42 protein-coding genes, 1 other RNA gene and 1 pseudogene are annotated in these 48,994 nt (G+C 43.1%); 21 read left to right on the plus strand and 23 right to left on the minus strand.

The window, feature by feature from the left end; genetic code table 11:
* Nucleotides 1-419: 419 nt before the first annotated feature.
* Nucleotides 420-2,075, minus strand: a complete 1,656-nt coding sequence (gene gpmI / locus JMW39_RS12160; protein ID WP_201546872.1) for a 2,3-bisphosphoglycerate-independent phosphoglycerate mutase — start codon at nt 2,073-2,075, stop codon at nt 420-422.
* A gap of 246 nt (nt 2,076-2,321) precedes the next feature.
* On the opposite strand from gpmI, the gene ssrS reads away from it, so the two are divergent.
* Nucleotides 2,322-2,517, plus strand: a non-coding RNA gene (gene ssrS, locus JMW39_RS12165) — 6S RNA.
* Nucleotides 2,518-2,652: 135 nt separating this feature from the next.
* On the opposite strand, the gene JMW39_RS12170 is transcribed toward ssrS, so the two are convergent.
* Nucleotides 2,653-3,282 carry an FxsA family protein gene (locus tag JMW39_RS12170; protein WP_201546874.1) on the minus strand — a complete coding sequence of 210 codons (630 nt, stop codon included), beginning with the start codon at nt 3,280-3,282 and terminating at the stop codon, nt 2,653-2,655.
* Between the two features lie 152 nt (nt 3,283-3,434).
* Here JMW39_RS12170 and ruvC point away from each other — a divergent pair, with 152 nt between their 5' ends.
* Nucleotides 3,435-4,019, plus strand: a complete 585-nt coding sequence (gene ruvC / locus JMW39_RS12175) for a crossover junction endodeoxyribonuclease RuvC (RefSeq protein ID WP_201546876.1) — start codon at nt 3,435-3,437, stop codon at nt 4,017-4,019.
* Between the two features lie 147 nt (nt 4,020-4,166).
* On the opposite strand, the gene JMW39_RS12180 is transcribed toward ruvC, so the two are convergent.
* The 5 genes from JMW39_RS12180 to JMW39_RS12200 form a co-directional block, all read right to left on the minus strand.
* Nucleotides 4,167-5,186: an META domain-containing protein gene (locus JMW39_RS12180; RefSeq protein WP_201546878.1), complete on the minus strand. Its 1,020-nt coding sequence runs from the start codon at nt 5,184-5,186 to the stop codon at nt 4,167-4,169.
* A gap of 315 nt (nt 5,187-5,501) precedes the next feature.
* On the minus strand, nt 5,502-6,164 hold the full coding sequence (locus JMW39_RS12185) for a glutathione S-transferase family protein (protein ID WP_201546880.1): 663 nt from the start codon (nt 6,162-6,164) through the stop codon (nt 5,502-5,504).
* 238 nt (nt 6,165-6,402) lie between these two features.
* The gene (locus JMW39_RS12190) at nt 6,403-7,041 is read right to left on the minus strand and encodes a peroxiredoxin (protein WP_201546882.1); all 639 of its coding nucleotides are present in this window, start codon (nt 7,039-7,041) and stop codon (nt 6,403-6,405) included.
* Between the two features lie 247 nt (nt 7,042-7,288).
* Nucleotides 7,289-8,053, minus strand: coding sequence for a phospholipase D family protein (locus JMW39_RS12195; protein ID WP_201546891.1), 765 nt, complete (start codon nt 8,051-8,053; stop codon nt 7,289-7,291).
* A gap of 144 nt (nt 8,054-8,197) precedes the next feature.
* Nucleotides 8,198-9,937, minus strand: coding sequence for a glutamine--tRNA ligase/YqeY domain fusion protein (locus JMW39_RS12200; protein WP_201546893.1), 1,740 nt, complete (start codon nt 9,935-9,937; stop codon nt 8,198-8,200).
* 273 nt (nt 9,938-10,210) lie between these two features.
* Between JMW39_RS12200 and JMW39_RS12205 the strand changes: the two genes are divergently transcribed.
* Together JMW39_RS12205 and JMW39_RS12210 are read left to right on the plus strand one after the other, a co-directional pair.
* The gene (locus JMW39_RS12205; RefSeq protein ID WP_201546895.1) at nt 10,211-10,726 is read left to right on the plus strand and encodes a peptidylprolyl isomerase; all 516 of its coding nucleotides are present in this window, start codon (nt 10,211-10,213) and stop codon (nt 10,724-10,726) included.
* 115 nt (nt 10,727-10,841) lie between these two features.
* Nucleotides 10,842-11,678, plus strand: coding sequence for a UDP-2,3-diacylglucosamine diphosphatase (locus tag JMW39_RS12210; RefSeq protein WP_201546897.1), 837 nt, complete (start codon nt 10,842-10,844; stop codon nt 11,676-11,678).
* 108 nt (nt 11,679-11,786) lie between these two features.
* On the opposite strand, the gene orn is transcribed toward JMW39_RS12210, so the two are convergent.
* Complete coding sequence (gene orn / locus JMW39_RS12215) at nt 11,787-12,380, minus strand: oligoribonuclease (protein ID WP_201546899.1); 594 nt, start codon at nt 12,378-12,380, stop codon at nt 11,787-11,789.
* 218 nt (nt 12,381-12,598) lie between these two features.
* Between orn and rsgA the strand changes: the two genes are divergently transcribed.
* The 4 genes from rsgA to secB all read left to right on the plus strand — a co-directional run bounded on the left by rsgA (nt 12,599) and on the right by secB (nt 15,562).
* Nucleotides 12,599-13,702, plus strand: coding sequence for a ribosome small subunit-dependent GTPase A (rsgA, locus tag JMW39_RS12220; protein WP_201546909.1), 1,104 nt, complete (start codon nt 12,599-12,601; stop codon nt 13,700-13,702).
* Nucleotides 13,703-13,859: 157 nt separating this feature from the next.
* A complete protein-coding gene (locus JMW39_RS12225; RefSeq protein ID WP_201546911.1) occupies nt 13,860-14,309 on the plus strand; it encodes a rhodanese-like domain-containing protein in 450 nt (149 codons plus the stop codon).
* A gap of 320 nt (nt 14,310-14,629) precedes the next feature.
* Nucleotides 14,630-14,893, plus strand: a complete 264-nt coding sequence (grxC, locus tag JMW39_RS12230) for a glutaredoxin 3 (RefSeq protein WP_201546920.1) — start codon at nt 14,630-14,632, stop codon at nt 14,891-14,893.
* Nucleotides 14,894-15,109: 216 nt separating this feature from the next.
* A complete protein-coding gene (secB, locus tag JMW39_RS12235; RefSeq protein ID WP_149488954.1) occupies nt 15,110-15,562 on the plus strand; it encodes a protein-export chaperone SecB in 453 nt (150 codons plus the stop codon).
* Nucleotides 15,563-15,769: 207 nt separating this feature from the next.
* On the opposite strand, the gene adk is transcribed toward secB, so the two are convergent.
* From adk to JMW39_RS12265, 6 genes are all read right to left on the minus strand, one after another.
* Nucleotides 15,770-16,426: an adenylate kinase gene (gene adk / locus JMW39_RS12240; RefSeq protein WP_201546922.1), complete on the minus strand. Its 657-nt coding sequence runs from the start codon at nt 16,424-16,426 to the stop codon at nt 15,770-15,772.
* 219 nt (nt 16,427-16,645) lie between these two features.
* On the minus strand, nt 16,646-17,926 hold the full coding sequence (gene ccmI, locus JMW39_RS12245) for a c-type cytochrome biogenesis protein CcmI (protein WP_201546931.1): 1,281 nt from the start codon (nt 17,924-17,926) through the stop codon (nt 16,646-16,648).
* Complete coding sequence (locus JMW39_RS12250; RefSeq protein ID WP_413786239.1) at nt 17,923-18,471, minus strand: cytochrome c-type biogenesis protein; 549 nt, start codon at nt 18,469-18,471, stop codon at nt 17,923-17,925. The genes ccmI and JMW39_RS12250 overlap by 4 nt, the downstream gene beginning before the upstream one ends.
* 59 nt (nt 18,472-18,530) lie before the next feature.
* Nucleotides 18,531-19,217, minus strand: a complete 687-nt coding sequence (locus JMW39_RS12255) for a DsbE family thiol:disulfide interchange protein (protein ID WP_413786238.1) — start codon at nt 19,215-19,217, stop codon at nt 18,531-18,533.
* A 1-nt stretch (nt 19,218) separates the two neighbouring features.
* On the minus strand, nt 19,219-21,228 hold the full coding sequence (locus tag JMW39_RS12260) for a heme lyase CcmF/NrfE family subunit (RefSeq protein WP_201546935.1): 2,010 nt from the start codon (nt 21,226-21,228) through the stop codon (nt 19,219-19,221).
* 385 nt (nt 21,229-21,613) lie between these two features.
* Complete coding sequence (locus JMW39_RS12265) at nt 21,614-22,948, minus strand: hypothetical protein (RefSeq protein WP_201546937.1); 1,335 nt, start codon at nt 22,946-22,948, stop codon at nt 21,614-21,616.
* 696 nt (nt 22,949-23,644) lie between these two features.
* On the opposite strand from JMW39_RS12265, the gene mrdA reads away from it, so the two are divergent.
* The 8 genes from mrdA (at nt 23,645) to scpB (ending at nt 31,652) form a co-directional block, all read left to right on the plus strand.
* Nucleotides 23,645-25,636 (plus strand): penicillin-binding protein 2, encoded by a 1,992-nt coding sequence (mrdA, locus tag JMW39_RS12270; RefSeq protein ID WP_201546939.1) that lies wholly within the window; start codon nt 23,645-23,647, stop codon nt 25,634-25,636.
* A 52-nt stretch (nt 25,637-25,688) separates the two neighbouring features.
* A complete protein-coding gene (gene rsmD, locus JMW39_RS12275; protein WP_201546948.1) occupies nt 25,689-26,381 on the plus strand; it encodes a 16S rRNA (guanine(966)-N(2))-methyltransferase RsmD in 693 nt (230 codons plus the stop codon).
* A gap of 211 nt (nt 26,382-26,592) precedes the next feature.
* The gene (gene rplM, locus JMW39_RS12280; RefSeq protein WP_201546950.1) at nt 26,593-27,021 is read left to right on the plus strand and encodes a 50S ribosomal protein L13; all 429 of its coding nucleotides are present in this window, start codon (nt 26,593-26,595) and stop codon (nt 27,019-27,021) included.
* 10 nt (nt 27,022-27,031) lie between these two features.
* Entirely contained in the window at nt 27,032-27,418 is a 387-nt protein-coding gene (gene rpsI / locus JMW39_RS12285; RefSeq protein WP_201546960.1) for a 30S ribosomal protein S9, read from the plus strand.
* Nucleotides 27,419-27,734: 316 nt separating this feature from the next.
* Nucleotides 27,735-28,844, plus strand: a complete 1,110-nt coding sequence (locus JMW39_RS12290) for a lipid A biosynthesis acyltransferase (RefSeq protein WP_201546962.1) — start codon at nt 27,735-27,737, stop codon at nt 28,842-28,844.
* Between the two features lie 153 nt (nt 28,845-28,997).
* Nucleotides 28,998-30,077 (plus strand): tryptophan--tRNA ligase, encoded by a 1,080-nt coding sequence (trpS, locus tag JMW39_RS12295; RefSeq protein WP_201546964.1) that lies wholly within the window; start codon nt 28,998-29,000, stop codon nt 30,075-30,077.
* A gap of 180 nt (nt 30,078-30,257) precedes the next feature.
* The gene (locus JMW39_RS12300; RefSeq protein ID WP_201546993.1) at nt 30,258-31,067 is read left to right on the plus strand and encodes a segregation and condensation protein A; all 810 of its coding nucleotides are present in this window, start codon (nt 30,258-30,260) and stop codon (nt 31,065-31,067) included.
* 39 nt (nt 31,068-31,106) lie between these two features.
* A complete protein-coding gene (gene scpB, locus JMW39_RS12305) occupies nt 31,107-31,652 on the plus strand; it encodes an SMC-Scp complex subunit ScpB (RefSeq protein WP_201546973.1) in 546 nt (181 codons plus the stop codon).
* A 144-nt stretch (nt 31,653-31,796) separates the two neighbouring features.
* Here the strand turns inward: scpB and lolA are convergent, their stop codons facing one another.
* The 3 genes from lolA to rplU form a co-directional block, all read right to left on the minus strand.
* Nucleotides 31,797-32,495, minus strand: coding sequence for an outer membrane lipoprotein chaperone LolA (lolA, locus tag JMW39_RS12310; protein WP_201546995.1), 699 nt, complete (start codon nt 32,493-32,495; stop codon nt 31,797-31,799).
* Nucleotides 32,496-32,854: 359 nt separating this feature from the next.
* Nucleotides 32,855-33,112 (minus strand): 50S ribosomal protein L27, encoded by a 258-nt coding sequence (rpmA, locus tag JMW39_RS12315; protein ID WP_010199200.1) that lies wholly within the window; start codon nt 33,110-33,112, stop codon nt 32,855-32,857.
* 91 nt (nt 33,113-33,203) lie between these two features.
* A complete protein-coding gene (gene rplU / locus JMW39_RS12320) occupies nt 33,204-33,515 on the minus strand; it encodes a 50S ribosomal protein L21 (protein ID WP_010199185.1) in 312 nt (103 codons plus the stop codon).
* 718 nt (nt 33,516-34,233) lie between these two features.
* Here rplU and JMW39_RS12325 point away from each other — a divergent pair.
* From JMW39_RS12325 to hemB, 5 genes are all read left to right on the plus strand, one after another.
* Complete coding sequence (locus JMW39_RS12325) at nt 34,234-35,214, plus strand: polyprenyl synthetase family protein (RefSeq protein ID WP_201546997.1); 981 nt, start codon at nt 34,234-34,236, stop codon at nt 35,212-35,214.
* Between the two features lie 692 nt (nt 35,215-35,906).
* Nucleotides 35,907-37,298, plus strand: coding sequence for an efflux RND transporter periplasmic adaptor subunit (locus JMW39_RS12330; RefSeq protein WP_201546975.1), 1,392 nt, complete (start codon nt 35,907-35,909; stop codon nt 37,296-37,298).
* Nucleotides 37,299-37,333: 35 nt separating this feature from the next.
* Nucleotides 37,334-40,582 carry an efflux RND transporter permease subunit gene (locus tag JMW39_RS12335; protein ID WP_201546977.1) on the plus strand — a complete coding sequence of 1,083 codons (3,249 nt, stop codon included), beginning with the start codon at nt 37,334-37,336 and terminating at the stop codon, nt 40,580-40,582.
* The gene (locus tag JMW39_RS12340) at nt 40,579-42,393 is read left to right on the plus strand and encodes an efflux transporter outer membrane subunit (RefSeq protein WP_201546979.1); all 1,815 of its coding nucleotides are present in this window, start codon (nt 40,579-40,581) and stop codon (nt 42,391-42,393) included. The genes JMW39_RS12335 and JMW39_RS12340 overlap by 4 nt, the downstream gene beginning before the upstream one ends.
* A 277-nt stretch (nt 42,394-42,670) precedes the next feature.
* Nucleotides 42,671-43,678 carry a porphobilinogen synthase gene (hemB, locus tag JMW39_RS12345; protein ID WP_201546980.1) on the plus strand — a complete coding sequence of 336 codons (1,008 nt, stop codon included), beginning with the start codon at nt 42,671-42,673 and terminating at the stop codon, nt 43,676-43,678.
* A gap of 97 nt (nt 43,679-43,775) precedes the next feature.
* Here the strand turns inward: hemB and JMW39_RS12350 are convergent, their stop codons facing one another.
* From JMW39_RS12350 to JMW39_RS12375, 6 genes and pseudogenes are all read right to left on the minus strand, one after another.
* Complete coding sequence (locus JMW39_RS12350; RefSeq protein WP_201546981.1) at nt 43,776-44,753, minus strand: glutathione S-transferase family protein; 978 nt, start codon at nt 44,751-44,753, stop codon at nt 43,776-43,778.
* Nucleotides 44,754-45,070: 317 nt separating this feature from the next.
* Nucleotides 45,071-46,330, minus strand: a complete 1,260-nt coding sequence (locus JMW39_RS12355; protein WP_201546999.1) for an MgtC/SapB family protein — start codon at nt 46,328-46,330, stop codon at nt 45,071-45,073.
* 129 nt (nt 46,331-46,459) lie between these two features.
* A pseudogene (locus JMW39_RS12360) lies at nt 46,460-46,574 on the minus strand (IS5/IS1182 family transposase); the annotation flags it as partial.
* Between the two features lie 343 nt (nt 46,575-46,917).
* Entirely contained in the window at nt 46,918-47,664 is a 747-nt protein-coding gene (locus tag JMW39_RS12365) for an SDR family NAD(P)-dependent oxidoreductase (protein WP_201546982.1), read from the minus strand.
* A gap of 423 nt (nt 47,665-48,087) precedes the next feature.
* Nucleotides 48,088-48,312, minus strand: coding sequence for a hypothetical protein (locus tag JMW39_RS12370; protein ID WP_201547001.1), 225 nt, complete (start codon nt 48,310-48,312; stop codon nt 48,088-48,090).
* A gap of 84 nt (nt 48,313-48,396) precedes the next feature.
* Nucleotides 48,397-48,693, minus strand: a complete 297-nt coding sequence (locus JMW39_RS12375) for an FAD-dependent oxidoreductase (RefSeq protein ID WP_201547003.1) — start codon at nt 48,691-48,693, stop codon at nt 48,397-48,399.
* Nucleotides 48,694-48,994: the final 301 nt, after the last annotated feature.

Below are 48,994 nucleotides of genomic sequence, written 5' to 3' on the forward strand. Positions count from 1 at the left end.
GCAGGCACTTAGTTCAGTCGATTGAAGACAGTTTAAATAATCGACCTAGAAAGGTGCTAGGGTTTAGAACACCGCTTGAGGTAAAATCTAGCTTCGGGTGCGTTGCACTTCGATGTTGAATCCAAGTGGATATTCATGATTATAGGATTATTAATGACAAATGTCTTTCAATAACAATATCTTTTAAAATAACACTAAGCCGCTATTGAAGACTAGGATAGTCTTGCAAGTAACTTATGCGAAATGTATCGGGCAAAAGGTATAAGAAGCAATGTATCGAAAACGAGGCAGCAAAAACTATAAAAACAGACGTAAAAAAGGGAAAGATAATCAATATCTCCCCCTTTTTATCATGCTTAACGTTACTATTACGCTGTTAAAGCATCGACCTTAAGCACTAATACTATATGAGCGTATTATTATGCTGGAAGTAATAAATTTTCACCAGTCATCTCATCTGGCTGCTCGATATTCATCAACGCTAGAATAGTTGGGGCAATATCACTGAGCTTACCACCACTACGTACTTTTACTGCTTGCTCGCCAATATAAATCAGTGGCACGTGTTCAGTAGTGTGCTGAGTATGCACTTGACCACTTTCATAATCTTGCATCTGCTCACAGTTACCATGGTCAGCGGTGATGAGCATATCACCGCCAGCGGCACGCACTGCTGCCTCAACGCGACTAACGCATACATCCAACGCCTCTACCGCTTTAACCGCCGCATCAAAGATGCCTGTATGCCCAACCATATCACCATTGGCATAGTTGACTACTAATACATCATATTTACCTGACTCAATGGCCGCAACCAACTCATCCGTTACTTCAGGGGCACTCATTTCTGGCTTTAGATCATAAGTCGCGACATCGGGAGATGGGATTAAGATACGTGTCTCGCCTTTATACTCTTCCTCACGGCCACCACTAAAGAAAAACGTCACGTGCGCATATTTTTCAGTTTCAGCGATACGCAACTGGGTTTTACCTTTATCCTGCAAATACTCCCCAAGCGTATTGGTCAATGAAGTTGGATAATAAGCAATGCTGGTTTTTGGATTGGCTGCTAGAACGTCAGAATATTTAGTCAACATCACAAAAGCGGCAAGCTTTGGCTGTTTATGACGAGCAAAACCCGAAAATTCATGATCTGGAAGTACAAAGGCTTGCGCAAGCTCACGGGCACGGTCGGCACGGAAGTTCATGAAAATAAGCGCATCGTTATCATCGACGGTATATGGTATTTCATCGCGGCCAATGACAATCGTTGGATTGATAAACTCATCGGTTTCGCGCGCTTTGTAAGCAGCTTGTACCGCACCATCTGCACGCGTCGCTAAGCGATCCGCTTTACCTTCAGTGATAAGCTCATAGGCTTTTTGCACGCGATCCCAGCGATTGTCACGATCCATGGCATAGTAGCGCCCAATGATACTGGCAATTTGGACGCGACCACCTTCGTAATGGGCGTTGAGCTTCCCAATATGCTCCCGTAAGCGATTGATATACTTATCAGCAGACTTTGGTGGCGTATCACGGCCGTCTAAGAAGCAGTGAACAAAAACGTTTTTGGCACCGTGCACCAATGCTGAGTGACACATCGCTTCGATATGGTCTTGATTCGAATGAACGCCACCATCTGATAACAGCCCCATAATATGAACGTTGCCGCCAAGCTTATTAGCCGCTTTCACCGCATTGACTAAGGCTTCGTTTTTATAAAACTCACGATTGGCCACTTCACTTGAGATACGGGTTGAATCTTGATAAAGAACGCGACCCGCGCCCAAGTTCATATGTCCAACCTCTGAATTACCAAACTGACCATCCGGCAGACCAACATCTTCTCCTGAAGCAGATATTAACCCATGCGGATATTGCTGATAAATCTTATCTAGGTTTGGCATATCAGCGGCAGCAATCGCATTATCCTTATCGTCTTCACGATGCCCAAAACCATCTAATATCATTAAGACATGCGGCACTTTTTTATTTTGCTCGCTATCCTGCTTATTATTGAGCTGAGCCTGACTATCGTCGATAAATTCTGATTGCTGCTGGTTATGGGTCATGGATTACCGCTCCTCAAGTGAATGAACGCCTATAATGCTAAATTAGGATGTTTACAGCCCTCTATATTACCACACATCTCCAAATAGCTGAAAAATCACCCCTTTAAGTCCGTCATTAAGGGCTTTAAGCACCTTTATTTGCTAGAAAACACGCTTAAAACTCGACATCAATAATGCTAAGACCTAAACCTACGTAGCAATCTGTAAATCGTACTTGCAATCATTCAAACCATTGGTTAAGATAATTATATTCTGAAGTGTTGGCTAGTAGATGTTTATTCCCTGAGCCGATAATGCTTTACCAGGATGTGGTACCTATTGCTTCATTGTGTATGCCTGCACCGCTTGCGGTGTCTCAGGAAACCTGCAGAGGCAGTGACGCATCCGCCCTGAACTTCACGGTTCATGGGTCACCATCTTACGGCGGCACTTCGGTTGTTTCATTCAGTTATTAGCTATTTTATCTATAAATATTACCTTTATAAAAAATAGTTTTAACGCTCAAAAAGCCCCTTTCGTCAATGACAAAAGGGGCTTTTTTTATGTTTTATTGTCTGTTTGCTTATCGAGGAATTAATTATTCATCATTGGCAGACTTGGTGATTTTTTTCACATCTTTCGGAATAGTCTTTGCGGTACCATCAACGGTGGTATGCTGTTTAAACACATCGCCGAACGGGTTTTGTTGTTGGCCGAATGGATTTTGATTATTCATACCACCGGCACCGCCAAACGGGTTTTGACCACCCATACCGCCAGCACCGCCGAATGGATTTTGACCACCGCCCATTTGTCCACCCATCTGCTTAGCCATCATTTCCATCATTTTTTGCTGATTGTTCATGACGTAATTATTAGCGAAATCTTTAAGCTTTTTCTGCACGGGTGGCAATATTACCAACAATGCTAGCAAGTCACTGAGCACACCTGGAATGAGTAACAAGATACCAGCGGCTGCCATGGCGACACTTTTAATCATCGTTGATTCTTGTGGACGCATCGCAGGATTCATCATACCGCCGGCTTTCATCTGCTGTGCCATAGGATTAAGAGCGGCCATGCCTTTACGTAGCAGCGCGATACCGATAACGGCGGCGATAATAAACCACATAAACACCAACCAGCCACTCGTAAACTGAGCAAGCAAATACCAAAGCAGCATCTCGATAATAAACCATACGATGGCAATACCAACTATCTGACCCATAAAGCGTCGTCCTATAAAATAAAATCAATAAATTGAGCGCCATGCAAATTTAGATGGCTAACATATGATGTATATGGGGATTGATTGCTATACTATCAAACTTAAGGCTGATTTTTAAGTCATAAAACAAAATGTAAGCAAGATGGAACACTATGGCAATTATTATTGGGATTGATCCGGGTTCACGCATGACCGGCTATGGCATCCTACAACAAACAGGCGATAAGCTCACTTATATCGATTCAGGTACTATTCGTACTGATACCAAAGAGATGCCTGAGCGCCTAAAACGTATTTTTAATGGCTTAACGCGTATCACGCAGCATCATATAAAATATGCCGACGAGCCCATTTATACCGCGATTGAACAAGTCTTTATGGCAGAAAATCCGGACTCAGCGCTTAAACTCGGCCAAGCACGCGGCGCTGCTATTGCTGCTATGGTTGCTTTAGATTTGGAGGTATCAGAATATACCGCTCGCCAAATCAAACAAGCCGTTTGTGGTTATGGTGCCGCAGCAAAAGAGCAAGTACAAGAGATGGTCTGCCGCATCTTGTCTTTAGATGTCGTGCCACAACAAGATGCCGCTGATGGTCTTGCCTGCGCCATTTGTCATGCGCACTCGAGTCACTCTATGAACAAGATCCTGCTCAATAGCTCAATGCGCGGACGTGGTGGCTCTAAGAAAAAAGGCCGCTGGCGTTTGACAGAAGAAGACTTAGGTAATTTGCGTTAGCATAAAAAATAGATAATCATAAAATAAAGCAAACTCCCATAAAAAAACACGCCTCCAAACGGCGCGTGTTTTTTGTTTAAACTATCAGCAGTATTGCTGCTATTGTTTCACATAATAGAAACGACTAACCGAGTTACTCTAACAAACCTACTCTGCCACAGCACTCTCAATCACCGCATCCAACACATAAGCATACTCTTCGTCTTCTGCGCTTTCGTTATAGTCTAACTGATAACGCTGGAGACGTAATACTTCGTTATGCATGCCATCGGGCTGATAACCATCAATTTCACCAGTAAATGCCGACCATTTTCCTTCACTTACTTTAATACCTTGATCATCATAAGTAATGGGTTTCACTTGTAAACACATCTCTAAGCTATTTTCGGCGCAAACTATTTTCTTAGCATTTACTGCCCAAAATACCGTTTCACCCTTACTATTATATTTGGCCTGTGAGGTAAGTTTCCCTTCCCAAACTAACGTCGTTGCATCACTAGTGACTTGGGTCAATATCGGCTTATTAATCTTAAGATTTACATCTTTAGAGTTATCATTCTTAGAATCTTCATTTATTGAACTATTATTATCTACCACTAACGTTAATTGGCTCTCACCCTGCATCAGCTGACTTAAATCATTTTCTGCTTTATCAAGTTCACCACATGACATTTTGGTACTCATACCGTCTTCGATAGTTAACGTATGACCTTGCAACTCATAACCTGCGCTCATGGTATTGCAGCCAACGCTATAGCTTAAGGTGTTCTCACCTTGGTATTGGCTAAAAGATAAGCGCACTTGATCTTTAATATCTAGCAGCCTATTTAATGGCTGGGCGCTTTTATCAGTTGCCGACATCAGTGTCCAGCGATAACGAGAAAGATTGGCTATCATTTGTTCTTCAGCGCTCATCTCATCTGCCTTAGACTCAGCGTTTATAGTAGCATCGGCATTAATAGTATTACCATACGCTGCGCGCCCATTCGTATTAGCGCTTTCTTTTACGTCATTTTCATTGGGTATAGAGGCATCTTGGCAGGCACCTAATGCTAGACTTGCTGCTAAAATACTGGGCAACAAAGCAAACTTCGCTAGTCGCTTGGTAAGAGATAGGGTTGTATAAGATGGTATTGTATAAGATACAGCTTTAAAAAATGAGGCCATAACAGTCATACCTTGTGATTAAACTTTTTCCATAATCAATTTTTCACCATACAAATTTTCTATAATACAGACAGCGGTCGTATCTATAAGTGAGCGTATCTATTTTTGTAAAGTGTTCATAATTTGACCACTATAGCGCTGATGATAGGTATAGTTGTAACGAAGTGTTTAATTTTATATATCGATAGTAACGCTTCTTGTTAATTTTTCTGATTTAATTACTGGATTAAAAAAGTCCTGAGTAGCTAATAATACTCTTAGCTACTCAGGGCTTTTGCATGCATATAATGCTAAATGTATAAAAAAATTCTATATTCACTCACTTTCATGAGCAGGTTTGGCTTTTGCCATGTTTTTAATGCTAAAACGCTCATTCATCATCTGATAAAAACGCGCCAGATTATCCCCTTGCTCATTCGGGTTAACCTTAAGTATTTTGCCAAAATCTAAACCTAAATACAGCACAATATCAGCGAAACTTAACTGATCACCAACTAAGTAATCATGACCGTTTAAGGCATTTTCGAAATAAGGCAATGCTTTAAGCGCGCGGGCGATAGATGGCGCAACAAACTCTGGTACTTGTTCAACTCGCTGAGCTTTAGAGGGGTGACTATGCTGGAATGCGAGCATAAAATTATATAGCACTTCAAACTCAGCAATGCGGCGCATAGAGCATACTTGCGCACGCTGTACCACATCATTACCCATCACCGAGCGCTCGCCATAGACACGGTCAAGATACTCGCACACGGCTTGCGAATCATTAAGCACCGTACCATCATCTAATGTTAAAACTGGCACGGTCTGCATCGGATTTATTTTGGTAAATGCCTCGGACATCTGCTCATTAGTAGCAAAGTCAATATCGACCAAATCGAGGTCATCCATATCATCAACATTAATTCCTTTTGATGCCAGTAAGATAAGCGCTTTACGTGGATTGGGCGCGGTACGGGTGACGTATAATTTTTTCATAGCAAACTCCTTGTAAGATGGTCTCAAAAGCGACTCAGCGCTGATAGGCTTTATTATGATTATGGCAAATAGCGTTTGCATAAAGTTGTCAATGCGCTATGTAACAGTTATAGCCTACTCTGCTCATCATAGCAAAACCTTAACGCTAATAAAAAGCTGAAACATAAAAAAAGCCCCATAACATTAAGTTATAGGGCTTGTATTTATTAATCCATTACAACTACCAAATACCCTTTATTTATTTGTTAGGCGCAGGTGTAGTGCGTAAATAAGGCTTAATTTCTGTGTAACCTTTTGGATATTTGGCAGCGATATCTTCGTTTTTCACGCTTGGTGGAATGATAACGTCGTCACCATCTTTCCAATCAACAGGGGTCGCAACATTATACTCATCGGACAACTGCATCGCATCGATAACACGAACAATCTCATCAAAGTTACGACCACAGCTGGCTGGATAAGTCAGCGTTAAGCGGACTTTTTTCTTAGGATCAATAATAAACACACTTCTGACCGTCGCTGTATTATCAGCATTTGGGTGAATCATGTCATAAAGATCCGCAATTTTGCGATCAGCGTCAGCGATAATAGGGAAATTAACAGCTGTACCCTGAGTTTCTTCGATGTCACTTACCCACCCTTTGTGATCTTCTAAACCATCAACTGATAAGGCGATTGGTTTAACATTGCGCTTTTGGAACTCACCACCTAATGCTGCCGTACGACCAAGCTCAGTGGTACATACTGGCGTATAATCTGCAGGATGTGAGAAAAATACTACCCAGCTATCCCCTGCCCAATCATAAAAATTAATATCACCATCAGTAGTGATTGCATCAAAATTTGGTGCGGTATCACCCAAACGTAAATGTGCCATACTTAATTCCTTATTTATATTAGTGATGAGCGTTAGTATTTATTAATACCTAAAGGTATCTATGCGCTCTATTGTTATAAGCGTACCTAGTTATAAACGTATTCAGTTAATACTACACAATAACTCAAAGCACGTCAGCAAAAACGCTATCCTATCTTAGCAAACTGGTTATGAATGTCTTGTGAGAGATTGTAATGCGCTTATGCCATTTATTACTAAGTGCATAAGTTTACAGTTAAGAGAATAACTAAATTACCATTCCTGCGTCCCACAAACAAAACTCGCCAAACTTACCTTTTTTACTGGTACCACCAGCGGCACGTCCCGCATCTGTTAATACAAGCTCACCCTCTTGCTCTTGTACATAACCAGCGGCTAGCAATTTGTCATTTAACTCTTGGGTTTTAAAGCCCAGCTCTTTAGCGAGCTTTGCGGTTGTTAACTTTGAGTAATTAGGTGCCGCCATTTCTGCAGTAGGCTTAATCGCTACATTAATATCAGCATTGGCGTTAGTATTGGTATTATTAGAAGTGGTTTTATCGTCAGCCGCACCTTCAGATCCAGTCACCTTTTCAAGCGACATGCGCACTTCATCACTAATACGAATGATACGCTGTGCTTCCTCGTAAGTATCTGCATAAAGCTTGGCATCTTCATTACGATAAATCAGCACACCCATTTCATTATTATTGACCTGACTAAATTCATAAAGGTTCAAACTGGTAATGATGCATTCATTTTCATTCAAGTAGCATTTCGCATGCAGATTCTTGCAAAAGCTGGTACGGATAAAAGTTAGATTTTTAAGCCAGTTGATTTCTTCAGGTTGTAAATCATTTTTGCCATAAACGATACGAATATCGATTTTTAAGCGATTTCGATCTTCTAACAGCTCTTTGATACGATCATTTAGTTTGAGATAAGGGCTAATAATAATCAGCCTATCAGACGCATTTTTAATCAGTTCTTCTAAATGATAGGTTGTACCGCTACTGTTTAAAAACTTTGCCATGATTGCACCCTTAAACCTTATGCTTAAAATTTATACTTATTCACAAAAAAGCCCATCCCTAGCGTACTAGAAATGGGCAAGCTTGCAAACCACTATTGTTCAGCAATAGCTTAAATAAATATTAGCAATGTCAATCTTTATCAATTAAACAGGTTTATAGCTATCACGTAAGCTAACAATTTGGTTAAAGACGGGCTTATCACTGCTATGATCTTCACTATCAGAGATAAAGTAACCTTCACGCTCAAACTGGAAACGCGTGCCAGCGTCGGCATTGGCAAGTGACGGCTCAACCACTGCTTGCAGCTCAATCAATGAGTTAGGATTTAGCGCTTGATGGACATCAGCGACGCTACTTGGGTCTTCAGCACTAAATAACTGCTCATACATACGCACGGTGGCGGGTACGCCTTGGCTGGCTGATACCCAATGAATAACGCCTTTAACCTTGCGACCTTCAGGATTATTACCTAGTGTCGCCGAATCAATCGTCGCTTTTAGCTCAACCACATTACCAGCGTCATCTAAGATATGCTCAGTCACTGCCAATACATAAGTATTACGCAGGCGAATCTCATTCTTTTCTGGTGATAAACGCTTATAACCTGCTGGCGGCTCAATCTCGTAATCGCCTTGGTCGATATACAAGGTTTCAGTGAATGGAATCTCACGTTCGCCCATCTCGACATTCGGATGGTTTGGCTGGGTTAACCATAACGTTTGCGACTCATCGTCAAAACGCGCATTAACGCTATCCGCTTTTTCAGTTTCCCAACTGCTGACCGCTTCCGCAAAGTTAGTAATAGTCACTTTTAATGGCTTGAGCACTGCCATACCACGTGCAGTAGTCGTCTCTAATGACTGACGAATACTAAACTCTAATAAGCGAAAATCAACGACGCTGTCTACTTTGGTTACACCCACACGCTCACAGAAATCACGTAAACCCTCTGGCGTGTAACCACGGCGACGCATGCCAGCAATCGTTGGCATACGTGGATCATCCCAACCGCTGACGATATTTTCATCGACCAACTGCTTAAGCTTACGCTTACTGGTCATGGTATGGTCGACATTTAGACGAGAAAACTCATACTGATGTGGCGGTACTTCAAAGCCAATCTTATCAACCGCCCAATCATAAAATGGACGGTGATCTTCAAACTCTAGCGTACATAACGAATGCGTGATGCCCTCAATCGCATCAGAAAGAGGATGCGCAAAGTCATACATGGGATAGATACACCATTTATCACCGGTTTGATGATGGGCTTGATGCATGACGCGGTAGATAACAGGGTCGCGCATGTTCATGTTTGGGCTTGCCATATCAATTTTGGCGCGCAAAACCGCTTTACCTTCCGCAAACTTGCCATTTTTCATATCATCAAAAAGTTGCAGGTTTTCTTCGACACTGGCATCACGATGTGGTGACGGCGTGCCTGCTTCGTTAAATGACCCACGGTTTTCTTTAATCTGCTCAGGTGACTGCAAGTCTACATAGGCATCGCCCTGCTCAATCAACTGCACGGCCCACGCATACAACTGGTCGAAGTAGCCCGACGCATGATGCGCCTCTCCTGCCCACTCAAATCCTAACCATTCAACATCGTTCTTGATATTATCGATGTAATCTTGCTTCTCTGCCGTTGGATTGGTGTCATCAAAACGCAGGTTACAAACACCGCCAAACTCTTCGGCCACGCCAAAGTTTAAGCAGATAGATTTCACGTGCCCCAAATGCAAGTAGCCATTTGGCTCTGGTGGGAAACGCGTCACAATTTGGGGGTATTTTTGCGCCTTGACATCGTCACGAATGATATTACGAATAAAATCGTTTTTTTGTTCGTCTTTTTGTGCATTGTTGCTTGAGTGCTCACTCATCGGGCATTGCTCCTAAAGCAAATTGTCAGTTCATGCTACGTGCCATCACGTAGCATGGAAAATTCAAACCAAATCATTAAAAACAAGTTATTAAAAATGATAGTAAAAAGGTAAAGTTGCGTTATTCTATCAGCTTTTGCAAAGGCATTAACAGCCTGATACATGACACGAGATAAAAAAGCCGTTAGACTAGCTATAACTTTTTATCCACCAACTTTTTATCCACCACTTAACAGCGTCATTTTAGGCGCTGCAATCAAGAAGGAATATCCCATGGTAGACATGCCACCAGTAGTAGAACTAGACACCAATATGGGTGCGATCGTTATCGAACTCAATGAAGAAAAAGCACCTAAAACGGTAGAAAATTTTTTAAACTATGTAAAGTCTGGTCATTATGACGGCACGATTTTCCATCGCATCATTGACGGCTTTATGATTCAAGGCGGCGGAATGGACGCTGAAATGAATGAAAAAGCGACCAATGCCCCTGTTGAAAACGAAGCAGACAACGGTCTAAAAAACAATGCTGGTACGATTGCGATGGCGCGTACGCAAGATCCACATTCAGCAACCAGCCAGTTTTTCGTTAACGTAAAAGACAACGATTTCCTAAACCACTCTGGCAAAAACATGCAAGGTTGGGGCTATACGGTATTTGGTAAAGTAACAAGCGGTATGGACGTCATCGAAAAGATGCGCGGCGTACCAACTGGTCGTTTTGGCATGCATGCTGATGTGCCAAAAGAGCCAGTCGTTATCAACTCAGCGACCATTATCACTAAATAACTGTCACTAAATAACTGTTTCTCAGTAATCATTATTCAATAGTTATTACTCAGTAGCGATGAGTCTGTAAAAGCTTATGAGTCGTTACTGTTTAAAGTTACGAGGATAAGGATAAATGCAAAGTTTTGACCATCTAATTACCACCCGTCCTCATGAGGTGCGGCAAGTATTGATTAGCGATTTGCATTTATCGCCTGAAGAGCCTGCCTTAGTGCAGGCTTTTTTGGCGCTGCTTGAGGATTGCCTTGCTCTGCCTGCGCTCAAGCGCTTGTTTATCTTAGGCGATTGGTTCGAGGTTTGGCTCGGTGATGATTTTTATTTATCTTTATCCAACGAGGAACGACAAATACATTGGCTCACCCCGCTGATCGTTAAATTAAAAAAACTGAGGATAGCTGGGTGTAAGATTTTAGTCATGCATGGCAACCGTGATTTCTTATTAGGTCAGCCATTTTGCAATCTATTTGGTGGCGAGCTGATTTATGAGCCGTACACCTTAGCGGTTGGACAACAAAGCTATCGCTTAGAACACGGTGATGCGCTCTGTACTGATGATAAAAAATATCAGTTTTTTCGTAAAGTCATGCGCAATCGTCTCACTCAGTGGTATTTATTAAATAAATCGCTCGAGAAACGCTTGGCTATCGCCGATAAATTGCGCCAAAAAAGTCAGCAGAATAATGCCAATAAAGCCGCTTACATCATGGATATCAATGAAAATGCGGTGATACAAGCAGTGGCTGGTAGCGATGCTCTACTACATGGTCATACCCATCGCCCAGATATTCATAAAACCATTCACGGCAAAATACGCTACGTACTTGGTGATTGGCGATTATTAGATGGCGACAAACGCCAGCAAAAAGTCAGTGCGGTGATTGGCGCGGTGATAGAGGAAGCAGACTCAAACCATATCAAGTTTGATTTATTCGAATTCAAAATACAGGTTTAGTGCATCGCTGTTATCAGAAAAACACTTTTATTAAAAAGGGTCTACTAAATATTTAATAGACCCTTTTCATATTTGGCGGTTAACCTATCTACTCAAACCCACGGCTGATTAATCCTGCGGCATCAATTTAAAAAAGTGCTGACGATAGTGCTTTAGCTCACGGATAGAATCGCGAATATCATCTAACGCTAAATGACTACCGCCTTTTTCAAAGTTTCTGAGAATATCAGGACGCCAGCGGAAGCATAACTCTTTAATCGACGACACATCAAGGTTGCGATAATGGAAGAAGCGCTCAAGCTCAGGCATTTGGCGCGCCATAAAGCGGCGATCTTGGCAAATGGAATTGCCGCACATTGGCGACTTGCCACTATCGACCCATTTATTGAGAAACTTAATAGTTTCAGCTTCCGCTTCTGCCAATGTCACGGTACTACGGCGCACACGGTCAACCAATCCTGACTGCCCATGTTGCTTAGTATTCCAGTCATCCATTTTATTTAACACTTGATCTGATACCTTGATCGCAAACACAGGCCCTTCGGCAAGGACGTTTAAATCCTCATCCGTCACCACGGTCGCAATCTCGATGATTTCATCGTTTAAGGTATCAAGTCCGGTCATTTCTAGGTCAATCCATACCAGCCCTTTTTTACCTTGGTTTCTGATTTTAATCTTATTGGGATGGTCATCGGTACTCATATCTTGTCCTATGGTCAATAAAGTTTGGAACAACTTGCGAGCAATGTTAGCCAATTAAACTAACTATAAATGGTCGTGCTCAAATCATATATTTTGCGCTTGGTTGGCTATAATGTCTAAAACATTACAAAACCACTATCTGCTAGCGGCGCTTTAGGCTGTATGTTAGCAAATTTTCACGCTACACTTAGCAATATTTTTCTAATAGGTCACAACCCATGGCATTAATCCGGCAACGCAAACTGACTAAACAGCAGATTCGTCGCATCGACAAACAGCAGCTTGACAGTCAAGACAGCATCGATGACAGTTTGATGGATGGCGTGGTCATGGCGCATTATGGTAAGCAGCTAGAAGTACAAGTGACTAGCTTGCCGGCAGTAATTCCCGTGCAGCCGGAGATTGCGCCGGATGATCCTGAGCCGTTTTGGCAAGAGCTGGGGTTAGGCGATATTTGGCGCTGTCATGTGCGTACCAACTTACCGATGCTAGCCGCGGGCGACCAAGTGCGCTGGAGTGCTGACCCTAATACTGGCTTTGGACGTATCGAGTCGGTCAAGCCACGCACTTCTCTGGTTTCGCGTCCTGATCGCTATCATAAGCTCAAACCCGTCGCCGCCAACGTCGATATTTTGGCGATTGTGTTTGCGCCGCTTCCTGCCGCTGCACCGACGCTCATTGACCGCTATTTGGTCGTTTGCCATCATGCCGGTGTCAAGCCGCTATTGGTACTTAATAAAGCCGATCTGCTGGCGCAAGAAAACGGCGTCGATACCAATGAGCTACTCGCACAGTATGCAGCGCTTGGTTATGAGAGTGTGCTCACCTCGGTCGCTTGTCCTGAAAATATTGCTGATAGCGATGAGCAAGAAGGACTCGATGAATTAAAACGCTATATCGATAAAAAGCTGGTTATTTTTGCTGGGCAATCAGGTGTCGGTAAAAGCAGTCTCATTAATGCTCTCCTACCCGAATCAGCACAGAGCGTCAATATCATCTCTGAAAACTCAAAACTTGGTCAGCATACCACCACAACCAGTCGCTTATTGCCATTTAACCCAGATGACTTAACCCAAGGCGGTATTGTTGATACCCCTGGTATTCGCGAATATGGCATTTGGCATTTAACCCCTGATGACATCATCTCAGGTTTCGTTGAGCTTGTACCACTGGCAGGTGATTGCCAGTTCCGCGATTGTCGCCATACGCATAACAGCAAAGGCTGCGCGTTATGGCAAGCAGTAGCGGATGGTGAAGTATTGCAGCGGCGTGTTGAAAACCTGGTGACGCTACGAGAAGAGGCGGATACTAAACCTTATTAGCAGAATTAGCAGATGTGTCTAAAGGTTATTGATAAAGTAACGGCGAAGTCATCGCCCGTTTACTATAGATGACCTTATCGGTATAATAGCGCCTTGTTCACTATCGTTGGGCTGTCTTCTCAGCTCAACCGAACACTTATTTTTTTGGAGGTATGGTTTGGATCGTGCGCTGGAATTTGTGGGCAACCACCCGTTTTTATTTGGTATATTAGCCGTACTTGCCGTGCTGTTTTTTGCTATTGAAAACAAACGTAGTGGCAGAAAAATATCGCCCAACACCTTGGGCATGATGGTTAACTCGCAAAATGCGCAGCTGATCGATATTCGCACCAAAAAGAAATTTGAAACCGGTTATATCCAAGGCAGCCGCAATATACCTTTTACTGAACTCAAAGACCGCATTGAGGAAATTCGTGCGATTGAGCACCCAGTTATTATCATCTGCGATATGGGCATACAGGCAGGCGCGGCAGTACAAATGATTGGTAAAGACAGTGTCTATCGCCTAGAAGGCGGTATCGGCGGCTGGCAAGGCGCTGGTATGCCATTGGTCGGGATAAAAGATGCCAAACCTAAAGGCAAAGCCAAGCCAAGTTTGCATAAGTAAGACAATAGATTAAGCTGTGATTTCAATCATGCTAATAGCTATACAGTCTTAGTAACCTGCAGCGTTAATCAAAAAGACACCTGTTAAAAGGTGTCTTTTTTTATGCGTTAATGATGCTACCGTCAGCGCTTTTCAGCCAACACTGCTTGAATTTGAGACAGCCATCCCCACTTTATACTGAGCAGCAGCAAATATAGCTGCTATTTACGTATCGATAACGGATGGTATTAATGACTACCCTATAATTTCTTCATCTCATTATTTATCATATTACTTATAATAAAACGACTTACCCATAAATTTATAATTAAGGATTAACCATGACTGTCTCTGTGCAAGTTTATACCACTCCTATCTGCCCATACTGCTCAAACGCTAAAAAGTTATTGCAATCTAAAGGCGTTGATTATGAAGAAATCGGCATGCATGACATCAGCCGTGAAGAGCGCCAAGCATTGATGCAAAAAACCAACAACTATCGTACGGTGCCGCAAATTTTCATTGGTGATACCTTTATCGGTGGTTTTGACGAACTCAACCAAATGAACCAGCAAGGCAAACTTGACGAGCTATTGGCGGGTTAATTTGCTATCTTGTTTTACGGTCTGTTTTTATCTAGGTAAAAATGGACCGTAAAACAAGATAAATCGTCTAGCTAAAAGATAAGCTTGCCAAAAAAAACAACTGGCTAAGAAACATCGAGATAAAATCTCAAACCTTAGTCTCGATTTATATTACAATGATATGTTGTTACAATAACAGTTTGCCCCATTATTTGATTAACTTTTAGAGGAATTACCATGGCTGAAGAACAGGCACAACCACAATTGGCACTAGAACGCATTTATGTAAAAGATATGTCGCTTGAAGTCCCAGGCGCAGGCGTATTCACCAAAGAGTGGAACCCTGAGCTTGATATCAATCTATCAAGCAATGCCGAAAAACTGGATGACGATCATTACCAAGTAGTATTGACAGTCAGTGTCAATGCTAAAAACGCTGAAGAAGCGGCATTTATCGCTGAAGTTCATCAAGCGGGTATCTTCTTATTAAAAGATATCCCAGAAGACCAAATCGGTCAGATTCTAGGCGCTTATTGCCCGAACGTGTTGTTCCCATATGCGCGTGAAGTGATCAGCGACATCGTCACCCGTGGTAGCTTCCCGCAGTTATTGCTTGCACCAGTCAACTTTGACCAAGCGTATGCACAAAGCCAACAGCAAGCCCAAGTTGATGCGCAAGGTAACGCGTAAGCCTTAGCAGGATAAAGCCTTAGCTAAGCTACATTAAAATAATAGTAGCTAAAAGCCGTTTACTTCTCTAAGTAAGCGGCTTTTTTTATGGACGTTTTTTAGCGTTTATTTTAACCATAAAAAAACCCTGCTGCTCGTGATTACAAGTAGCAGGGTTTTGAATATGACTGTTAATCAACAAGTCCTATCAGCAATTCTAAAAAAGCATTAGCCTTTTAGCGCAGATAAAATTTGCTGTTTAACATCATCAATGCCTTGAGTGCCATCAAATTTGTCATATTTAGGAGCGTCACCGCCCTCTTTAGCTTTATCTTGATAGAAACCAACCAAGGTTGACGTCTGCTCATGATAAGTCGCTAGACGGTCACGAATGGTCGACTCTTTGTCGTCTTCACGCTGAATCAATGGCTCGCCCGTCACATCGTCAATACCTTCTTGCTTAGGTGGATTGTGGTCGATATGATAAACGCGACCAGAACCTGCATGCTGACGACGACCAGATAGACGCTTAACGATTTCATCATCAGGAACGCTGATTTCAATCACATGGTCAATCGTCACGTTGGCATCTGCAAGCGCTTGGGCTTGTGGAATAGTACGCGGGAAACCATCTAAAATGCAGCCATTGACACAGTCAGGCTTAGCGATGCGTTCTTGCACGAGGTTAATGATAAGATCATCAGAAACCAAACCACCAGCGTTCATTACGTCTTTGGCTTGTTTGCCAAGCTCAGTGCCTTCTTTGATGGCGGCACGCAGCATATCGCCCGTTGAGATTTGCGGGATATCATATTCTTTAGAAATGAACTGGGCTTGGGTGCCTTTACCGGCGCCTGGTGGACCTAGCAAAATAATACGCATCATTATACGACTCTCCTTAAAAGATAGGATTTTGGGACTAATAAAACTTAGGGATTGGTGGGTTGCAGAGCTTACCTTACCTTGTGGCTTTCAAAAGCTCAAGTATTTTTAGTCTTGATGCGGCAAGTTACGATGACTTATCTGTTCATGAGACAAGGTTGCGCGCCGCTGAAAGCACAACGGCGCGCATTTATTAGTGATTTAGAAGTTGATATAAGCTCATTAAGGAACCTGTTGATTAATAGCCACATTGACCTGATTTTGGTCGGCGCTAATCACCACAGGATTACCCGATAAATCGCCTGACTCCGCATTGGCGGTACCGCTATGGCTGATACGCGCAATGACCGCAAGCTGGACTTTATCGCTTCGAGCAGAAGCTAGCGTGCGCTCAGGCATCATAGCATCTAAGTCGCTTAGGCTAATATTTGCTTCACCCTGCTTAATCACGCTGATTGGTAGACGTTTGGCGGCAAATGGTGGGCCACCTTTCACATCACGAATGGCGACAAACAACACATCATCCGCTTTGACCAATGGCAATAGACTAGCATTAATAGAGACAGTCACCTCAATGCCTTCAGAAGCTTGCTGCTGCTGAGCCGTGACACTTGCACTCAACTCATCAAGACTTGTCAGCGCTTGGCTATGGTCACCCGGTTTAGCCGCAATACTAGCGCGTAAGCGCTTAATCCAGCCTTGTGCTTGCTCAAAGTTATTACCACGTGCCTCACCCATTGCCATCAGCATTTGAGCGCCTTCATGTTGCGGATTTTTTGCTAATACGTCCTGCAAGACGCGGCGACTATTGGCATCGAGCTGGCCTTTATTGGCAAAAAAGCTGATTTGCGCATAAGTGGTGGCAATCTCTTCGTTGTCTGGTGACAAACGATAAGCCCGTGACAAGGCTTCAAGTGCTGAGTCGGTTGCTTCTAATGATAAGAATAGTTCAGACAGACGCATCCAGCGATCAGGGTCATCAGCATGACGATAAACGTTGGTCTGCATAGCACTAATCAGTTGCGTGCCATCTTCAATCGCCCAAGCAGGCGGCTGATCGATTTTACCAGTTAACAAGTCATCTGCTACTTGCGCAACTTTATCTTCGGCCTCCCACAGATTAAATACCGGTGTTCGGTCGCTGATTAAAAAGTACGCTAGCCCCGCTAATACTGGTACCCATACCATGACAATTAAACGGCTTTTGATACCGGGTGCAACCATTGGTGTCACAGTACGCTGCGCATCCAATAGCTGGCGCTCAAGCTCGAGCTTTTGATTTTGGTAATGCACTTCATCAATAGTGCCACTGTCTTTATCAGTCTTCAACTCTGCTAGGCGTTCACGGAATACTGCTATATTGATGTCTAGCAGCTGATTGTCAACCGGCTTATCTCGTAAGCGTGATGCCCGCAGCCATGGCATGATAATAATCACCGCCAGTAACAGTGCGATAAATAAGCTTAGGGCAATAAATAAGCCAAAAGTAGAAAATAGGGTCATTTTTTGTCCTCTGTACTGGTGATGTCATGTTCGCTATTAGCATTGCTAGTACTATTGTTATTGCTACGCGACAACAAACGATCGAGTTCCGCTTTTTCTGTAGCCGATAACGCCGCAGCGCCATCTACAGTGACTCCACTTTGACCACGGGCAACGCGCTGGCTGCGTTTACTTTGCCAAAACCAGCCAATCACCAACACAATCAATAATAATGGTGGAAAAAACCATAGTATCCAAGTCGAAGGACGTACTGGCGGCTTATACGTAATAAAGTCGCCATAACGCTCTTGCATATAAGCACGTATCTCAGCATCACTACGACCTTCTTTAATCATGTCATAGGTTTTTTGCTTTAAATCTTGCGCAATAGGCGCATCAGAACCCGCTAGGTTTTGGTTTTGGCATTTTGGGCAGCGCAGCTCTTCGATAAGGCCGCGATACTGCGCTTCCTGCTGTACTGAGTCAAAATCATAAACTTCAATCGCTGCCTGCGCACTAAAACTCATGGCCAAACTGATAACAAAACTCAGTAAACACGCAAGCACTAAGCCTGCAATCTTTATTGCGATGCTTTTTACCTGTATAACTTTTAAGTAGAAGGCATTCATTTACAAACCTCCTGAACTTGCTTGGGGTCTGGACTGACATTTTTTTTGTCGGCTTCATTAAGCACCATCAAACAAGGTGTGATACGACTTTGCCAATTGCTCTCGTTAATCTCACCAACGATATGCTGACGAATAACACCTTCACCATCAACCACAAAGGTTTCAGGTGCCCCTGTCAGGCCCAAATCTAGCGCAAACTGACCGGATAAATCCTGAATAGACATCGAAAATGGATCACCGCCGCGGTTTAAATACCCTAGAGCGTCACCGATATCATCTTTATAGTTCACCCCAACCAAATTGACACCGCGCTCTTCTAATTGCATTAAAAAAGGATGCTCGATGATACAAGTTGGGCACCAAGAACCCCAAATATTCATCAAAAATGGCTGATCAGGGAGATTGTCATTGGTCATAATACGGCTGGTATCTGACAATAATGGCAGCTCAAACGTCGGTACTGGACGCTCAAGCGCAGTGTTGGTAACGATTTCCGTTGGCTGACCCAAACGCAGGTACAGCATGACCATAAAACCAGCAAAAACAATCAGCGGAATTAAAAACCATATTCTGATTTGACTTTTTTTCATGGTTTTAGGAGCTTTGTTGTTAGCAGCACATTTGTTTTCAGGCGTGACTTTATTATCAGGCACTTTTTGGGAAGAATTGTCTGATTGACTCATTTTATTTCTCCCCTATTTCAGCTTCAGTGATAAAACCTGCTTTATTCGCCGCCATTTGAGCGGACGTTTTGGTTTTTTTAATACGATAACGGCTATCGAGCATACTTAATAAACCACCTAATGCCATGATAATCGCGCCAAGCCATATCCAGCGAATCAGTGGCTTAACATAAATACGTACCGCCCACTTATTACTGTCTTCAGCGATAGGCTCGCCGAGTGCCACATAAACATCACGCATAAGGCTAGCATCAATCGCTGCTTCAGTCATTGGCATCATACTAATCACATAAGTACGTTTTTCAGGATACAAGGTCGTCACTTTGCGACCGTTTTTGGTCACCTCGACCTGTGCTTGCACACCATCAAAGTTGCTACCTCTGACCTCATGGAAGTCTTTAACTTCAAAGTCATAACCTTGCACATGTACAGTATCATTTTCGCCCAGTGCCACATCGCGCTCAATACTCAAGGTACTGGTAAAGGCAACACCGATGACGGCTATTATTACCCCAATATGCGCGGTCTGCTGACCCCAATAGCTCAAACGTAACTGACCCAAACCTTTAAAGAAACTTGGTGCATTTTTGGTTTTGTCTTTAAAATCAACAACCATCCAAAACAACACCCAAAAACTCACCGCTAGTGTCACACCAATATTAAGCATACCGGACGGGCTGACAAAATAAGCAATAATCGCCGCCAATACCAGACTGCTGACCGCAATGACCATGCCAACGCCCAATAGCGGACGACTGTCTTTCTTCCAGCGGATATTAGAACCCATACCCATCGCGATCAACAGCAACCACGTTAATGGCACAAATAGCGCATTAAAATATGGAGGGCCTACAGAAACTTGACCCAAATTAAAGGCGTCAGCGATGATAGGATACAGCGTACCGAGCAGTACCACCAAGGTTGAGATTAGGATAATAACGTTATTAATCACTAAAAATGATTCACGCGATATCAGCTGATATTGACTTTCAACCGTCAAACGCCAACCACGGATGGCAAACATCAGCAGTCCACCACCAACGATAATGCCCAAAATCACTAAGATGACCAGACCACGCGTTGGGTCGGCAGCAAACGAATGCACCGAAGTAATAACGCCAGAACGTACAAGGAAAGTACCCAATAGACTTAAGGCAAAAGCAAAGATGGCCAGCATAATGGTCCACGCTTTAAATACACCGCGCTTTTCAGTCACTGCCAACGAATGCAGCAAGGCTAAACCGGCAAGCCAAGGCATCAATGAAGCGTTTTCTACCGGATCCCAGAACCACCAACCGCCCCAGCCAAGCTCGTAATACGCCCACCACGAACCCAAAGCGATACCAAGGGTTAAGAAACCCCATGCTGCCAGCGCCCATGGACGCGACCAACGGGTCCAGACCGCATCTAAGCGCCCTTCCCATAATGCTGCCATACAAAAGGCAAATGGCACGACCATGCCCACATAGCCCATATATAGCATCGGCGGATGGATAATCAAACCGAAATCTTGTAGTACAGGGTTTAAGTCCGCGCCATCGACCGGCAAGTTTGGTAAAGTGCGGTCAAACGGTGATGAGGTGAAAATCAACATTGCCAACATCATCATTTGTACGCCAGCCAGTATCACCAGTACGCGTGCGCGCATCGACAATGGCAAGCCACGGCTAAAGTACGACACCAAGGCACACCAAGTGGCCATGATGGTCATCCAAAGCAGTAGCGAGCCTTCATGCCCGCCCCACGTCGCGGACAATTTATAATACCAAGGCAGCAGGGTATTAGAATGCTGAGTGACGTAGACCAAGCTAAAGTCATTAAAATAAAAGCCTGCCATCAAAGCGCCAAACGAGATAGCCATGGCCGCAAACTGCGCCCACGCTAAACTTGGTGCGAGACGCTGCCAAGCAACTTGGTCACGCATGACGCCGATCGTTGGTAATACCACCTGCAAAATCGCCAATACAAAGGCGGCCAGCAAGGCAAAATAACCCAATTCTGTGATTAACATACGGTCTAACCTTGTTTACCTTGGATACTGTCTAAGTTTGCTCGAGCGCTGTTATTTTATGAATAATAAAAGCTACCGAACTGTATTAGAGAATCCTTAATGCGGTCATAGTTTACGGTTGTAAATTCAGGTTTTGTGGCTATAGCAGCCGCTAAAACCCGCTACTATTATCATGATTTTTATTAATAGTTCTTATTAACGGTTTTTATTAATGATGTTTATTAACAGTGTTTATAAATGTCGTTTATAGCTGTGATTTATTACTATCATTTGCTTACCTCTCAATTAGAAAAGGTATTTTAACTATTATCTTTTACTTACATTTATTGCTTTTTTAATGTCTAAAGCACAAAGGCTTAAAGGTATTGTATAAAGCGTGCCCACCTTACTGCATTGCGGGGAAAAACACCAAAACCAGATGTAACCAACCTGCCAAAAAGCCAGTCAAACCGCCAAGGACAATCAGCGTCATCTCATCTTCACGAAACGCAGGACGCAATAGGTTTTGAAACTCATCGGGTGATAGCGCGCGAATACGGTCGCGAAACAATCCAAATATTTTACTGGCTCGGCTTTCATTGAGCTCAGGGTCGCGCAGTGGCACCATGGTCGCGACGATGGATTTATCGATAATGGTATTTTTCAATTGCCCAAACTCGCGGCGACCCAGCCCTACTCTTAATGTCGTACTAATGACTGGCGATTCTAACACTTTATACAGGTGCGATTTCATCAGCTCACGCGTTTCCGCAGCGCGGTCACCGTACATCATCTCATTCATGATGTTCTCTAAGGTCACCAAATCTTTAACCACAATTTCAGCAAAAACCTCAGAGACTTCCTCTTGGCGCTTCATAAAGCCGCCTTGGAAACGGTACCGCGCAATATGTGGCAGCTGCGGCTTAATAAATGGGAAGCGACTTTGCAGCGCAAAAAACTTTACATAGGGAACAAAATGTGGCTCGACAGGGTTAAAGACCATCCAAATCGCAATCCAGTTGGTGAGGAAACCCCAAATGGCAGCAAAAAACGGTACCGTCCAATGCTGCGGTACCACTAAAAATATAAACATTTGGATAATACCGAATATCAAGCCAATCAAAGCACTGATATGCCAAATGAAATCAATCTCTTTTTGCCCAACTTTTAGAAACATATTGACCATCAAACGACGATCGCTTTCCATCTTATTGACAATCATCTTACGCATATCGACCAAATCTTCGACATGATAGGTTAAATCCGTCACCAAGGATTGCATAATATTTGGCAATTCTTGGTGCGCTTGGGCATAAACGCGGCGCTTTAATGCATAAGGAAGATTGCCCCACAGCGCTGGCGAGTGGTCAAGCATAATCTCATCAATCAAGGTTTCAAGGTTTTCATCGACCGCATTGGTGATAAATACCGCCATCTGATCCGGTTCCATGGCTTTAAAGAACTCATCGAGCGAGCCGAGCTTTGAGAGCGTCTGGTCAACGATCACGCCAGATATCTTGCCCGCTTTGCGCGGCACAATCCCTTGCCAGCCTAAACCCGGTAAGCCAAAGAATGGAAAGTTTGGAATCCGAATACCCCAAAACTTAACCGGATAAAACAGCATTTTGAGTGCCATCCACACGTGTATCCATGTGACAAATGCGGTCACTGGTGGGATGGTCAGCATGGCGAAAAACTCGGGATGCTCCGCTATCGTCTGCCACAATGAATTTGCATCCATGACTCTAATTATCCTTGAGGTGATGATTGTCGTTGTTAAGCAAATATCCTTAGTCGATTAAGAACGCTCAGTAAAAACGCTCTATCCTCAATAACCACTGAATTAAATAACGCTGTAACTGGCTAAAATAAATCGCCTGATTTTAGCATACTTGCCATTCATTAGCACATAGCCAGCCTAGGCAAGTTGTGACTAGCGATGGCACGTTTTAGCTAATGCCTTTAATCCTAAAACGTTTACTATCAACTAGTGGGATTAAGCTTTAGAATATTGCTATTGATTGTGCCTAGTCTAATGAAATGAAAACCACAAGAACAACAGCAAAAATCTCGATAAAAACTAAGGCAGCAGCAAGGCTATGGGGGTATAAATATAGATAATACTCACAATGATGATTGGACAGAATAAATAACTGCCTACTGCGTCAGCGCATTTATTCTGTTATAATTTATGGTTGCCTGAGGCAAATTATCAGTCGCCGACTGCAAGTAAATTAATTGACCCTATGTTGATAATTAATTGATTCTATATTGATAAGTATCACGCTATATTATTGAAATACTTTGGCTTATCCTTTATGCTCACCTCCCTTTGAATGAGCGCATCGCGCTATCTATCTTTCACAGACTCTTACTGATTTATTGACCATCGATTTATCAACGACCGCCTCACTGACCGTCCGGGTACTGACTTTATATGAAAAAACCGCTCGCTCCCGATACCGAACAGGTTAATCGTATTTTTACCAGCCGTATTATTATCCTTGGACTGTTGATGTTTTTGGGTTTGATCGCTTTGATCGCGCGTTATGGTTATCTGCAAGTGTATGCCCACGATAAATACACCACCCAAGCCGATAACAATCGTATTAAGCTGATTTCTGCGCCGCCCAGTCGCGGTTATATTTACGACCGTAATGGCGTTATCCTCGCTGACAATCAGCCGGTATTTACCGCTATGCTCAGTCCCGATGAAGTAGAAGACCCAAAACGTACACTTAATCTGCTTGCGCCTATTTTTGATTTAACAGATGAAAATATCACCGATATTTTGGCACGTTTAAGTAAAACCAAAAACGACCCGGTGACCATCAAGATTGATTTGACTGAGGCGCAATTGGCGCAGTTTAGTGAACGTCAGCCGTTTTTTCGTGGGGTCAGTATTCAGAGCAAACTCACGCGCTCTTATCCTTATGATGAGCTGTTTGCCCATGTCATTGGTTATGTCGGACGTATTAACGATAAAGAATCTAAGCAAATCAATAAAGATCGCTATGCGGGTACCGACCTCATCGGTAAGATTGGTATAGAGGATTTTTATGAAGATATCTTGCTCGGACAGCCGGGTTATCAATCGGTAGAAACCGATGCGCACGGTAATATCTTACGTCAACTCGATACCAAAGCGCCTATCGCGGGCAATGACATTACCCTAAGTCTAGATTATGGCTTACAAACCGTTGCTCAGCAGCAGCTTGATGGTCGCCGCGGGGCAATCGTCGCTATTGACCCAAAAAATGGTGATGTATTGGCGTTCGTCAGTAACCCAAGCTACGACCCCAATCCATTTATATCCGGTATATCCTTTAGAGATTATGGTGACCTGCGTGAAGACCTCGACCAGCCGCTTTATAATCGTGCGCTACAAGGTACCTATCCACCCGGCTCAACCATTAAACCTTTTGAAGGTTTAGGCGGTATTCATTACGGTTTACGCGATTGGGAAACAACTATTTACGACCCCGGTTACTTTAGCCTGCCTGGTGATTCGCACCGTTTTCGTGATTGGAAAAAAGGTGGTCATGGCACGGTTGATTTGAAGAAATCTATCGTGATGTCGGTCGATACTTATTATTATAAACTGGCATATGAGATGGGCATTCAGCGTTTGCACGATTGGATGGTGCGCTTTGGCTTTGGTGAACAAACGGGTATTGACCTGCCCAATGAAAAACCAGGAATTATGCCATCACCAAAATGGAAAAAAGACACTTATGATAAAGGTTGGCTACCGGGTGAAACCATCTCGGTCAGTATCGGACAAGGTTATTTCTTAGCGACACCCCTGCAGATTGCTAATGCTACTGCCATGACCGCTAACAAAGGCTACCATATCACCCCGCATTTATTAAAAAGTAGCGATGGCGCAGCGGCGGTCGATGTGATTACCAAACCTGATGGTAAAATCGACTATAACGGCAAACCTTCTGATTGGGTGCGCATGCATGATGCCATGGAACAAACCGTTAAGGCGGGTACAGGACGCGGTATTTATACGCCGCGCTATCGCATTGCCGGAAAAACGGGTACAGCACAGGTAAAATCAATTGCACAAGGTAAAAGCTATAATAAATCTGCGCTGGATAAGCGCCACTGGGATCATGCTTGGTTCAATGGTTTTGCACCCGTAGAGAACCCCGAGATTGCCCTAGCGGTATTGGTCGAAAATGGCGGCGGCGGTAGTGTTGTTGCTGCTCCTATCGGTCGTGCGTTGTTTGATTATTGGATGTTACAGCGCGAAAAAAATCCTATTTTGCCACCTACTCCAGATCAATTAAAAGTCATCAAACGCCAAAAAGCCTTTGATAAAGCCATGCGTGACGCCGTACGTGATAAAGAACAAGCGCTCACAGAGCAAAAAGAATCGCAAAACGCTAAATCTACAACCACCGCTGCTACTTCTGAGTAATGTTAGAGTCAATCAATAAAAAAGTTAATGAAATAATGACTAAGAAAACGCTATGAAAAAAACATCCAGTACACGACAACCTGAAAAAACGCTTAAAGTAAAAACAAAAAACAGTGCTGCTGGTGATGTGCGTATTATCGGTGGGCAGTTTAAGCGCCGTAGCGTGAGTTTTATCGATGCCGAAGGCTTGCGTCCGACCCCAGACCGTTTGCGTGAGACCTTATTTAATTGGTTAATTGCTGATATTCATGACGCCCAAGTGCTTGACAGCTGCGCTGGTAGCGGCGTTTTAGGCTTTGAAGCGTTATCGCGCGGCGCCGCTTATACCACCTTTATCGAAACAAACCCTGCACAAGTCAATATGCTGCGCCAAAGCGCCGAGCAATTACGACTTGAGGCTAGTAGTTACCAAATCATTCAAGGCACAGCTGAACAAGTCCTGACCCAAAACCAAACTATTCAGCGTCATTTTGATATTGTCTTTATCGATCCGCCTTATGCGCAAGATTTGTGGCAGCCTATTTTAATGGCATTGATAAAACAATCCTTAATCAGCGCAGAAACGCTTATTTATTTAGAAGCGGATAAAGATTTAACCCTTCAACTTAATCAATTAGTAGTAAGTCTTAACGAAAGCTCTGAGCCTCAAACAGAGACAACACAAGACATTATAGGTTTTGAATGCCTAAAACAAACTAAAGTTGGACAAGTTGTCGCTGGACTTTATCAGCTTTCACCGTCATAATTGTCGGGTTAACGAAAGCCATTAACAAATTTTACCAATGTTTAAAACCGCTAAAAAACTGGCCAACGCTGCAGTTTAATGTATATAAGGCGAAAATAAACCCCAATGCAGCTTGCAAGCGTAGGCGCTACTGCTTATAATGTGCAGTCTGTTTTTTGAGAGCCCCGTTCCCAGCTAAACTCTCAACGAATTCTAATTTTAAGGTTTTATCATGAAAACACTTAGTGCAAAACCAGCTGAAGTGACCCATGACTGGTATGTCGTAGATGCTGACGGCAAAACCCTTGGTCGCTTAGCTACTCAAATCGCTAGTCGCTTACGTGGCAAGCATAAGACTAACTATACTCCACACGTAGATACTGGTGATTTTATCGTTGTTATCAACGCAGAGAAAATCGCGGTAACGGGTAAAAAAGCACAAGATAAAAAATACTATCGTCACAGTGGTTACCCAGGCGGTATTAAAGAAACCAACTTCACCAAGCTGATTGCACATAAGCCTGAAGATGTTCTACACAAAGCGGTTAAGGGTATGCTTCCAAAAGGTCCTCTTGGCTACGCGATGATCAAAAAGCTGAAACTATATGCGGGTACCGAACATCCACATGAAGCTCAGCAACCTAAAGAACTAGACATCTAAGGATATACTTATGGAACGCAATTACGGAACTGGTCGTCGCAAAACTTCTACCGCTCGTGTCTTTTTAGCGAAGGGTACTGGTGCTATCGTTGTTAACGGCAAACCACTTGATGAGTATTTCAGCCGCGAAACGTCGCGCATGGTTGTTCGTCAGCCTTTAGAATTACTTGACTCACCTACTGCTTATGACCTTTACATCACTGTAAAAGGTGGCGGTATTAGTGGTCAAGCTGGCGCAATCCGTCACGGCATCACGCGTGCATTGATTGAGCTTGACGAAACCAACAAACCTGCCCTAAAAGCAGCTGGCTTTGTTACTCGTGACTCACGTCAAGTTGAACGTAAGAAATTGGGTTTACGTAAAGCACGTAAACGTCCACAATTCTCGAAACGTTAATCAAAGCTATCTCTCTGACTTTTACTGTTGTCGTCTTTTTCTCAGAGTCGCTATAGCAGTATTAAGGAAAGTGATAGGTTTGCAAAACCTTATAAGCTGGTCACAGCTTGTAAGGTTTTTTTATGGCTGTTTTTTAGCTGTGATTTTTAATCATAGCTTTCAACGATAGTTTTTAGTAATAACTTTTAACAATAGCTTTTTAGAGAAGACCTCTAACGACGATTCTTATTGGTGCCAGTTTTTGTGCATAAATCACCTTGCAAAGCCGCTCTTACTACCCCATCATAATCATAACTTTTATTACCTTGTCCTCATTATGAAAGCCCCTGAACAATACGACCCTAGTAAGTCAGAAAAAACCGATATGCCAGCACCGACTGTAGGCGAGCATAGTAATAAACATAGCAAAATGGCTAAGTCACCTGCTATCCCTGTCGGCACGCCAACGATTACGCAAACGCATAAGCAAACGGCACAAGCGGAGAAAAAACCTTTTCAATGGCAGTTTTTATTACCTCAATATTGGGGTATCTGGCTGTTATTAGCGATAATTCTACCGATGATATATCTGCCATTACGTTGGCAGTTTTGGCTAGGTCGTAAGCTGGGTATTTCAGTATATAAAATAGCAGGCTCACGTCGGCGTGATACGTTGATTAATCTAAGATTGGCTTTCCCAGAGAAACCTGAAGCCGAGCGTGAGCTCATGGCAAAGCAAGTTTTTGTTAATCAAGGTATCGGGGTGTTTGAAACCTTATGCGCTTGGTATCGACCAAACATATTTACCCGTACGGTGTCTATCTCAGGCTTACAGCACTTAGTGAATGCCCAAAACGAAGGTCGTCCTGTGATTTTGCTCGGGGCACATTATACGATGCTCGATCTAGGCGGTATGCTCTGCACGCAGTTTTTCCCTATGGATGGCATGTATCGACCACAGAATAATGCCATGCTCGATTGGTTTATCTATAATGGCCGCACCAATCTCTTAAGTAAACAAATAGCCAGTAGGGATATGCGTAGCTTTGTTGATTCGATTAAAGCAGGCCACGTGATTTGGTACTCACCTGACCAAGATTACGGGTTGAAACAAGGCGTCATGGCACCGTTTTTTGGCGTACCGGCAGCCACAATTACCGCTTCTCGGCGTATGGCGAAATTAGGCGACAAGCAGCATCCACCCGCACTCATGGCACTGCATACCTATCGGCAAACGCCTGACAACCTGCCACGCGGCAAACGTCCGCATTACCATTTGACCATTACGCCAGAGTTAGAGAACTATCCAAGTAATGATGAAGTTGCTGATGCTATTCGCGTTAATGAAGTGCTAGAAGGATTAATTCGTATTGATCCGACTCAGTGGATGTGGTTCCATCGCCGCTTTAAAAACGGCCCTGATGGTCGTACTGATATTTACAAGTAGGCGTTTATACTTAAACAAAGCGGTAGAGAAATTTGCTATAATTTGCGCCATTGATTTGATTCGTTGACTTCAATATCACTCTTTTACTTAAGTAAAAACACTAAAAAAACAGCAATCTAATTAATTAAAAATTAAACCAATTACGGATTTTCAATGAGCAATCAAACTGACGCAGCTGTAGACGCCCCTAAGAAAGAAAGCAAACGTATCCTAACTGGCATCAAACCGACAGGCATTCCGCATTTAGGTAATTACGTTGGTGCCATTCGCCCAGCGATTCAGTCTATCCAAGATAGTGATGATGAGGCATTTTTCTTTTTGGCTGATTATCATGGCATTATCGGTTGTTACGACCCTGCCGTCATTCATGAGTCGACCAAAATCATTGCCGCAACGTGGATTGCCTGTGGTCTTGATCCTGAACGTGTGACTTTTTATCGTCAGTCCGATGTGCCAGAGATTCCAGAACTTGCTTGGATTTTAAATTGCTCATGTGCCAAAGGTCTGATGAACCGCGCGCACGCTTATAAGGCGGCGGTCGATATTAATACCGAAAAAACAGATGTCGATCCCGATCAAGGTATTAACATGGGTTTATTTGGCTATCCTGTGCTTATGGCTGCCGATATCTTGATGTTTAATGCGACTCATGTACCCGTCGGTCGTGACCAAGTACAGCATATTGAGATGGCGCGTGATATCGCTGGTACTTTTAACCATCGTTATAAACCTCTCTTTACGCTACCATCAGCGGTTGTTGATGAAGATATCCCGCTACTGACAGGACTTGATGGTCGTAAAATGAGTAAGAGCTATAGCAATACCATTCCTCTATTCGGTGACCCTAATCCACAAGTCAGTCCTGAAAAGCAGATGCATAAAGCCATCATGAAGATTGTGACCAACTCGCAGTTGCCGGCTGAGCCAAAAGACCCTGATGACTCTGCACTCTTTGAGATTTATAAAGCCTTTGCAACGCCCGCAGAGATTGCTGATATGCGTACCCAGTATGCATCAGGTATTGGCTGGGGTGATGCCAAGCAAGCATTGTTTGATAAAATAAATAGCGAAATTGCGCCATTCCGCGCACGTTACGAAGAGCTGATGGCCAATCCAAAAGAGCTAGAAGAAATCTTACAACTGGGCGCAGAAAAAGCCCGTCGTCATAGCCGTAAGCAGCTTGATAAGACGCGCCGTGCTATTGGTATCCGTCCACTTGCTAAACTTAAATAAGCCTTTGACTGCTTTAACTTATCGTAATCAGAGCGGATGCTAAGCGTGCAGACTGAGCTAAAAAATCAACCAGCGGCTTTAGTAAAAGCCGCTTCTCTTGTAAGCGCGTATCAAAACTCTGAGTTTATAGATAGTAAGAGCGAACATGATGGCCAACACGACCATTTAGTTGTTAATGACATGTCACTGCGTATTTATCAGACGCCAGTGCAGCATCTACCAGAAGATTTATACGTTCCGCCGCAAGCGTTTGCCATTTGGTTAGAGCAATTTGCCGGGCCATTAGATTTTTTATTGTATTTGGTCAAAAAAAACAACGTCGATCTGACCCAAATGCCGATACTACCGATTACGGAACAGTATTTGGCTTATATCAGTGAATTGGATACCGATCATTTTGAATTGGCTGGTGACTATTTGCTGATGGCGTCAACCTTGATTGCCATTAAAACCGAGCTACTACTACCAAAGCCCGAAACACCGAGCGATGAGCGTGATCCAAAGGCTGAGCTGATTGAGCGCCTTGAAGAATATGCGCAAATCAAAGTTGCCAGTCAGCGCTTGGACAACCTGGTACGTCTTGAGCGCGATGTGTTTTTAGCGATGGTCAGTATGCCCAGTCAAGACGTTATGAATGCGGAATTACCCAATTACTCGCCAAACCTTTTGATTGATAGCTTATTTAAAATGCAGCTACAGACCGACTATCAGATGCATACTATCAAAGTTGATGCCGTACCTCTTGCTGACCGTATTGCCAGTATTAGCAGGCAGCTAAGCACGGCTGGCGCGCACTCGTTTTATGAGCTACTGGATAAAACTCAAGGTAAGATTGGCGTTGTGGTTAGCTTTGTCGCAGTGTTAGAGCTGATGAAACGGCAGTTGGTAGGTGTCATAAATACTGATTTAAAAGGTCACGATACTGCTGCTGGCGATGAGTTTGCAGGAAACAGCCAGATAGGACAATTAACGTTACAGTGGCTGGCTTAATGCTTAGTGCTTAATGGTTTTTAAGAGAGAATATGTGTAATGACAAACACGCAGCAGCGACATTTAGAAGAAATGAGCAAACATATCGAGGTGCTCCTGCACGCTTCAGAAGCACCACTCACAGCCAGTATTTTAAAGAAGCATTTGTCATTAAATACTAAAGAGCTTGCGCAAGCATTAGCGCTATTACAACAACGTTTAGATGCTGGTGTGCTTAGCTTACATGAGACGGTCAGTGGTTATCGGCTACAAATCGCGGATAGCTATAGCCCGTTAATTCAGCGAATCTTTCCACAGCGTCAAGAACGCCTCAGCCAAGCATTGCTTGAAACGTTGAGTGTCATCGCCTATAAGCAACCAGTGACACGCGGTGACATTGAGCACGTGCGCGGTGTGACGCTGTCGAGTAACATATTGCGCCAACTGTTTGATAAAGGCTGGATTGAAGAGAAAGGTTATAAAGAAACCTTGGGTCGCCCTGCACTGCTACATACCACAGCGCAATTTTTAGATGCCTTTGGATTAACCAATCTAGATGAGTTGCCCGCACTGCCAGATATGGAAGCCATCAAAGCAATCTCTTAGAGATGTTAGAATTAGACTTGCATATTTTTTCGGCAATAAAAAAGGACACACCATTTTGGTCTGTCCTTTTTTGTACGCCCAATCAATGAAGCTTTTAATCGAACTTTACCGATTGGCTTCTATCAATAAGCTCTAAATGATTGCTTATTGATTAATGATATCAACACCCTTTGGTGGCGTAAATTTAAACTGACTGCTATTGATGCTTGGGTTCATTTTAATACCACTGAATTTAATGGTCGTGGTTTGTCCTAGCGTATCATTCAATACCATTATCACAGGCTTACCACCGCTAAAGCTCATCGATAAGCTCTTAAAGCTGGCGCTATCTGATTTTGGATATAACACGTAGTAATTTTTATTGTCATAAGGTTGGGTAATTTTAAAGTTTTTATCAATTTTGCTTGGATCACCTGATAATAATAACGCTGGCGTATTGCCTACTTGGCTATCGACATTTTGCTTGGTCGCTTGCTCCAAATCTTTATCATAAACCCACATCGAGCTACCATTTGCGACAATCAGCTGCTCTGACGGCGACTTGGTTTCCCAGCGGAAATTATTTGGGCGCTGGACGCTCATTGTACCTGTGAAGGTACCACTATTTGCGCCTTTGGTGGTTTGGCTAAAGTTAGCGGTCATGCTTTTGGTGTTTACCAATAGCTTGTTTAAGCGTTTAGCAGCGGTCAAGTTGTCAGCAGGAGCAGCGGTTGCCGATTGCGTTAAAGCCATCATCGGTGCAGCAACACCAAGTGAAGTCATCAGTACGCCCGTTAAAGCACCGCTCATGACTTTCTGTTTTAAGCTCGTTTTGTTAGTCATTTTGTTGGTTAATAAAGTCATCATAAATCCTCTTTTAAATGCAAAATAGCATAAAAATAAAACGTTTTATTTAAAATTCTTATTTTTTCAATAAGTGCTTATCTCACGCTGCTCAGTTTACAATCAATAAACTGACGTGATTAAACAATGCAGACAGTGTGCCAGTTTTTTTATTACGCGCCTAGTCATGATTTGCAATCATTACTACCGCTGCCATACACGCTTGTAACCATTGGCGTTAGATAGTATTCACTACTATTTACTCTCTACTTCATGTATGAATTAGCACCATAAAAAAGCCCTTACTACCAAACGGTAATAAGGGCTTTTTTAGTCATCGGGTTATTTTAATCTTCGATTAAAATAACCCAGATGGGCAATTATGCGCTTTCAACCATAACATAACGACGGTTGAATTTACCTTTGGTCGCAAACTTTACCACACCATCATTTAGTGCAAATAAAGTATGGTCACGACCCATGCCAACGCCTTCGCCTGCATGGAATTCTGTACCACGTTGACGAACGATGATGTTACCAGCGACGATGGCTTGACCGCCAAATATTTTTACGCCCAGCATTTTTGGGTTTGAATCACGACCGTTACGGCTTGAACCGGCAGCTTTTTTATGTGCCATGAGAAAATCTCCTTGTTAATGTGACTTATCGCTAATGCGATAACTCTTAAGCATTTAGTGCGCTATTTAGCAGTAATTGCTAAGTGGATAATTAGGCATTAATAGCTTTGATTTTTAACAAGGTATACCATTGGCGGTGACCTTGCTCTTTGTGATAATGCTTACGACGGTTGTGCTTGACGATACGGATTTTTTCGCCGCGACCATGCTCAACCACTTCAACTTCAACGCTAGCGCCTTCAACAATAGGCTGACCGATTTTGACAGTTTCGCCGTCAACAATCATCAATACGTCTTCGAATTTAATCGTTGCGCCTGTTTCTGCTTTTAGTAGTTCAACTTTAAGCAATTCATCGACGACTACACGGTGCTGTTTACCACCAGTTTTGATTACTGCGTACATTGTATGACTCCGTTTAACCCGTGTGCCGTGGCTGATATCATACCAACGCTTTTACGACGAACACGACAGGGAAAAATTAAAGGCAAGATTTTACGGCTTTTTGCTCATAAAAGCAAGTCGCATCTCTTGTTTTGAAGGTGGTAATATCAATAATATTGGCTCAAATGTTTATCTATAATTACTTACATAAAGTGATGTGACTGACTAACAAGGGTATGAACCATCGATGTTAAGACCAACAGATTTATTTAAGTATAATACATTGAACCATCATTGGTTAAAATCCAACAGCAGCCATTATAGCTTATATAATCAGTTACTTACAGTTTTTTGTTAATATAGCCTTTATTGACAATAATTATTAATAAAATATTGCTAACGTTAACCATGGATTAATATAATCTAATCAGTTGTATTTTATTTATTATAGGACGAAACAAGCAATACGCCACTAGATTGCAAGGCTTATCTTAATTTTTGCTATACTTAAATCAACAATGGACCCAGATAGCTATGCTATTATGCGTCAAACGATAGCTTCACTATTATTTGCTATAGGCCATATTTGCTATAGGCACTATTACCTACAGACACTATTATAAATAGGCAGCTATCCAAACCCATTTTATTTTCCTTGGTATGACGACTCATTATGACCAGTAACTCTTTATCTAACGCCGCTGTAGTATCAACCACACCATTAACGACTCTAGCAAGCATGCCAAGCTATGCCGACATCCAAAGCATCGTTGCTGATGATTTTGATATCATGGACAAGCAAGTCTTTGGCAGTTTAAATTCTAAAGTTAAGCTGGTCATGAGTGTCTCACAGCATGTGATTAATGCGGGTGGCAAACGTATGCGCCCGCTGATTACCTTATTATGTGCGCGAATGTTTAATGATGAACCATCACAGCAAGCGATGCATCTGGCGGCTATTACTGAGATGCTGCACACCGCAACTTTAGTACATGATGATGTGATTGACGAGTCAGGTCAGCGCCGTGGTAAGCCAACTGCCAACGCCACTTGGGATAATGCCACTGCAGTACTGGTCGGTGATTACCTGATTGCTCGCGCATTTAATCTATTGGTTGGTTTTCAGAGCTTGCCATTATTGCAAGTGTTCTCAGATGGCACTTGTGATATCGCTGAGGGCGAAGTGTTGCAGCTACAGCACCAGCACAATCCTGAAGCTACGGAACAAGACTACTTAAATATCATCGATGGAAAAACGTCACGCCTGTTTATGATGGCGACTCAAGGTGCTGCGATTTTGCAAGACAAAACTGAGCATCTGCAGGCGTTGGCTGATTTTGGTCAACATTTTGGTAATGCTTTCCAAATCGTTGATGATGTGCTCGATTATAGTGGCGATAGTGAGCTGATGGGCAAGAATCTCGGTGATGATTTGGCGGAAGGCAAACCAACACTGCCAACCATCAAGGCGCTTGAGTTATTAAAAGATAGCGACAAGGCAGGCTATGAGCAATTACGTATTGCTGTGCAAACTGGTAAAACACCAAATGCTGAGCAGCTTATCAAGCTAGTACGACATTCAGGCTCGCTTGAATACTGTAAGCAGCGCGCTTTGGAAGAGACTAAGCTTGCACAGCAAGCGCTGATCAGCTTACCTGACAACCGCTACCGTCAAGGACTGTATGAATTGACGGAGCTTGCCAGCGCTCGTTTAGTATAAATCTTGTTAGAATAGACACTATTTATTGTTAACAGCTTATTATTGTTAAAAGTTTAATTTCATTCTTGACAGTTTAATTATCAGCTTTTAGCAAAAAAATACTTTGTCATTAAATTTTAAGTTAAGTTTTACTTTATAATAACAATTAATAGAAAATCAGAATATTATGGCTGCGACATCAGCAGCCTTCTGGTTATTGATAACATCTTCGATTTAATATGACTCTTTTCTCCCCAAAATTTTAGCGTTCGCATTTAAGTATTGCTAAAACACAGTTTTTCTGTGCATGCCATTTTCTACTGTATTTTTATATGGTTTTCTTGCTACTATCTTTAAATCTATTTCAAAAAAACAAAATTTAACAATATTTTGGCTCAGCATTCATTACGAATCTTACAGTGTATTTTTAACGTTACGCTTGTATTATCAAGGGTTGTTAGACAGTTATTGAGCCGAAATACAATTATGAGGGGCAAAAACGCTTTTTTGCACCTTGACTGTGGGGTATACCCTATAGTTTATAATCATCCATTACTTTAAATCTGCCTATCCGATTATTACGCGTTTAGCGAGTAATATATTGGCAACGGTAAATGCATATTATTTTTTATATCCACCACGTTAAGATTTACTCCTAAACTTTTTATACTGTAATTATTTATTATATGATATTTATATTGCCGAGGACATTGATGAAGCACTCTACTCTTGCGCTTGTAATAGCATCTGTACTATCTGGAGCTGTACTGGTTGGCTGTGACAAAAAAGAGGACGCAGCTGGCGCAGCGGCACAGCAGCAGATGCCTCCTGCCGTCGTCAACGTTCAGACTGTCACCCTTGAGAACGTACCACAAGTACAGACTTTTTCTGGACGTACAACGGCTTATCAAACCGCAGACGTTCGCCCACAGGTAAATGGCATTATTGATGAGGTGTTATTCCGTGAGGGTAGCAACGTCAAAAAAGACCAACCTTTATATCGCATTAATACCGATAACTATGCGACGTCTATCACCAGTGGACAGGCAGCTATTCAACAAGCTGAAGCCAACTATCAGACAGCAGTAGCGAATAATGCCAATGCCAAAGCTGAGTTAGTCAGTCGCCAAGCGTCGTTATCACAAGCGCAAAGTGATTTGCAACGTTTGCAAGGTTTGATTGAAATTGATGCTATCTCAAAGCAGCAATATGACCAAGCAGTTACTCAAGTTCGTACGGCTCAAGCGGCGGTCGAAAGTTCGCGTGCGGCTATCGGACAAACTGAAGCCGGTATTGAAAGCGCCAGAGCAGGTATCCAAACGGCGAAGGCAGGCTTACAAGCAAGTACGTTGGATTTAAATCGTACCATCGTACGCGCGCCTATCTCAGGTCGTACGGATCGCTCTAGCGTAACTGCAGGTACATTGGTCAGCGCCGGTCAACCGGATCCGCTAGTGACTATCTCACGCCTAGACCCTATCTATGTCGATATCAGTCAATCTTCCTCTGAGCTACTAAAGCTGCGCCAACAAATCTCTGCAGGTAAAGCACAGGCAGGTATGAGCTCAGTTGAATTGGTGTTAGAGGATGGCTCAACTTATCCAGTACGCGGTGAGCTTGCGCTATCTGAAGCAAAAGTTGATGAATCAACCGGTGCCGTCACCTTACGTGCGGTATTCCCCAATAATAGCAATATCTTATTACCAGGTATGTATGTCAGCACCCGCTTAACCCAAAGCGTGATTACCAATGCGGCACTCGTCCCACAAAGCGCGGTGATGCGCTCTACCAAGAGTGAAACGCAAGTTTATATCGTTGATGCAAATAACAAAATCCAAGTTCGTCCGGTTACTATTAATGGCACGTATAAAGGACAGTGGGTAGTCACTGACGGTCTTCAAGCTGGCGACAAAGTAGTTGTTATCGGCGGTGCAAAAGTGAAGCCTGAGCAAGAGGTGGTCGCTAAACCATTACCAGATGCCAATGCTGCACCCGCTAAGCCAGGTGCAGCTAATGCCCAAACGCCGCAGCAAGCTGCAAAGAATATGGATAAGTCTACCGATGGTAAAACTGCCAACAAACCGGCACAACCAGCCGCCAAATAATTCCATTCAAAGCTAGGAAGACTTAGGGATTTACTATGTCACGTTTTTTTATTGATCGCCCTATTTTTGCATGGGTGATGGCTATTTTAGTCATGCTTATCGGGATAATATCGGTCATCAACCTACCGATTGAGCAGTATCCAGCAATCGCGCCGCCAACCGTCACGGTCAGTGCCAGCTATCCTGGTGCTAACGCTGAAACTGTTGAAAACTCAGTCGTACAGATTATTGAGCAGCGCATGAAAGGGCTTGATGGCTTGATGTATATGAAGTCGTCAAGTGCCTCAAACGGTAGCGCCTCTGTACAGCTGTTCTTTGAGAACGGTACCGATTCTGATACCGCGCAGGTTCAGGTACAAAATAAATTGCAAGCTGCCATGAGCTCATTACCCGAGCAAGTACAGCGTCAAGGCGTCAACGTTAATAAAGCCTCTGAAGGCTTTTTAGCCGTATTTGGTTTTGTGTCCGAAGATGGCAGTATGGATCCAGCTGATATCGGTGACTATATCAACTCTAATGTTGTCGATCAGCTCAGCCGTGTCGAAGGGGTTGGTCAAGTCCAAGCATTCGGTGCCTCGTACGCCATGCGTATTTGGCTCGATCCTGAACGTTTACGTGCCTATAGTTTAGTGCCATCCGACGTGGTTAATGCTGTGCGAGAGCAAAACGCTCAAGTATCTGCCGGTCAATTAGGTCAAGCACCTGCTGAGGTCGATGAACAAGTTATTAATGCAACGGTCACCGTACAAAGCTATCTAAAGACACCTGACGAATTTAAAAATATTCTACTAAAAACCGACAGCTCAGGGGCGCAAGTGCGCTTAGGGGATGTTGCAAAGGTAGAAATTGGTAGTGAAAACTATAGTACCATTGCCTTATTTAATGGCCAACAGGCAGCTGGCCTTGCCGTTTCACTGGCAAGTGGTGCTAACGCGCTTGAAACTCGCGAATTGGTTGGTGACCGCGTCGCCGAGCTAGAAGCCAATTTCCCTATCGGTCTGAAATCAGTCATTCCTTATGACACGACCCCGTTTGTGCGCTTGTCTATTGAGCAGGTCGTCAAAACCTTAATCGAAGCGATTATATTAGTATTTATCGTCATGTTCGTCTTTTTGCAGAACTGGCGCGCGACTATCATTCCAACCCTTGCTGTACCTGTGGTACTACTGGGTACTTTTGCAGTCCTGTATATCGCAGGATTTAGTATCAACGTCCTAACCATGTTTGCGATGGTACTATCCATTGGTCTATTGGTCGATGATGCGATTGTGGTGGTAGAGAACGTCGAGCGGCTATTGGAAGAAGATCAAAATATATCCATCAAAGACGCTACCATCCAATCAATGGGTGAGATTAGTAAAATCGTTGTTGGTATCGCACTTATCTTATCAGCAGTATTCGTACCGATGGCATTCTTTGGTGGCTCAACTGGGGTAATCTATCGCCAGTTCGCCATTACCTTGATTACCAGTATGGTGCTGTCGGCGCTAGTCGCGCTTATCTTTACCCCCGCCCTATGCGTGACCTTACTAAAACGTAGTAAAAGTCATGAAAAAGGCAATTCTGAGAATCAAAAAGGCTTCTTTGGTTGGTTTAACCGCTCTTTCACAAAAGCCAGCCGCTCTTATGAAAAATCCGTCGGCAAAAGCTTCCGCCTTAAGTGGGTATATCTCATTATTTATGCTGTCATCATCGGTATTATGGCAGTGGTATTCTTACGTATCCCCGGCTCGTTCTTACCAGAAGAAGATCAGGGTATTATGTTTACCGCCGTACAGCTACCCGCTGGTTCGACACTGAATGAAACGCAAGCGGTGCTAGATAAAGTGAGCGCTTATTATAGTGGCCAGGAACCTGATAATGTGGCTTCAGCATTTACCATCGCAGGCTTTAGTTTTGTAGGACAAGGACAAAACGTCGGTATCGCCTTCGTAAAATTAAGCGACTGGGCAGATCGTAAGGGTGAAGAGAATACAGCACGGGCAGTCTCTGATCGTGCACAGGGTTATTTCTTTACCCAGATTAATGAAGCGACTGTCTTTAATATCATCCCACCAGCAATTAGTGGGCTTGGTAACTCTAGTGGTTTTGACTTGATGCTACAGGATTCTGGTAACGTCGGGCACGAAGGTCTGTTAGAGGCACGCAACATGCTACTTGGCATGGCCGCTCAAAACGACAAAGTCGCAGGTGTGCGTCCAAACGGACAAGAAGATGCGCCGCAGCTTAAAGTTGATATTAACCAAGAACAAGCCGCTGCTTATGGTTTGTCTATGGCAAATATCAATAGCGTGATCTCAACGGCATGGGGTTCAAGTTATATCAACGACTTCATCGACCGTGGTCGTGTCAAACGTGTGTTTGTACAAGGTGAGCCTAGTAGCCGTACCAATCCTGATGATATCGGTAAATGGTATGTTCGTAACAATTCGGGCGATATGATTTCATTTGATGCTTTCTCTAGTAGTAAGTGGGAAACCGGTTCACCGGGTCTCACACGCTATAACAGTTTGGCCTCAATGAATATCCAAGGTAGCGCCGCTCCTGGTCTCAGTACTGGCGAGGCGATGGAAGCCATGGAAGCTATGGTTGAACAGTTACCAGACGGTATCAGTTATGAATGGACAGGCTTGTCATTAGAAGAGCAAAAGTCAGGTGCACAAGCGCCGATGCTGTATGCTATCTCAATCTTAGTCGTATTCTTATGTCTTGCCGCCTTATATGAGAGTTGGTCAATTCCATTCTCAGTGTTGCTGGTAATTCCACTTGGTGTATTGGGAGCAGTGCTGTTTACTTGGTTTCGAGGTTTATCGAATGATATTTACTTGCAAGTTGGTCTACTCACGGTGGTCGGCTTGTCAGCCAAAAACGCCATCTTGATTATCGAGTTTGCAAGGGACCATCAAGAAGAAGGCTATACCCTAAAAGAAGCTGTTATGACCGCCGCGCGTCAGCGTTTGCGTCCTATCATTATGACCTCACTTGCCTTTGGTCTCGGTGTTGTGCCATTATTCATCGCCACAGGTGCTGGTTCTGGTAGCCAAAACGCCATCGGTACCAGTGTGGTTGGTGGTGTTGTGACTGCGACATTATTAGGTATCTTCTTTATTCCGATGTTCTATATTTGGGTACGTAGTATGTTCCCGCACAAATACGAGAACAATAAGCCCAACGATAGAGATAATGGCAACGACGGTTTGCCTGACCCGCAAGGCCCTATGCCTTCTGACCCAACGCCTTCTGAGAGTTATCAGCCTGCAAGCTTTGGAGATAATACACAATGAGTGCCCAAAAAACTTTTACAACCAACTCAGCGGCGGTAGCAAATATTGCTACCACTGCGCAACCAGCGCTAGCAATACTGCGCAAAAATAGTGGTCGTCTAATCGGCTTAACCGCTTTAGCATTAAGCATGGCTGCTTGTAATACTATTCCTAAAGCTGATATGCGTCCTGTGCTTGCAGAGCCAAACGTGCCTATCGAGCAAGCCTATGGCGCGTTCGATAAGGAAACCGTGAGTAGCGCCAATCAGCCAAGTATCGCCGGTCAACGCTGGCAGAACTTTTATAGCGACGAACGCCTGAAAGGTCTGATTGCTTTAGGGTTAGAGAACAACAAAGACTTTGAAAGTGCGCGTTTAGCCATTGAAAAGGCACGCGCCCAATATCAAATCACCGACCTTAACGATCTACCTAGAATTGATGGTCAGGCAGGATATTCTCGCAGACGCACATCAGGTCCGACAGGTTCAAATACTGGAGATGCTTATAGCGTCAACTTAGGACTAGCTAACTATGAATTAGACTTTTGGGGTAAAATTGCTAGCTTAAAAGATCAAGCATTGCAGAATTTTTTAGCCACTACTGCGGCGAAAGATTCAACCCAAATCAGCCTGATTAGTAATATCGCCCAAAGTTATGCCAATTTAAGCTACAGTTTAGCGCAGTTAAAACTGGCAGAAGCGACAGTTGAAAGTCGTGAGAAATCACTATTTATTGCTGATAAACGCTTTGAAGCTGGCATTGATCCTAAGCTGCCGTCTCTGCAAGCCAGTGCCTCATTAGAAAATGCCAAACTTGCTGTCCTACGGGCGCAAAGCAGTATTTTAAAAGCGCGTAATGCCTTGCAGTTTTTGGTTGGTGGACCTATTCCGACCAACCTTATTCCGACGCCTGCGGTCAGCAATATCACCAACCAAAAGATATTTAACGCTGGCTTACCAAGTGAGCTTTTACGCTATCGCCCAGACGTACTACAAGCGGAGTATAATTTAAAAGCCGCTGGTGCCAATATCGAAGTGGCCCGCGCCTCTTACTTCCCATCTATCAGCCTAGCCAGTAGTGTGGGTGTTAGTAGCGGCAGTTTAGATGACTTATTTAAAAGTGGTTCGGTTGGCTGGTCATTTGGCCCAAGTATTAGCGTGCCTATCTTTGACGCTGGTCGCTTGGATGCCAATTACGATGTGGCTAAAATCGAGCGTGAACAAACGCTTGCAGGCTACGAGAAATCTATTCAAACGGCATTCCGCGAAGTATCCGACGTATTGGCTACACGCGCAACATTGGGCGATCAGCTTGAAGCTCAGTACCGTCTGCAAGATAACTTTGAGCAAACGTATCAGATTGCCGATGCACGCTTTAAAGCTGGTATTGCAAACTATCTAGACGTGCTTGATGCACAACGCTCATTGTTCTCAACGCAGCAAGGTATCTTAGACTTAGAGCTACAAAAAATTGTCAGCCAAGTTGAGCTTTACCAAGTGCTAGGTGGCGGTGCTAATCTTGATGTACCGACGGCGATTCCTGTACCAAGTAAAAACTTAGTACAGTTGGTCAATCTGCCTGCCAATAGCAATAAAGCAAAAGCGGTCGATGCCATCGATGCAGCTAGCTCAGCGCGGGTTGCTTCTGTGCAAGAAGCGCAAGCGATTAAGCGCGCGCAACCAACACAAACAGCGACCTTTAATCCAACCGCAGTCGTCGATGTCAATAATGATGGCAAGACAGATGCTGCGGTAGGCGTGGTCACTGAAAAGACTACTTTTAATGAGACCAGTGTTGAGCAAGTACCGGTTACGCAGATTGTTGAGCCTTAAGCAGTCCTAGATGTTGTGATGTTGTGCGGTAACTTTCCTCACATAGACAGTCGATAACGACAATCAGCCCTACCGACTTGGTAGGGCTTTTTGCTTTCGATAGTGACTATTGGTTATAGTGGCTATTCGTTATAGTAGTGCTGGGTATAGTAGAACATTATATTAACGACACTTTTATCATTTTCGCTGTGCCAATTTTATAAAAACCTATGCTTTAAAACAGCTGATTCCATAAAGCTGATGAATAACAATACTTAAAATCAAATAAGGAAAAATCATGACTTATACTTTTAACCGCCAATTTCCTGAAACACGCTTACGTCGCTTACGTTATAACGATAACGTCCGTGCGATGATTCGCGAAGTGGAGTTGCATCCTAAACACTTTATTGCCCCTGTATTTGTTATAGAAGGCAAAAATAAGCGTGAAGCAATCGCTAGTATGCCCGGTGTTGAGCGCCTATCGATTGATTTGTTGATCAATTACGCCAAAGAATTATTAGCAGAGGGTGTCACTACGATCGACATCTTCCCTGTTATTAATAATTCATTAAAAACGCCTGATGGCAAATCGGCTTATGATGAAAATGGCCTTAGCGCACGCGCCGTCAAAGCGGTCAAAGATGCCGTGCCAGAAATGGTAGTGATGACCGATGTGGCGCTAGATCCTTATACCTCACATGGTCAAGATGGTCTGCTCGATGATAGCGGCTATGTGATGAATGATGAAACCGTCGAAGTCTTGGTAAAGCAAGCGCTCGTCCACGCCCGCGCTGGCGCTGATATCATCTCGCCAAGTGATATGATGGATGGCCGCATCAAAGCCATGCGTGACGCCTTTGAAGCCGAAGGCTTTGTCAATACCGCTATCATGGCCTACTCTGCCAAATACGCCTCTGCTTATTATGGTCCGTTCCGTGATGCCGTTGGCAGTGCCGGTAATTTAAAAGGCGGTCATAAAAAGCAATACCAGATGGACTTTGGTAATCGCGCCGAAGCGCTGCATGAAGTTGCTATGGATATCAACGAGGGCGCAGATATGGTGATGATTAAACCCGGTCAGCCGTATTTAGACCTTATACGCGAAGTCAAAAATACCTTTGGCGTACCAACTTTTGCGTATCAAGTGTCTGGTGAATATGCGATGCATATGGCTGCCATTCAAAATGGCTGGCTAACCGATGCAGTAATTTTGGAGTCCTTGATAGGTTTCCGCCGTGCGGGCGCTGATGGGATTTTGACTTATTTTGCTTTAGAAGCGGCTCGTCAATTGAATAATGCCTAATATACATTAAATTATTTTGTAATAAAAAAAACCGCGCTAGCTAATACATAAGCTGGCGCGGTTTTTTATTAGCAGTATTTAAAAAGTTTAATAAAATCTATAAATGCGCACGGTCATGCGGCTCATTAAAGTCAAGAACGGGACCGACAGGGATAATACGCGTAGGATTGATATTGGCATGGCTGGTGTAATAGTGCGCCTTAATATGCTCAATACTTACCGTCTCAGCAATACCGGGCACCTGATATAAATCACGTAGGTAACCCCAAAGGTTGGGGTAATCAACAATGCGGCGAATATTACATTTAAAATGCCCAACATATACGGCATCAAAGCGTACCAGCGTGGTAAATAAACGCCAGTCTGCCTCAGTAATCGTATCACCGAGCAAATAACGTTGGTCAGCCAAACGTGCCTCTAACGTGTCGAGCGCATCAAATAGCACTACTACTGCTTCTTTATAGGCAGCTTCGGTCGTGGCAAACCCTGCTTTATAAACTCCGTTATTAATTGCTGAATAAACAAACTCATTGACCTTATCGATTTCTGCTAGCAACTCTGCTGGTAAAAAATTAACGGCTGTTGCCCCTACTTCATCAAAGGCTGAATTTAACATACGAATAATTTCAGAGGATTCATTACTGACGATGGTATTGGTTTTTTTATCCAATAATATTGGTACCGTGACACGTCCGGTATAATCAGGCTTAGCAGCTACGTAAACCTCATATAAATAATCCGCATTGACAATCGGATCGGCAATCACGCCAGCACCTTCTGCAAACGTCCAACCTTTATCGCCCATAAATGGATGCACTACAGACAGCGAAATCATGTCCTCCAAACCTTTTAATTTGCGATAAATCGTAGTGCGATGTGCCCACGGGCATGCAAGCGACACATATAAATGATAGCGATTGGCTTCAGCTTTAAAGCCACCCACGCCTGTTGGGCCTGCACTGCCGTCGACTGTCACCCAATTCCTAAAACCGGCGTCTTCGCGCTCGAAACGTCCGCCGCTCACCTCGGTGTCATACCATTTATCCTGCCATTGACCATCGACCAATAAGCCCATATCTTGCTCCGTTTTGTTTTAGTTTTAAATATATTTTATTAAAATGACTACTATTAAAAATTACTGCTATCAAACAAGCAGTATTAAACGATTGTCAAAATCATAATGATTAAGTTTAGAGATTTATAATAACATTTCTATGTTGCCTAGCCATTAAGCTTTGTTTGTTTCTCAAATACTCTATAGTTTAAATAATAATCTTAATCTATTAGGTGAAGCTGCCTGACTCAAGTAAATCAAACTCCGATATAGTCGGGGCAGTTCACCCTGTATCAGCATGAAAAATTTCCATTACACCAATAAATGAGAGAAATGTTTTAATTATTCGTCATGGTATATATCAAGACAATTAAAACAGTCATGTGAATCATTTGGGTTGGAACAAAAGCAAGTGCGTATTGAAAACCACCCGTAATTACCGCATTAATTGATTTAGAAATTGCGTGTGTCGCTAAACCTAATAATAAGGCGAGCAATAAAATAGGGTTAGTTGGGCTCCCTTGCATGACTACGGCAGCCATTGCTGCATGCACCTCAAACATAGAACTAAGTACGGTCCCTGCAATAAGACCTGCGTCACCCAGCCATAAACTTAAACCATAAACAAGTACTTGAATAATAGTAAGTGAAACTACAATGATACCTGCCTCTTTTAAACTAAACATGGGTGTATCAGCTAACTTAGCTTTCTCTTCAGATTGAGTGTTTCTCATCAACCATATTCCAGGAATAATTAACATTATAATGGCAATAATAGATGGGAATAATAAAATTTTAAGCCAACTAAAACTTACACCTGCAACAATAATAAGAAGTTGTACCACTGTTGCGACACAGGATATAAGGGCAGCTCCAGCATTTTCTTTTGCATCTGCACGACCATGACGAACTTCTATTCCAAGGCTTGCAATCGTGGCTGTACTGGACACAAATCCTGATGCTAAAGCAGATAAAAACATGGCGTGGCGTGATGGTAGAAGCCTCTTCGCCATATGTGCTAGTGCTTGAATGGCTAAAATCAATGTCAATAATTTTAAAATAATATAAGGATTTAGTACTGAACCCCAAAAAGCCCTATCGGGGGTTAAAGGAAGTGCAATTAAAAGTAAAGCCAGTAAAAAGATACCATCTTTGAATTCACGCTCAGTAATCCATTTAACCGCTACTCCATGCATTGAATGCTTTGTCACTAGAAGGAAGGTAAGGACGACTGTAAGTGCCGCTGCATAAGGAATATGCCATAAACATAATCCGCCTATAAAATAGGTGAGTATAAAAGCAAGTTCAGTTGTTACACCTGGATCTTCAATTTGTTTATTAGTAGAGATGATACTGATACCACCTACTATCAATGCCCCTATGAGTCCCATAAACAAGCCGAAAGAAAAGCAAATTGCCCCTAATAGAGAGCAAATTGCAAAAGATCTAATACCTGCAAAGCTGTGTTGATTTTCACGTTGTTTGCTACGCTCTCTTTCTAGACCAATGAGTAGTCCACAACCTAGTGCTGCAGTAGATGCAGTAATTAAGTTTTGGACAGGTTCAATCGTAAATGCATTCTCTATTATGAAATTCATCCCACTCTCTATGATACCTGCTGTCAAATCCGTACAGTTAAACTTGGGAGATTTTGATTACGCAGTATGACGATAAAAATTAAACCACACCTGTCTTGGCGATCTATAGCCCAAACTCTTGTGAATCCTATGCTGATGCGCTTTAATATGAGTCTCATCTATCTATAAACACCCACTCACAGTATGAGTCTTTGATTAACAAAGTAGACAGCGCAATGAGCTTGTTGCTGCGAAACCAGCGCTGGTTTTTTGTCAGCAGTTTATCATCAATTTTCAACACGCCCTACTATTACTGACCGATAGCATTAAGTATTAAAAAATTTGGTGGTGATCTAAAACATATGCTAGCGCTTGATAGTACCGCATCTTTTTTTCAGGTTAAAAGCATCTTGGTTAGACTGAGACGAGAACTTCAGCATATCAAATTCTTAACTCCTGTTGAGCTTGAACACGCTATCATAACCAGTGAGCAAGCCTCAAAAGAGTCAGTTTTTTATTTATTAAAGAGTGATGCCACGCCCTAGATTACAAAAAAAAGGACAAACGACTGCTTGATAATCGTTTGTCCAATATTAGTTATACAACTTTTATCTTAATTTAATATCACCACCATCTGCCATCAGCGTTTGACCAGTCATATATTGACTATCCTCACTTAAAAGAAACGCCACTACTGGTGCGATATCTGTTTTGGGATCGCCAAAACGATTCATGGGATTCTTTTTAGCGATTTCTTCGTACTGGTCAGGATGGGCTTCCTTCCAGTTTGCAACACCTTCGGTTAATGCCAATGGACAAACAATATTGACACGAATACCCTCTTTCGCCCATTCGTTTGCCGCCACTCGTGACAACCCTCGAATCGCTTCTTTAGCAGCAGCATAACTGCCTTGGTTTTCTTGACCATTAAGCGCGGCACCAGAGCCAAAATTAACGATAGCACCTTTTGTTGTTTTAAGTTCTGGATAGGCGGCTTTCATAAAGTTCAAAGTTCCTTTTAAGCCGGTATCCATAGATAAAGACCAATCCTCTTCGGTAAGCTCCATTAAAGGCTTTTGTCTGGAGGCGTGTGCATTATTTACCACACCCGTAAGTTTTCCAAACTTTGAAACAGCCATCTTTACCGCTTCTTCAGCAACTGAGGGTTTGGAGATGTCGCCCTTAAGAAATGCAATATGATCAGGATTACTGTCAACTTTCTGCTGACCGGCAGCATCATCAAGATCTACCGCTATAACAGATGCGCCTCTTTGGGTTAGGACAGTGGTTATTGCACCACCAATTCCTGCCGCCCCACCAGTGACAATAATGACATGATCTTTTAAATTTTTCATAGTAATCCTTTCTTATTTAATTATAAATTTTTATTGAATTTAAACCAAAGCACCAAACGCTTGCTCTTATAGTAGGCTCAATTTACTACACAATTAAAAGTTGAAGGAACTTAAAGCAAGTTGCTGATAAGCCTAATAGCCATAGTAAATTTAGCTTTAATAATTCCTTGGTCTAATAGCTTCCGCTCTTATATCTTTCCACTAAAGTACATTCACGTAGCGTTAAATAATTCACCACTCCTAGAACAATAGTAGCGATAATATCGATGATGACTAGAGCTGAAACTAAAGAGACTTCGAGCTTACCTACCACCTTTAGTCTACCGCGTTGAAAGCCTTATCTTAGTGAGTATTTGTTTGAGTGATATTGTTTGAGGTTATGGAGAGTATCGCTATTATTGCTATAGAAAAGTGAATAAACAGTTATTCTTTAACTTCTTTATTCTCTACACGTAAATCTTTACAGATGCGTTGGGCCGCCATACCCAAGGCTTCTGTGAACGTCGGAAATGCCAATTCTAAATTAGCTATTTCGTTAATCTTCATTTTAGCCGCCAGACAAGTGGCTGCAACCTGAATCACCTCGGCACAGTATGAGCCGAGGACATGCGCGCCCAGTAGCTCTTGCGTCTCTTTATCGATGATAATTTTTCAGAATCCGTCGGTTCGCGCATCCATAACGGCGCGCGGTAGCGCAGTGTAATCTATAATCTCAACAATGCAGTCATGACCTTATTGCGCTTGAGCTTGGGTCATACCTACGGAGGCATATTCCGGCTCGGTAAAGCTTCCGGTGGTAATCGCTCCTGGGGCGTATTTTTCTGCTGTATCAGAGATGGCATTTTGTGCGGCAACTCGGGCCTGATGAGCCGCGCTTTGGACAAACATACTGATACCGTTTGCATCTCCTGCAACGTATACACCTTCTGCATTGGTTTGCAAATAGTCATCGACTTCGATATAGGGGCCGTCTACTTTAATATCAGTGGCCTCAAGATTGAGTCCATCATCCTTTTTTACTAAAAAAATTCTTTATACTGTCTTAGCTTATTAAATACGAATAAGTTTTCATCACGTTTCTACTTGCTTTATTATCGAGTTATAAATGAATCAACTCACTTTAAAGCGACACTACTCGATAAACCACTAACTTTTACCCCATTAGTACGAGCTCTATTCACAGCTGTTAGTAAAACATAGTTCCGGAGTTTTTCAAGGTAGTTGTCACCATCAAGCTAAATTAAGCGGCTTGTAATCTTTGCTGTTGTTGCTCTTTTACAGGATTTAGCGTTGTTGGCCCTACAGGCTCGCAGTTCCTCACCTCCTGAGT

Origin of the sequence: Psychrobacter immobilis (genome assembly GCF_904846175.1) — a bacterium.
GTDB classification, from domain to species: domain Bacteria; phylum Pseudomonadota; class Gammaproteobacteria; order Pseudomonadales; family Moraxellaceae; genus Psychrobacter; species Psychrobacter immobilis_E.

What these genes read in the sequence shown, in the direction of transcription:
- gpmI (WP_201546872.1), bottom strand. Translation starts at nt 2,075, where the DNA reads ATGACCCATAACCAGCAGCAATCAGAATTTATCGACGATAGTCAGGCT.
- JMW39_RS12170 (WP_201546874.1), bottom strand. Translation starts at nt 3,282, where the DNA reads ATGGGTCAGATAGTTGGTATTGCCATCGTATGGTTTATTATCGAGATG.
- ruvC (WP_201546876.1), top strand. Translation starts at nt 3,435, where the DNA reads ATGGCAATTATTATTGGGATTGATCCGGGTTCACGCATGACCGGCTAT.
- JMW39_RS12180 (WP_201546878.1), bottom strand. Translation starts at nt 5,186, where the DNA reads ATGGCCTCATTTTTTAAAGCTGTATCTTATACAATACCATCTTATACA.
- JMW39_RS12185 (WP_201546880.1), bottom strand. Translation starts at nt 6,164, where the DNA reads ATGAAAAAATTATACGTCACCCGTACCGCGCCCAATCCACGTAAAGCG.
- JMW39_RS12190 (WP_201546882.1), bottom strand. Translation starts at nt 7,041, where the DNA reads ATGGCACATTTACGTTTGGGTGATACCGCACCAAATTTTGATGCAATC.
- JMW39_RS12195 (WP_201546891.1), bottom strand. Translation starts at nt 8,053, where the DNA reads ATGGCAAAGTTTTTAAACAGTAGCGGTACAACCTATCATTTAGAAGAA.
- JMW39_RS12200 (WP_201546893.1), bottom strand. Translation starts at nt 9,937, where the DNA reads ATGAGTGAGCACTCAAGCAACAATGCACAAAAAGACGAACAAAAAAAC.
- JMW39_RS12205 (WP_201546895.1), top strand. Translation starts at nt 10,211, where the DNA reads ATGGTAGACATGCCACCAGTAGTAGAACTAGACACCAATATGGGTGCG.
- JMW39_RS12210 (WP_201546897.1), top strand. Translation starts at nt 10,842, where the DNA reads ATGCAAAGTTTTGACCATCTAATTACCACCCGTCCTCATGAGGTGCGG.
- orn (WP_201546899.1), bottom strand. Translation starts at nt 12,380, where the DNA reads ATGAGTACCGATGACCATCCCAATAAGATTAAAATCAGAAACCAAGGT.
- rsgA (WP_201546909.1), top strand. Translation starts at nt 12,599, where the DNA reads ATGGCATTAATCCGGCAACGCAAACTGACTAAACAGCAGATTCGTCGC.
- grxC (WP_201546920.1), top strand. Translation starts at nt 14,630, where the DNA reads ATGACTGTCTCTGTGCAAGTTTATACCACTCCTATCTGCCCATACTGC.
- secB (WP_149488954.1), top strand. Translation starts at nt 15,110, where the DNA reads ATGGCTGAAGAACAGGCACAACCACAATTGGCACTAGAACGCATTTAT.
- adk (WP_201546922.1), bottom strand. Translation starts at nt 16,426, where the DNA reads ATGATGCGTATTATTTTGCTAGGTCCACCAGGCGCCGGTAAAGGCACC.
- ccmI (WP_201546931.1), bottom strand. Translation starts at nt 17,926, where the DNA reads ATGACCCTATTTTCTACTTTTGGCTTATTTATTGCCCTAAGCTTATTT.
- JMW39_RS12255 (WP_413786238.1), bottom strand. Translation starts at nt 19,217, where the DNA reads ATGAGTCAATCAGACAATTCTTCCCAAAAAGTGCCTGATAATAAAGTC.
- JMW39_RS12260 (WP_201546935.1), bottom strand. Translation starts at nt 21,228, where the DNA reads ATGTTAATCACAGAATTGGGTTATTTTGCCTTGCTGGCCGCCTTTGTA.
- JMW39_RS12265 (WP_201546937.1), bottom strand. Translation starts at nt 22,948, where the DNA reads ATGGATGCAAATTCATTGTGGCAGACGATAGCGGAGCATCCCGAGTTT.
- mrdA (WP_201546939.1), top strand. Translation starts at nt 23,645, where the DNA reads ATGAAAAAACCGCTCGCTCCCGATACCGAACAGGTTAATCGTATTTTT.
- rsmD (WP_201546948.1), top strand. Translation starts at nt 25,689, where the DNA reads ATGAAAAAAACATCCAGTACACGACAACCTGAAAAAACGCTTAAAGTA.
- rplM (WP_201546950.1), top strand. Translation starts at nt 26,593, where the DNA reads ATGAAAACACTTAGTGCAAAACCAGCTGAAGTGACCCATGACTGGTAT.
- rpsI (WP_201546960.1), top strand. Translation starts at nt 27,032, where the DNA reads ATGGAACGCAATTACGGAACTGGTCGTCGCAAAACTTCTACCGCTCGT.
- JMW39_RS12290 (WP_201546962.1), top strand. Translation starts at nt 27,735, where the DNA reads ATGAAAGCCCCTGAACAATACGACCCTAGTAAGTCAGAAAAAACCGAT.
- trpS (WP_201546964.1), top strand. Translation starts at nt 28,998, where the DNA reads ATGAGCAATCAAACTGACGCAGCTGTAGACGCCCCTAAGAAAGAAAGC.
- JMW39_RS12300 (WP_201546993.1), top strand. Translation starts at nt 30,258, where the DNA reads ATGTCACTGCGTATTTATCAGACGCCAGTGCAGCATCTACCAGAAGAT.
- scpB (WP_201546973.1), top strand. Translation starts at nt 31,107, where the DNA reads ATGACAAACACGCAGCAGCGACATTTAGAAGAAATGAGCAAACATATC.
- lolA (WP_201546995.1), bottom strand. Translation starts at nt 32,495, where the DNA reads ATGACTTTATTAACCAACAAAATGACTAACAAAACGAGCTTAAAACAG.
- rpmA (WP_010199200.1), bottom strand. Translation starts at nt 33,112, where the DNA reads ATGGCACATAAAAAAGCTGCCGGTTCAAGCCGTAACGGTCGTGATTCA.
- rplU (WP_010199185.1), bottom strand. Translation starts at nt 33,515, where the DNA reads ATGTACGCAGTAATCAAAACTGGTGGTAAACAGCACCGTGTAGTCGTC.
- JMW39_RS12325 (WP_201546997.1), top strand. Translation starts at nt 34,234, where the DNA reads ATGCCAAGCTATGCCGACATCCAAAGCATCGTTGCTGATGATTTTGAT.
- JMW39_RS12330 (WP_201546975.1), top strand. Translation starts at nt 35,907, where the DNA reads ATGAAGCACTCTACTCTTGCGCTTGTAATAGCATCTGTACTATCTGGA.
- JMW39_RS12335 (WP_201546977.1), top strand. Translation starts at nt 37,334, where the DNA reads ATGTCACGTTTTTTTATTGATCGCCCTATTTTTGCATGGGTGATGGCT.
- JMW39_RS12340 (WP_201546979.1), top strand. Translation starts at nt 40,579, where the DNA reads ATGAGTGCCCAAAAAACTTTTACAACCAACTCAGCGGCGGTAGCAAAT.
- hemB (WP_201546980.1), top strand. Translation starts at nt 42,671, where the DNA reads ATGACTTATACTTTTAACCGCCAATTTCCTGAAACACGCTTACGTCGC.
- JMW39_RS12350 (WP_201546981.1), bottom strand. Translation starts at nt 44,753, where the DNA reads ATGGGCTTATTGGTCGATGGTCAATGGCAGGATAAATGGTATGACACC.
- JMW39_RS12355 (WP_201546999.1), bottom strand. Translation starts at nt 46,330, where the DNA reads ATGAATTTCATAATAGAGAATGCATTTACGATTGAACCTGTCCAAAAC.
- JMW39_RS12365 (WP_201546982.1), bottom strand. Translation starts at nt 47,664, where the DNA reads ATGAAAAATTTAAAAGATCATGTCATTATTGTCACTGGTGGGGCGGCA.